This is a genomic window from Nocardia sputi, from assembly GCF_023501985.1.
Genome location: NZ_JAMFLC010000031.1, coordinates 1 through 57,671, shown reverse-complemented (window position 1 = coordinate 57,671; position 57,671 = coordinate 1). Strand labels below are relative to the sequence as shown.

General features: G+C 69.3%; 51 protein-coding genes and 1 pseudogene (1 of these 52 running past the window's edge). 33 read left to right on the top strand and 19 right to left on the bottom strand.

Going from position 1 to position 57,671, the window contains the following annotated elements:
- From M8859_RS32305 to M8859_RS32290, 4 genes are all read right to left on the bottom strand, one after another.
- Positions 1 to 475, bottom strand: the beginning of a protein-coding gene (locus M8859_RS32305; protein WP_195071720.1) for a 2-oxoacid:ferredoxin oxidoreductase subunit beta. It extends 605 nt beyond the left edge of the window; 475 of the gene's 1,080 nt are visible here — the first part of the coding sequence; it begins with the start codon at positions 473 to 475; its stop codon lies beyond the left edge, outside the window.
- On the bottom strand, positions 472 to 2,403 hold the full coding sequence (locus tag M8859_RS32300; RefSeq protein WP_159919332.1) for a 2-oxoacid:acceptor oxidoreductase subunit alpha: 1,932 nt from the start codon (positions 2,401 to 2,403) through the stop codon (positions 472 to 474). The genes M8859_RS32305 and M8859_RS32300 overlap by 4 nt, the downstream gene beginning before the upstream one ends.
- Before the next feature lie 109 nt (positions 2,404 to 2,512).
- Positions 2,513 to 3,529, bottom strand: a complete 1,017-nt coding sequence (locus tag M8859_RS32295) for an Rv2578c family radical SAM protein (protein ID WP_159919330.1) — start codon at positions 3,527 to 3,529, stop codon at positions 2,513 to 2,515.
- Positions 3,530 to 3,560: 31 nt separating this feature from the next.
- Positions 3,561 to 4,565 carry an NAD-dependent epimerase/dehydratase family protein gene (locus tag M8859_RS32290; protein ID WP_159919328.1) on the bottom strand — a complete coding sequence of 335 codons (1,005 nt, stop codon included), beginning with the start codon at positions 4,563 to 4,565 and terminating at the stop codon, positions 3,561 to 3,563.
- Positions 4,566 to 4,776: 211 nt separating this feature from the next.
- Here M8859_RS32290 and M8859_RS32285 point away from each other — a divergent pair, with 211 nt between their 5' ends.
- On the top strand, positions 4,777 to 5,106 hold the full coding sequence (locus M8859_RS32285; RefSeq protein WP_195071721.1) for a type VII secretion target: 330 nt from the start codon (positions 4,777 to 4,779) through the stop codon (positions 5,104 to 5,106).
- Positions 5,103 to 6,728: a hypothetical protein gene (locus M8859_RS32280; RefSeq protein ID WP_195071722.1), complete on the top strand. Its 1,626-nt coding sequence runs from the start codon at positions 5,103 to 5,105 to the stop codon at positions 6,726 to 6,728. Before M8859_RS32285 ends, M8859_RS32280 begins: the two co-directional genes overlap by 4 nt.
- A 66-nt stretch (positions 6,729 to 6,794) precedes the next feature.
- On the opposite strand, the gene M8859_RS32275 is transcribed toward M8859_RS32280, so the two are convergent.
- Both M8859_RS32275 and ypfJ read right to left on the bottom strand, forming a co-directional pair.
- On the bottom strand, positions 6,795 to 7,331 hold the full coding sequence (locus M8859_RS32275) for a hypothetical protein (protein ID WP_159919324.1): 537 nt from the start codon (positions 7,329 to 7,331) through the stop codon (positions 6,795 to 6,797).
- Between the two features lie 117 nt (positions 7,332 to 7,448).
- Entirely contained in the window at positions 7,449 to 8,372 is a 924-nt protein-coding gene (ypfJ, locus tag M8859_RS32270; RefSeq protein WP_159919322.1) for a KPN_02809 family neutral zinc metallopeptidase, read from the bottom strand.
- Between the two features lie 192 nt (positions 8,373 to 8,564).
- On the opposite strand from ypfJ, the gene aspS reads away from it, so the two are divergent.
- Together aspS and M8859_RS32260 are read left to right on the top strand one after the other, a co-directional pair.
- A complete protein-coding gene (gene aspS, locus M8859_RS32265; protein ID WP_159919320.1) occupies positions 8,565 to 10,358 on the top strand; it encodes an aspartate--tRNA ligase in 1,794 nt (597 codons plus the stop codon).
- Between the two features lie 74 nt (positions 10,359 to 10,432).
- A complete protein-coding gene (locus M8859_RS32260; protein ID WP_195071723.1) occupies positions 10,433 to 11,401 on the top strand; it encodes a DUF389 domain-containing protein in 969 nt (322 codons plus the stop codon).
- An 8-nt stretch (positions 11,402 to 11,409) separates the two neighbouring features.
- Here the strand turns inward: M8859_RS32260 and M8859_RS32255 are convergent, their stop codons facing one another.
- Complete coding sequence (locus M8859_RS32255) at positions 11,410 to 12,375, bottom strand: hypothetical protein (protein WP_195071724.1); 966 nt, start codon at positions 12,373 to 12,375, stop codon at positions 11,410 to 11,412.
- A gap of 190 nt (positions 12,376 to 12,565) precedes the next feature.
- On the opposite strand from M8859_RS32255, the gene M8859_RS32250 reads away from it, so the two are divergent.
- Positions 12,566 to 13,735, top strand: a complete 1,170-nt coding sequence (locus M8859_RS32250) for a phosphotransferase family protein (RefSeq protein ID WP_159919318.1) — start codon at positions 12,566 to 12,568, stop codon at positions 13,733 to 13,735.
- 678 nt (positions 13,736 to 14,413) lie between these two features.
- Here the strand turns inward: M8859_RS32250 and M8859_RS32245 are convergent.
- A complete protein-coding gene (locus tag M8859_RS32245) occupies positions 14,414 to 16,084 on the bottom strand; it encodes an alkaline phosphatase D family protein (RefSeq protein ID WP_195071725.1) in 1,671 nt (556 codons plus the stop codon).
- Positions 16,085 to 16,158: 74 nt separating this feature from the next.
- Between M8859_RS32245 and M8859_RS32240 the strand changes: the two genes are divergently transcribed.
- The 6 genes from M8859_RS32240 to M8859_RS32215 all read left to right on the top strand — a co-directional run bounded on the left by M8859_RS32240 (position 16,159) and on the right by M8859_RS32215 (position 24,290).
- A complete protein-coding gene (locus M8859_RS32240) occupies positions 16,159 to 17,541 on the top strand; it encodes a replication-associated recombination protein A (protein ID WP_283780274.1) in 1,383 nt (460 codons plus the stop codon).
- 95 nt (positions 17,542 to 17,636) lie between these two features.
- Positions 17,637 to 20,306 (top strand): alanine--tRNA ligase, encoded by a 2,670-nt coding sequence (gene alaS / locus M8859_RS32235; RefSeq protein WP_249645397.1) that lies wholly within the window; start codon positions 17,637 to 17,639, stop codon positions 20,304 to 20,306.
- The gene (gene ruvX / locus M8859_RS32230) at positions 20,306 to 20,869 is read left to right on the top strand and encodes a Holliday junction resolvase RuvX (protein WP_159919310.1); all 564 of its coding nucleotides are present in this window, start codon (positions 20,306 to 20,308) and stop codon (positions 20,867 to 20,869) included. Before alaS ends, ruvX begins: the two co-directional genes overlap by 1 nt.
- Complete coding sequence (locus M8859_RS32225; protein WP_159919308.1) at positions 20,866 to 22,368, top strand: endolytic transglycosylase MltG; 1,503 nt, start codon at positions 20,866 to 20,868, stop codon at positions 22,366 to 22,368. The genes ruvX and M8859_RS32225 overlap by 4 nt, the downstream gene beginning before the upstream one ends.
- Positions 22,358 to 23,185 carry a shikimate dehydrogenase gene (locus tag M8859_RS32220; RefSeq protein WP_195071728.1) on the top strand — a complete coding sequence of 276 codons (828 nt, stop codon included), beginning with the start codon at positions 22,358 to 22,360 and terminating at the stop codon, positions 23,183 to 23,185. The genes M8859_RS32225 and M8859_RS32220 overlap by 11 nt, the downstream gene beginning before the upstream one ends.
- 625 nt (positions 23,186 to 23,810) lie before the next feature.
- A complete protein-coding gene (locus M8859_RS32215; protein ID WP_249645396.1) occupies positions 23,811 to 24,290 on the top strand; it encodes a B-4DMT family transporter in 480 nt (159 codons plus the stop codon).
- Between the two features lie 67 nt (positions 24,291 to 24,357).
- Here the strand turns inward: M8859_RS32215 and aroB are convergent, their stop codons facing one another.
- The 5 genes and pseudogenes from aroB to M8859_RS32190 form a co-directional block, all read right to left on the bottom strand.
- Positions 24,358 to 25,479: a 3-dehydroquinate synthase gene (gene aroB / locus M8859_RS32210; RefSeq protein ID WP_159919302.1), complete on the bottom strand. Its 1,122-nt coding sequence runs from the start codon at positions 25,477 to 25,479 to the stop codon at positions 24,358 to 24,360.
- 362 nt (positions 25,480 to 25,841) lie between these two features.
- A pseudogene (locus M8859_RS32205) lies at positions 25,842 to 26,360 on the bottom strand (shikimate kinase); the annotation flags it as partial.
- Positions 26,357 to 27,565, bottom strand: coding sequence for a chorismate synthase (gene aroC / locus M8859_RS32200; RefSeq protein WP_308221249.1), 1,209 nt, complete (start codon positions 27,563 to 27,565; stop codon positions 26,357 to 26,359). The gene aroC and the pseudogene M8859_RS32205, both read right to left, overlap by 4 nt.
- Positions 27,566 to 27,663: 98 nt before the next feature.
- Entirely contained in the window at positions 27,664 to 28,545 is an 882-nt protein-coding gene (locus tag M8859_RS32195; RefSeq protein WP_249645395.1) for a universal stress protein, read from the bottom strand.
- A gap of 203 nt (positions 28,546 to 28,748) precedes the next feature.
- Entirely contained in the window at positions 28,749 to 29,216 is a 468-nt protein-coding gene (locus M8859_RS32190; RefSeq protein ID WP_249645394.1) for a prepilin peptidase, read from the bottom strand.
- A 225-nt stretch (positions 29,217 to 29,441) separates the two neighbouring features.
- Between M8859_RS32190 and M8859_RS32185 the strand changes: the two genes are divergently transcribed.
- Genes M8859_RS32185 through M8859_RS32170 form a run of 4 tightly spaced genes read left to right on the top strand, consistent with a single transcriptional unit; the run spans position 29,442 to position 31,985 of the window.
- A complete protein-coding gene (locus M8859_RS32185) occupies positions 29,442 to 30,569 on the top strand; it encodes a M24 family metallopeptidase (protein WP_159919294.1) in 1,128 nt (375 codons plus the stop codon).
- Between the two features lie 48 nt (positions 30,570 to 30,617).
- A complete protein-coding gene (gene efp / locus M8859_RS32180; RefSeq protein WP_039798939.1) occupies positions 30,618 to 31,181 on the top strand; it encodes an elongation factor P in 564 nt (187 codons plus the stop codon).
- Between the two features lie 34 nt (positions 31,182 to 31,215).
- Positions 31,216 to 31,725 (top strand): transcription antitermination factor NusB, encoded by a 510-nt coding sequence (gene nusB, locus M8859_RS32175; protein ID WP_159919292.1) that lies wholly within the window; start codon positions 31,216 to 31,218, stop codon positions 31,723 to 31,725.
- Positions 31,722 to 31,985 carry a YciI family protein gene (locus M8859_RS32170; protein WP_249645393.1) on the top strand — a complete coding sequence of 88 codons (264 nt, stop codon included), beginning with the start codon at positions 31,722 to 31,724 and terminating at the stop codon, positions 31,983 to 31,985. The genes nusB and M8859_RS32170 overlap by 4 nt, the downstream gene beginning before the upstream one ends.
- Positions 31,986 to 32,251: 266 nt before the next feature.
- Here M8859_RS32170 and M8859_RS32165 read toward each other — a convergent pair whose 3' ends face one another.
- The gene (locus M8859_RS32165; protein ID WP_236565229.1) at positions 32,252 to 33,526 is read right to left on the bottom strand and encodes an ArsB/NhaD family transporter; all 1,275 of its coding nucleotides are present in this window, start codon (positions 33,524 to 33,526) and stop codon (positions 32,252 to 32,254) included.
- Between the two features lie 225 nt (positions 33,527 to 33,751).
- Between M8859_RS32165 and M8859_RS32160 the strand changes: the two genes are divergently transcribed.
- The 4 genes from M8859_RS32160 to M8859_RS32145 all read left to right on the top strand — a co-directional run bounded on the left by M8859_RS32160 (position 33,752) and on the right by M8859_RS32145 (position 36,788).
- On the top strand, positions 33,752 to 34,240 hold the full coding sequence (locus M8859_RS32160) for a DMT family transporter (RefSeq protein WP_159919290.1): 489 nt from the start codon (positions 33,752 to 33,754) through the stop codon (positions 34,238 to 34,240).
- 64 nt (positions 34,241 to 34,304) lie between these two features.
- The gene (locus M8859_RS32155) at positions 34,305 to 34,808 is read left to right on the top strand and encodes a DMT family transporter (RefSeq protein WP_159919289.1); all 504 of its coding nucleotides are present in this window, start codon (positions 34,305 to 34,307) and stop codon (positions 34,806 to 34,808) included.
- Between the two features lie 99 nt (positions 34,809 to 34,907).
- Positions 34,908 to 35,441 (top strand): DUF4334 domain-containing protein, encoded by a 534-nt coding sequence (locus tag M8859_RS32150; RefSeq protein WP_159919287.1) that lies wholly within the window; start codon positions 34,908 to 34,910, stop codon positions 35,439 to 35,441.
- A gap of 120 nt (positions 35,442 to 35,561) precedes the next feature.
- On the top strand, positions 35,562 to 36,788 hold the full coding sequence (locus tag M8859_RS32145; protein WP_249645392.1) for an FAD-dependent oxidoreductase: 1,227 nt from the start codon (positions 35,562 to 35,564) through the stop codon (positions 36,786 to 36,788).
- Between the two features lie 38 nt (positions 36,789 to 36,826).
- On the opposite strand, the gene M8859_RS37395 is transcribed toward M8859_RS32145, so the two are convergent.
- Both M8859_RS37395 and M8859_RS32135 read right to left on the bottom strand, forming a co-directional pair.
- Positions 36,827 to 37,993, bottom strand: coding sequence for a serpin family protein (locus M8859_RS37395; protein ID WP_249645391.1), 1,167 nt, complete (start codon positions 37,991 to 37,993; stop codon positions 36,827 to 36,829).
- 40 nt (positions 37,994 to 38,033) lie between these two features.
- A complete protein-coding gene (locus tag M8859_RS32135; protein ID WP_249645390.1) occupies positions 38,034 to 39,017 on the bottom strand; it encodes a quinone oxidoreductase family protein in 984 nt (327 codons plus the stop codon).
- A gap of 84 nt (positions 39,018 to 39,101) precedes the next feature.
- Between M8859_RS32135 and M8859_RS32130 the strand changes: the two genes are divergently transcribed.
- Positions 39,102 to 39,677 (top strand): TetR/AcrR family transcriptional regulator, encoded by a 576-nt coding sequence (locus M8859_RS32130; RefSeq protein WP_159919279.1) that lies wholly within the window; start codon positions 39,102 to 39,104, stop codon positions 39,675 to 39,677.
- Between the two features lie 85 nt (positions 39,678 to 39,762).
- Here the strand turns inward: M8859_RS32130 and M8859_RS32125 are convergent, their stop codons facing one another.
- The 3 genes from M8859_RS32125 to M8859_RS32115 form a co-directional block, all read right to left on the bottom strand.
- Positions 39,763 to 40,476: an HD domain-containing protein gene (locus M8859_RS32125; RefSeq protein WP_159919277.1), complete on the bottom strand. Its 714-nt coding sequence runs from the start codon at positions 40,474 to 40,476 to the stop codon at positions 39,763 to 39,765.
- Between the two features lie 44 nt (positions 40,477 to 40,520).
- The gene (locus tag M8859_RS32120) at positions 40,521 to 40,970 is read right to left on the bottom strand and encodes an SgcJ/EcaC family oxidoreductase (RefSeq protein WP_159919275.1); all 450 of its coding nucleotides are present in this window, start codon (positions 40,968 to 40,970) and stop codon (positions 40,521 to 40,523) included.
- Between the two features lie 78 nt (positions 40,971 to 41,048).
- Complete coding sequence (locus M8859_RS32115) at positions 41,049 to 41,675, bottom strand: alpha-ketoglutarate-dependent dioxygenase AlkB (RefSeq protein ID WP_159919273.1); 627 nt, start codon at positions 41,673 to 41,675, stop codon at positions 41,049 to 41,051.
- A 259-nt stretch (positions 41,676 to 41,934) separates the two neighbouring features.
- Between M8859_RS32115 and pyrR the strand changes: the two genes are divergently transcribed.
- The 13 genes from pyrR to M8859_RS32050 all read left to right on the top strand — a co-directional run.
- Positions 41,935 to 42,570, top strand: coding sequence for a bifunctional pyr operon transcriptional regulator/uracil phosphoribosyltransferase PyrR (gene pyrR / locus M8859_RS32110; RefSeq protein WP_159919271.1), 636 nt, complete (start codon positions 41,935 to 41,937; stop codon positions 42,568 to 42,570).
- A 40-nt stretch (positions 42,571 to 42,610) separates the two neighbouring features.
- A complete protein-coding gene (locus M8859_RS32105) occupies positions 42,611 to 43,570 on the top strand; it encodes an aspartate carbamoyltransferase catalytic subunit (protein WP_159919269.1) in 960 nt (319 codons plus the stop codon).
- Between the two features lie 145 nt (positions 43,571 to 43,715).
- Positions 43,716 to 45,032: a dihydroorotase gene (locus tag M8859_RS32100; RefSeq protein WP_159919267.1), complete on the top strand. Its 1,317-nt coding sequence runs from the start codon at positions 43,716 to 43,718 to the stop codon at positions 45,030 to 45,032.
- A 33-nt stretch (positions 45,033 to 45,065) separates the two neighbouring features.
- Positions 45,066 to 45,587, top strand: a complete 522-nt coding sequence (locus tag M8859_RS32095; protein ID WP_159919265.1) for a PH-like domain-containing protein — start codon at positions 45,066 to 45,068, stop codon at positions 45,585 to 45,587.
- Positions 45,588 to 45,793: 206 nt separating this feature from the next.
- Entirely contained in the window at positions 45,794 to 46,885 is a 1,092-nt protein-coding gene (gene carA, locus M8859_RS32090) for a glutamine-hydrolyzing carbamoyl-phosphate synthase small subunit (protein WP_236565227.1), read from the top strand.
- Entirely contained in the window at positions 46,885 to 50,193 is a 3,309-nt protein-coding gene (gene carB, locus M8859_RS32085; protein ID WP_195071736.1) for a carbamoyl-phosphate synthase large subunit, read from the top strand. The genes carA and carB overlap by 1 nt, the downstream gene beginning before the upstream one ends.
- A 25-nt stretch (positions 50,194 to 50,218) precedes the next feature.
- Complete coding sequence (gene pyrF, locus M8859_RS32080; RefSeq protein ID WP_195071757.1) at positions 50,219 to 51,043, top strand: orotidine-5'-phosphate decarboxylase; 825 nt, start codon at positions 50,219 to 50,221, stop codon at positions 51,041 to 51,043.
- A 570-nt stretch (positions 51,044 to 51,613) separates the two neighbouring features.
- Positions 51,614 to 51,934, top strand: a complete 321-nt coding sequence (mihF, locus tag M8859_RS32075) for an integration host factor, actinobacterial type (RefSeq protein ID WP_028476708.1) — start codon at positions 51,614 to 51,616, stop codon at positions 51,932 to 51,934.
- 8 nt (positions 51,935 to 51,942) lie between these two features.
- A complete protein-coding gene (gene gmk / locus M8859_RS32070) occupies positions 51,943 to 52,527 on the top strand; it encodes a guanylate kinase (RefSeq protein ID WP_159919250.1) in 585 nt (194 codons plus the stop codon).
- Between the two features lie 170 nt (positions 52,528 to 52,697).
- Positions 52,698 to 52,979 carry a DNA-directed RNA polymerase subunit omega gene (rpoZ, locus tag M8859_RS32065; protein WP_236565226.1) on the top strand — a complete coding sequence of 94 codons (282 nt, stop codon included), beginning with the start codon at positions 52,698 to 52,700 and terminating at the stop codon, positions 52,977 to 52,979.
- Between the two features lie 42 nt (positions 52,980 to 53,021).
- A complete protein-coding gene (gene coaBC, locus M8859_RS32060) occupies positions 53,022 to 54,245 on the top strand; it encodes a bifunctional phosphopantothenoylcysteine decarboxylase/phosphopantothenate--cysteine ligase CoaBC (protein ID WP_159919248.1) in 1,224 nt (407 codons plus the stop codon).
- A 231-nt stretch (positions 54,246 to 54,476) separates the two neighbouring features.
- Positions 54,477 to 55,688: a methionine adenosyltransferase gene (gene metK / locus M8859_RS32055; protein ID WP_249645389.1), complete on the top strand. Its 1,212-nt coding sequence runs from the start codon at positions 54,477 to 54,479 to the stop codon at positions 55,686 to 55,688.
- Positions 55,689 to 55,776: 88 nt separating this feature from the next.
- Positions 55,777 to 57,671 (top strand): primosomal protein N' family DNA-binding protein (locus tag M8859_RS32050; RefSeq protein WP_283780275.1); only part of this gene is annotated, 1,895 nt, incomplete at its 3' end.

Sequence of the window (57,671 nt, the reverse complement as noted above, 5' to 3'; positions counted from 1 at the left end):
TCGGTGAGTACTGCCCCTTGGTCAAGCCGTAGATCCGGTTGTTGAACAGCAGGATCGTCATGTTCACGTTACGGCGCAACGCGTGGATCAGGTGGTTGCCGCCGATGGACAACGCGTCGCCGTCACCGGTCACCACCCAGACCGACAGGTCGGGCCTGCTGACCGCCAAACCGGTCGCGATGGCGGGCGCACGACCGTGGATGGAGTGGATGCCGTAGGCCTCCAAGTAGTACGGGAAGCGGCTCGAGCAGCCGATCCCGGACACGAACATCAGATTCTCCCTGCGCAATCCGAGTTCGGCGAGGAAGCCGCGCACCGTCGCCAGGATCACGTAGTCGCCGCAGCCCGGGCACCAGCGCACCTCCTGATCGGAGGTGTAGTCCTTCACCTTCTGCGGTCGGTCCGCGGACGGCACCCCGGACACTCCGGTCAGTCCCAGATCGGTGCCGACCAGCGAGGTCTCCACGATGGTCATGCGTTACCCCCAGCCGTGTGGTACGTGGCCCGCGCCCGTGCGGCGAAGACCTTGTTCTGTTCCATCTCCGTGATCGACCCGTCCAGTGCCGCGTCGATGACCCCGACCAGTTCCTGGGCGGAGAACGCGGTGCCCGCGATCTTCGTCCACGGCCGCACGTCGACCAGGTACCTGGCGCGCAACAGTGTGGCCAGCTGCCCGCCGTTCATCTCCGGCGCGACCACGACGCGGTAGCGGCGCAGCACGTCACCGAGGTTGGCGGGCAACGGATTCAGGTGACGCAGATGTGCCTGGGCCACCGGAACCCCGCGACGCCGCGCGCGCCTGCACGCCTCACCGATCGGACCGTAGGAGCTGCCCCAGCCGATCAACAGCAGCTCGGCGCCGCCGTCCGGATCGTCGACCACGAGGTCGGGCACATCGATGCCGTCGATCTTGGCCTGCCGCAGGCGGACCATGAGTTCGTGGTTGGCCGGGTCGTAGGAGATGTTGCCGCTGCCGTCCGCCTTCTCCAGACCGCCGATGCGGTGGGCGCGCCCCTTCGTGCCCGGGACGGCGAGCGGGCGCGCGAGTGTGTCGGGATCGCGCGCGTACGGCTGGAAGGGGTCGGCGTCCTCGCCTTCCGGTTCGAACGCGGGGTCGATCGGTTCCAGATCCGTGACCTGGGGAATGGACCAGGGCTCGGAGCCGTTGGCGATCGCGCCGTCGGACAGCAGCAGCACCGGCGTGCGGTAGGTGAGTGCGATCCGCGCGGCTTCCACCGCGGTGGCGAAGCAGTCGGCGGGGGAGCGCGGCGCGAGCACCGCCACGGGCGATTCGCCGTTGCGGCCGTAGAGCGCCTGCAACAGGTCCGCCTGCTCGGTCTTGGTCGGCAGGCCGGTGGACGGTCCGCCGCGTTGGACATCGATCACGACCAGCGGCAGCTCCGTCATCACGGCCAGGCCGATGGTCTCGCTCTTGAGCGCGAGTCCGGGACCGGAGGTACTGGTGACGCCGAGCGCGCCGCCGAGCGAAGCGCCCAGCGCCGCGCCGATTCCGGCGATCTCGTCCTCGGCTTGGAAAGTGGTGACGTCGAAGTTCTTGTGCTTGCTCAGTTCGTGCAGGATGTCCGAGGCCGGCGTGATGGGGTAGGTGCCGAGGAAGACCGGCAGCCCCGCGAGCTGACCGGCGGTGATCAGGCCGTAGGCGAGCGCGGTGTTGCCGGTGATCTGGCGGTAGGTGCCCGGCGGCAGCTTCGCGGGCGCGATCTCGTAGGTCGTGGCGAAGCTCTCGGTGGTCTCGCCGTAGTTCCAACCCGCACGGAACGCCAGGATGTTGGCCTCGGCGATGTCCGGTTTGGTCGCGAACTTCTCCCGCATGAACTGCTCGGTGCCGCCGATCGGTCGCCCGTACATCCAGGACAGCAGGCCTAGGGCGAACATGTTCTTCGCGCGCTGGGCGTCCTTCTTGCCGACTCCGGTCGATTCGGTGGCGCCGAGGGTGAGCGAGGTCATCGGGACGCGGTGGACCACGAAATCCGACAGCGTGTCGTCGGCCAGTGGATCGGCGGGGTAGCCGACCTTGGCGAGGGCCCGCTTGGTGAACTCGTCGGTATTGACGATGACGGTGGCGCCGCGCGGGAGATCCTCCAGGTTCGCCTTCAGCGCGGCGGGGTTCATCGCGACCAGCACGTCGGGCTGGTCGCCCGCGGTGAGGATGTCGTAGTCGGCGATCTGGATCTGGAAGGACGAGACGCCCGGCAGGGTGCCCTGTGGCGCTCTGATCTCGGCCGGGAAGTTGGGCTGGGTGGCCAGGTCGTTACCGAAGGCGGCGGCCTCGTGGGTGAAGCGATCGCCCGTCAGCTGCATTCCGTCGCCGGAATCCCCGGCGAACCGAATGACGACCTTTTCCAATTTCGCTGTGCCGACATCTTTTTGGTGTGAAACCATATGCCTGCTTCACTTCCTCGTCGCTGAGAGGTGCCATCGCCAAACTACTCCGTCGAATGCGGTGCGCGCCCCGAAGTGCGAGGACCGGCGAGATTCGGCGAGGATGGCGTCAGGCGAACAATGCCAGCTGCGCGTCGGTCGTGTGCGCGGTTTCGGGTCGTGTCTCCGGTTCGGGTTGCCTGCGCGCCGTCAAACCGTGCTCCGCCAGCAGCGGAGCGACTCGCGCGCGCAGCCAGGCGGAGTACTCCGGCGTGACGTAGGCGCCGCCGCGGTAGAGCCGGCGGTACCGGCGCAGCAACGCCGGATGGTGCTCGGCCAGCCAGGACAGGAACCAGCCCCTGGTGCTGCCGCGCAGATGCATGGGGAACGCGACGGCGGATTCGGCTCCCGCCTCGGCGATCGCGCCGAAGATCGCGTCCAGATGTGCCCGGCCGTCGGTGAGGCAGGGAATGACCGGCGCGACCAAGACGTTCACGGCGAACCCCGCGTCGGTGAGGGCCCGCACCAGCTCCAGGCGAGCACGCGGGGACGGCGTGCCGGGTTCCAGGCTCTGGTGCAGATCCTGATCGAGGATCGCGATGGACACCGCGAGGCTCACCCGCACCTCGCGCGCGGCCGACGCGAGCAACGGCAGGTCCCGGCGCAACAGCGTGCCCTTGGTGAGGATGGAGAAAGGGGTGCCGGACTCGGCCAGCGCGACGATGATGCCCGGCATCAGTCGATACCGGCCCTCGGCGCGCTGATAGGGATCGGTGTTGGTGCCGAGCGCGACCGGTTCGCGGCGCCAGGACCGCCTGCCGAGTTCCTTGCGCAGCACCGCGGCGACGTTCGTCTTCACCACGATCTGCGAGTCGAAATCCCGGCCCGCGTCCAGATCCAGGTACTCGTGCGTGCCGCGTGCGAAACAGTAGCGGCACGCGTGGGAGCAACCGCGCATCGGATTGACGGTCCACTGGAAGGGCACGTTCGCGCCCTCGGGCACCCGGTTCAGCGCGCTCTTGCACAGCACTTCATGGAAAGTGATGCCCTCGAACTCGGGCGTCCGCACGGTGCGCACCAGACCCGCCCGGGACAACCCGGGCAGCGCGCCGTCCTCGGCGTCCAGGGTCTGGTTCTGCCACCGCACCCCTTCAGTCGAACATGTGTTCTATCAGCTGTCAAGCGATCCGGCGGGTGTCGGATGGGGTGATCCGGATGGGCTCGCCGAAGAAGGCGACCAGGTCGCGGACGGTCTCGTCGAGCGGGCGCGGCCGGTAGCCCAGTTCGCGTTCGGCCTTGGCGTGGTCGACGACGGGTGCGGAGATCAGGGCGCCGAGCGCGGCCTTGGAGACGATGTCGGAGTTGAACAGCTTGCCGATCGGCGCCAGCACGGGGATGACGCCGGACACGAGCTTGGGGGAGATGGCGAACTTCGGCCCGCGCTTGCCGCCGTGGGTCGCCGCGATACGGCACAGTTCGAGCATCGAGATCATCGATCCGCCGAGCAGGTAGTTCTCCCCGGTGCGGCCGCGTTCCCCGGCCAGGATCAGGCCCTCGGCCACGTCGCGGACATCCACCAGGTCGAATCCGCCGCCGATCATGGCGGGTATGCGCCCGAGCGCCGCGTCCTTGAGCGTCCGGTTGATGCGCGACAGCGGCTTGCCGTGGTCGAGCGGGCCGAAGACGCCGGTGGGGTTGCACAGCACGGCGTCCAGGCCTCGGTCGATCACCTTGCGCAATTCCACCTCGCCCGCCCACTTCGACCGGTCGTAGACCGGCAGCGTGGGGTCGGTCGATCGCGGAGCGCTCTCGTCGATCCGCCCGCCGCAGCTGTACTGGTTGAACGCGTGGATCGAGCTGGCGTGCACCATCCGGCGCGCGCCGACCGCCAGCGCCGCCTCGGCGACCACGCGCACGCCCTCGGTGTTCACCCGCCAGGCGAGATCGTTCTTCTCGGCCAGGGTGATCACCGCGACCAGGTGGTAGACCAGCTCGGCGCCCTCCAGCGCGGCGCGCATGGATGCCGGGTCGAGCACGTCGCCCCGCACCCAGGTGACGCCGGGCGTCGCCGTCTCGGCGGGGATCGCCCGATCGATGGCGGTGACCTGGTGGCCGCGCTCGATGAGGAGGCGGAGCAGATTCGTGCCAAGGTATCCGGCTGCGCCGGTCACTGCGACCTTCATGGGACAGAGAATATAGAACTTGTTCTAATTTGCAACACGTTCCAGTTTCGTTCCGATTGCCCTGCCGTGCGGCGCGTTCGGGCTCGAAACATGCCGGTACGGTCCGCTATATTGAGCGCAACCGTAGCGGCTCTAGCCGATTCGGCAGGAGCCCGGCGGATCACGACAAGTTCAAGACGCAGCTCTGTACGACGATTTGGGGGGCAACTCGATGAGTGATCTCTCGGTAGAGACCGAGGCGGTCCGGGCGTTCGCCGCGACGAACGCGGGCATCGCCGGTGATCTCGCGGGGGCGGGCAATTTCGACGCGGTGAAGAACGTTTCCGCGCTCGTCCCGGTATTCGGCTTGATCGGGGCGGACTACCTGGCGATGTTCGCCGCGGCACAAGTGTTGCAGGCCAAGGACATCAACGATCTGTCGGCCAAGTACGCCAAGCTCTCGGACTCGGCCTTCAGCGCCGCGGCGGCCTACGACGCCGCCGACTGGTCCAACGCCGGCGCGCTCGGCTCGATCACGGGCCAGATCGGGGGCGCGGTATGAGACCGCTGGACAGTGGCGTCATCGCGCCGGAGGACGACGCTGTCGCGCACGCGGCCGAGCAGAACGTCGCCATCGGCCAGCAGACGGTCTTGGACGCGCTGCAGCAGTCGCCGGCCCAGGCGGTGCTCGACCTGCCGCTGCCCCAATTGCCCGAAGACCTGCCGCCCATCGAGCCGCCCGCCTTCGTGCTGTCGCGCAAGATTTCCGAGGAGCAGCATTCGGCGGGCGCCGTGCCTGCCGGTCTGCCCGGACTGAACGGCGCACCGGGCGCACAGGACGTGCCCGGCGTGCCGCACGAGGCGTCGGCGCTGCTCGGCGACATGAACACAGCGGTCGGCCACGTAGCGACGCCGGTGGTGGAGGCGGCGCTCGATCAGGCGCACGGCGTGCTGAACGGCTCGCTCGCCGACGCGCCGAGCGCCGTCGCGAGCACGGTGAATCAGGCGGCGACCGCGACCGCGGCCGGGGCGCTGCCCCCCTTGCCCGCCGACCCGGTCGCCGCGCTGATGCAGGGCGTCGCGCTGCCCGCGCTGCCCGGCGTGGACGTGCTGATGAAGCCGATCCTGGACCTGCTCGGCAGCTTCGGCACCGGTGTCATCGGCGCGCTCGATCCGACCGCGATCCTCAGCCAGTCCTCCAAGATCATCGAGATGGCCATGCAGGTGGGCAAGGGAAGCATGGGCACCGTCGAGCAGTTGTGGCAGAGCCAGGCCGCCCGCAATGCCCAGGCCGCGAGCCAGCAGGCGAACGTGGAGGGGCAGGAGACCAGCCAGCGGGGCCTCGACATCTCCGAGATCACCCAGCGTGCGGCCGCGGTGGTCCAGCAGGGCAACGCCCAGCTGCTCGGCATCGCGTCCTCATTCGCCACCCAGGCGACCGCGCTCGCGCCGGTGATCCTGACCCCGCCCGCGCAGGCGACGCTGATCGCCTCGGCCACCGAACACCTCGGCCATGCCGTCGGGGTGGTCAACGCCACCCGTGGGGACCTGGCGGGCAAGACCGCCGAACTCAGTGGCATGGTGCAGCAGTTGGTCGCGCCGGGCGGCGGGCCAGCCCCGCAGGAGGTCGCGCAGGCGTTGGCGCAGAACGTCGGCCAGCCCATCCTGGAGCAGGCGCAGTCGACCGCGTCGGACACCGCGACCAAGGCGGCGGGCCTGGACTCCTACACGCCAGGGACGTCGAATCCCACGACCACGCCGTCGTCGGTGCTCAATTCGCACAGCCCCGGTACCAGCCATGGCACGCCGAGCGCGCTTCTCGGCAGCAGCCCAGGTCGGCCCGGAAGTCCGAGCACACCCTCGGTGCCCAAGCCCGGCGGCCTGCCCGGCGCCACGGCTGCTCCGATTCGCCCGGTCGGCGGTGTGCCCGGCACTACTGCATTCGGTACCGGCACACCCGGCAGCACCACCCCGGCGGGATCGAACAGCTTCATGGGCGGTCCGGCCGCCGCGGCGGGGCAGCGCAGCAACGACGAGGAACATTCGCGCAACGTGCAGCCGTACCTGAGCCCGACCGGCAACGACGATCTCACCGGCCCCCTGGGCGAGTCCACCCCCGACGTCATCGGCGCGACGCACTCCGACGAGATCATCAGTTCGGACTACGAGCAGGACCAGTTCTGACGGATGTTTCGCGCCGCACCCGGCCCGAACGGTTCACCGTCGTTCGGGCCGAGTGCAAAGCGAATGTCAGTTGTCCGGGACGAACGAGTCGAGCAGTCTCTTGTAGAGATCGGCGAAGCGTTTGCGCGCGGCCTGCTGTTCGGCGCCGAGTCCTTCGGTGGTTTCCGGCGAGTACACCACCAAATGCACGTCCTCCGAGGGCGACTGCGGCATGTAGTCGATGATCCGGCTGCTCTGATCGGTGGCCTTGGGCACCCCGAGGTCCGTCGTGGCCAGCGCCTTGGTCTCGGCCAGCGCCGCGCTCAGCACGTCGGGCGGGATGTGGCCGTCGATCCGCTTCGGCGGAGTCTCGGGACGACGCTCGGCCGCCACGGCATCGGGACTGCTGGCCGCCCGGCCGTCGGCGAAGATCTCCAACTGCGGGCGTAGATCCGTCCGGGCCTGCCATCCGTCCGGAATGGTGGTCAGCGTGAACAGCGCCAATGGTGCGCTGATCGGCGGTAGCGCACTCGGGCGGTCCAGGGCCGGGTCGCCGGTGGCGGTCCCCGAGCCCACCGCGACGATCAGCATCACAACCAGCAGAACAGCTTTCGTTACTCGCATCGATCCCATCTTCCCGGTGCTGTCCGTGTTCGCCTGCGGCGCAGACGAACTGCCGTAGATCATGACAGCGCGCCGACCCCTGCGGGAATCGGCGCGCTGAGGCGATTCGATCCGGTTCTATCGCAAGGCGGACGGATTGTTCAGATCCTGCGCCGAATAGGTGTCACAAGCACGGACCTGACCGGTCCGGTATCCGGCGAGAAACCACTTCTGCCGCTGGTCGGACGAACCGTGTGTCCACGCTTCGGGATTCACCCGCCCCTGCGCGGCGCGTTGGATGCGGTCGTCGCCGACCGCGGCCGCCGCCGACAGCGCGTCGGCGACGTCCTTGTCCGACAGCGGCTTCAGGAACGGCTGATCGCTGCCGGGCGCAGGCTGCTTGTCCGCGAAGTGTGCCCAGATGCCCGCGTAGCAGTCGGCCTGCAATTCGGTGCGCACCGCCCCGGACTCCGGCCCGCGCGGGTCGCGTTGCGCGCGGCCGAGGTCACCCAGCAGATTCTGGATGTGATGGCCGATCTCGTGGGCTACCACGTATTCCTGTGCGAGCGGACCGCCGCTGGAACCGAAGCGGTCCACCAGATCTTGGAAGAAACTGGTGTCGAAGTAGGCGGTCCGGTCGGCTGGGCAGTAGAACGGCCCCACATCGCTGGTGGCATTGCCGCAGCCGGTCGCGGTCGCGCCGGAGAACAGTACGACCTGCGGCTGGACATAGCGCTTGCCTGCCTGCTTGGGCAGTTCGGCCGACCACACGGCGTCCAGGCTCTGTGCGGTGAGCGCCACCCGGCAGTCGACGTACTTGTTGGCGTCCGCGCCGGTCTTGCAGTGGCTCGGTGTGCCCGCCGTGCCGGGTTGGGTCTGGCTCTGCTCCGGCGCGCCGGTGAAATTGCCGAGGATGGAGCCGGGGTCGCCGCCCAGCAGCAGGGCCAGCACCAGCACGATGAGTCCGCCCGCGCCACCACCCAGCGCGAGCTTGCCGCCCATGCCGGGACCGCCGGAGGAAACCCGGTCGGGATCGATTTGCATGCCCTCGTTGAAGGTCATCGTCGTCGCTTTCTCGCTCGACCGTCGGGGCCGCGCAGCCCCCGCTCGTACGGTTCCCCGATTCTCACTGCCTCGGATACAGCTTGGCATGGGCGCGGCGATATCGGTTTCCACTCGGGGAATGTGTCTCACTACGATGGACTCGCACCTGGTCACCCCGCGCCCGGTGCCAGAGTCGTCGAAAGGAACCCCGTGCTGCGCACCCACTTGGCTGGTTCGCTGCGAAGCGAGCATGCCGGTCAGACCGTCACTCTCACCGGCTGGGTGGCCCGGCGGCGTGACCACGGTGGGGTCATCTTCATCGATCTGCGTGACGCGTCCGGCGTGGCGCAGGCGGTGTTCCGCGAGGGCGCGCCCGCCGAACAGGCGCACCGGCTGCGCGCGGAGTACTGCGTGCGCGTCACCGGCACCGTGGAGCCGCGACCGAGCGGCAACGAGAACCCGGAGCTGCCGACCGGCGCCATCGAGGTGAACGTCACCGAGCTCGAGGTGCTGAACGAGAGCGCTCCGCTGCCGTTCCAGCTGGACGAGCAGCCCGGTGAGGAAGCGCGTCTGAAGCACCGCTACCTGGATCTGCGCCGCGAAGGGCCCGCGCACGCCATCCGGCTGCGGTCCAAGGTCAACGCCGCCGCACGCGAGGTGCTTGCCCGCCACGAATTCGTCGAGGTCGAGACCCCCACGCTGACCCGGTCCACGCCGGAGGGCGCCCGCGACTTCCTGGTGCCCGCCCGCCTGCAGCCTGGCAGCTTCTACGCCTTGCCGCAGAGCCCGCAGCTGTTCAAGCAGCTGCTCATGGTCGGTGGCATCGAACGCTACTACCAGATCGCGCGGTGCTACCGGGACGAGGACTTCCGAGCCGACCGCCAGCCGGAATTCACCCAGCTCGACATCGAGATGAGCTTCGTGCGCCAGGAGGACGTGATCCTGCTGGCCGAGGAGATCCTGGTCGCGCTGTGGAAGCTGGTCGGCTACGAGATCCAGACCCCGATCCCGCACATGACCTACGCCGAGGCCATGCGCCGTTTCGGCACCGACAAGCCCGACCTGCGTTTCGGTGTGGAGATCACCGAGTGCACCGACTACTTCAAGGACACCCCGTTCCGGGTGTTCCAGGCGCCTTATGTCGGCGCGGTGGTCATGCCCGGCGGCGCGAGCCAGCCGCGGCGCCAGCTCGACGCCTGGCAGGACTGGGCCAAGCAGCGCGGCGCCAAGGGGCTGGCGTACGTGCTGGTGAACGAGGACGGCACGCTGGGCGGTCCGGTCGCCAAGAACCTCAGCGAGGCCGAGCGGGAGGGCCTGGCCAAGCACGTCGGCGCGGTTCCGGGTGACTGTGTGTTCTTCGCGGCAGGCGCGGCCAAGGCGCAGCGCGGTCTGCTCGGCGCGGCGCGGGTCGAGATCGCCCGCAAGGTCGGGCTCATCGATGAGGACGCCTGGTCGTTCGTGTGGGTCGTGGATGCCCCGCTGTTCGAGCCCACCGTCGAGGCGACCGCGAGCGGCGACGTAGCGGTGGGCCACTCCGCTTGGACCGCGGTGCACCACGCGTTCACCTCGCCGAAGCCGGAGTCGCTGGACACCTTCGACACCGATCCGGGCTCGGCGCTGGCCTACGCCTACGACATCGTCTGCAACGGCAACGAGATCGGCGGCGGATCGATCCGTATCCACCGCCGCGACGTGCAGGAACGCGTCTTCGAGGTCATGGGCATCAGCCATGAGGAGGCGCAGGAGAAGTTCGGCTTCCTGCTGGACGCCTTCGCCTTCGGCGCCCCGCCGCACGGCGGCATCGCCTTCGGCTGGGACCGGGTCACCGCGCTGCTGGCAGGCGAGGACTCGATCCGCGAGGTCATCGCGTTCCCGAAGACCGGCGGCGGCGTCGACCCGCTGACCGACGCGCCCGCGCCGATCACCGAGCAGCAACGCAAGGAAGCGGGACTGGACGTCAAGCCGGAGCAGAAGAAGGGCGCGGACAGCAAGACCGCGCCGTAGCGAGGCGCCCGCCCGAACGGTACCTTCTGGTCAGCCACGTCTCTGCTCGAGGACGCCGACCGCGAGGAAATCCGTTGCTGCACTTGCGCATGATCAGCCCGCCGGAGATCACCGACGAGGTGCTCGCGGTGCTCGCCGCCGACCCGGGGGTCACGCACGTGACCCTGGCACGCGGCGCCGCTCTGGAGCCGAAGGGTGACCTCGTGCAGGCGGACGTGGCTCGCGAGGCCGCCAACGACGTGCTCGACGATCTGGCCGCGCTGGGCGTGTCCCGCTCCGGCGGCCTGACGCTCACGCCGGTGGAGACGATGCTGTCGGAGGCGGGCGAACGTGCGGTTCACGAGGCGCCGGGCGATCCGAGTGACGCGGTGGTGTGGGAGGAACTGCTCGCGCAGACACACGAGGAGTCGAGTCTCAACGCGACGTTTCTCGCCTTTCTCACCATCGCCTGCCTGCTCGCCGCGGTCGGCGTCGCGACCGATTCGTCGGTGACCGTCGTCGGCGCGATGGTCGTCGGTCCGGAGTTCGGGCCGCTGGCGGCCTTCGCGGTGGCTCTGGTGCGCAGGGAATTCCGGCTCGCCCGCCGGTCGGCCATCGCGCTCGCGGTCGGTTTTCCGGTGGCGATGGTGGTCACGCTGCTGGCGACGCTGGTGTGGCAGCAGGCTGGCTGGATCGCCATCGACGGGGTCTCCGGTATCGATGAAGTCGACTTCATCTACCAGGTGGGACCATTCTCCTTGGTCGTCGCGCTGCTGGCGGGCGCGGCTGGCATGCTGTCGCTGGTGACCGCGAAATCGGCCGCGCTGGTCGGCGTGTTCATCTCGGTGACCACCGTGCCCGCGGCCGGCTTCGCCGTCGTGGCGGCGACCCTGGGGGAATGGCGGGTGGCGTTCATGTCCGCGGGTCAGCTCGCGGTGAACATGGTGGGTGTCATCGTGGCCGGGGTCATCGTGCTCGCGCTGCGGCCTCGCACGGGTAAGGAGGCCGGACCGCTCGAACGATTCACACAGTGGATCGGGAGGCGCTCACCGATCGGCAGGTGAGGCGGGCTTTACCGCGCGGCGACCGTGCCGCCGGTGAGCGTGCGGTAGGCGTAGGTCACCGCGATGGTGGCGACCGGGCCCGCCACGAGCAGGCCGAAACCGCACAGGAGTAGCCCCAGGAAGGTCACCACCAGCACTGCCAGCGCGAGCAGCAGCACCTGCCAGGCGTTGGACACCACCAGCGTGAAGCTGGACTTCAGCGCCTCGAACGGACCCTGGTCCTGATCGACGACGAAATGCAGCGAGAACATGCACAGCCACCCGGCGATCAACCCGGGAAGCAAGCAGATCGCCGAGCCGAGGAAGGTCAGCAGGAACGCCAGCAGCGCGGTGAGCAGCACATTACCCGCGTTCACGAACCGGAAATAGGCGCCGAACGGTGGCGGAGTGCCGTCGGTCTCGTACAGTGCGCCGCGCACCATCGCCGCCTGCAACAGCCATATCCCGGCCATGACCGCCAAGAAGATGAACAGCAGCGGCAGCATGGTCGTCGGATCGGTGAGTTGGACGACGAGCAGGAACCCCAGATAGATGACCAGGCCCACCGCGGTCACCCCGACCCACGGCCCTGGATTGGCCCGGAACGCCGCCAACCCGTAGCTGAGCGCCTGGCCCACGTCCAGTGTGCTCGGACCGGTGGGGACCTGCTGGTAGCCGTAGACCGGCTCCTGGACCGGCGCGGGGCCTGCCGGGTTCCAGCCCGGCCCGGTGCCCGGCGGGCCGTAGCTGGGGTGCGGGGCGCCCCCGGGCGGGGGCGGTGGTTCACTGCCGTAGTGCGCCGCGCCGGGGCCCTCTGCCTGCGGATATCCGGAAGAACCCGCCATTTCCTGGCGGGCGTGGCCGGTCCCGGGGCCGGGAGCCTCTGGATGCGGGCTCCCGTGTTGGCCCTGCCGGGCCGCGAAGTGTTCGTCGTCGTTGGGGGAGGAAGCGCCGCCAGCTGATTGTTTGGGTGCGGGGGGCGGGGTTTCGGTCACGCGGAGACCTTTCCACTCAACTGGTTTGCGGTGTGGCGCACGGCAGTTGACGATGAGAAAACCCCACGGGTGCAAAGGTGTCAAGCGACCGGCGGCGGCTGTCCAGCCTCGCCGCGGACACGCCGGGCGACGCGGAAAGGTTGTGTAACCGCTCGCTAGAAGTGACCCGATGCGAGTAACTTGAGAGGCGATGACCGCACTATTGGCCGAACGCGCCGCCGAAGTCGTGTCCGCAGCGCAACAGTTGCTCACAAAGCGAATGGGTGCTCCGGTAAAGCTGAGCGATCCGATCGAACTCAGCGGTAGTGGTAGGACGACGGTCCTACGTGTGCGTGTAGCGGAGAACGCGTTCTCGTTGCCGCGAACCCTGATTGTCAAGCAGGTCCGCGGGGCCGCCCAGGATCGCCGGACCGGCGGCTTGGCCCCCGGGGTGGCCAGCATCGATTCCGCCTTCCTACGCGAGGCGGTGTCCTACCAGTTCACCACCGCGCTGAGCCGGGAGCACCGCCCGGGCGCGTACCTGATCGCCCACAGCCTCCCCGACCGACTGCTGATCCTCAGCGATCTCGGTGAGAACTCGCTGCTGACCGCCGTCCTGCACTCGGGCGCCGAGCCGGCCACCCGCAACGCCCTGATGGCGTTCGCCCAGGCGCTGGGCCGCATGCACGCCGCCACCGTCGGGCGCGAGGCGGACTTCGTCGCGTTGCTGCGCCGGGTCGACGTGGTGCACCGGGTGGACGGCATCGCGCAGCAGGCCGAGACGGCGATCGCCGAGGTGCCTGGCATGCTGCAGCGCGAACTGGGCATCGAGGTGCCCGGCGAGATCGCCGAGCGGATCGTGCGCGGCAATCGGCTCTTCTCGGCGGGTCGTTTCCGGGCGTTCAGCCCTTCGGACCTCTGCCCGGACAATGTGATCTTGAACGAGGAGGGCGCTCGCTTCCTCGATTACGAGTGGGGCGGCTTCCGCGACGCCACCCTCGACATCGCCTACGCGCTGGTGTCCTTCCCCGGCTGCCTGTGCGACGTCGAACTCTCCCGGGAACGAGCCCAGCAGATGGTGGAGGCCTGGCGTGCGGAGGTCGTGGGCGTGTGGCCCGCCCTGGCCGACGACGAACAGCTCGCCGAACGCATCCTGGAAGCCCGGCTGATCTGGGTATGGCTGTCCACCTACTGGTTCCTGCCCGCCGATCACACGCGTATCGCGGCCGCCAGGGAGCACGGGTTGTCGGTGCCGCGGTCGGCGGCGCTGATCAACCGCTGGGCAGCGCTCGCCGAAGACGCGCGCTGCACGGGTGACGACATCGTCGGTGACTTCGCCGAGGACGTTTCGGCGATGCTGGAAGAGCGTTGGTCGGAATAGGACTTGCGCCGGTGTCCGCCAAGCTCGGCGCGGCCGTGCGATCGGCCGCGACGAAGCCGGATATGGATGCCGCGCCGCTGCACGATGCGGGCGCTCGAAGCCCGGCGGCGGTGGTCCGCCGTTTTCCGCGGACCTCCGTCCGCTGGACCGCTGGGTGACCTGTGGTCCGGAGTGTCCCGTCAGCCCCGGTTACGGGCAAACCCCGGAAGGGCATGTCGCCGAATGCTTGCGCGTCGTAGCCGGTCGGAACCACCGGAGTGATCGACGTCCGGGAGATATCGTGCGCTGCCGGCTCTCAGCAACCTCCGGCCTGCGCAACCGGATATGAATTGCCCTCTCGCCCAGGCACAATGAGAGGTTCGGAGCGCTCGGTCATCAGAGGTGCGAGCGCTGGGAAGAGGGAGTGCCGGGTGGGTCGGCTAGTGCTCGTTTTGCTTGTGATCGTTGTCGTCGCCGCGGTGATCGGCGTCGTGATCTCCCGACGGAACAAGGCACGTCGCCGGGTCGGCGATGACCCGGCGACACGTGCCCGCGCGGCCGGAGCCCAGCTCAGCAGGGAGACGCGCGCCCGTCAGTGGCGGAACAAGCCGCAAGGTAAGAGCGATTACAGCGGCGGTGGACGAGGATGCGGTGGCGGTGGCGGCGGATGCGCAGGCGGCGAGTGATCCGCCGCGAAGGTCAGCCGATCGGGTTCTGCCGCGCCTGGATCCGGTCCCCGGAGCGGACGGCGAACGAAGCGCCATGGCGCACACCCGAATTCGGGTCGGCCACGTTCAGCAGGTAGTACCAGTCCATCTGCGCATGGTCCGCCGTGATCTCCAGGACGCCGTAGCCGTGCGAATCCAGTTCGACGTAGCGCAGATGACGGTTGACCGTCTTGATCGATTCGGCGATCGGAGCGGAGTTCGCCCGGAGCATGTCGCCGATGCTTGTCGAGGTCACCGACGGCACGACGAACTCCGCGCCCGCCGTCGCGCCGCCCGGATAGTTCGCCGCGTCCACGGGTAGGTCGGCGGCCCACGAGGAGTGAATGTCTCCGGTGAGGAACAGCACGTCCGAGATCTGCTGGTCGATGATGGCGCGGAACAGGCGGGCGCGGTCGGCGGTGTACCCGTCCCACTGGTCGCCGTTCAGCGGCAGGCCGGACTGCGGGACGCCGATGGTGCTGGTGAAAGCCGCCGTGGTGGCCGGCTCCAGCGGCGGGAAGACCAGCGGCGCGACCATGACCGAGTTGCCGACCAGCTTCCACCGCACCGGCGCGGACGCCAAGCCCGCCGTCAGCCATTCCATCTGCGCCTTTCCGGTGATGGTGCGCGCCGGATCGTCGGCCGCGCGCCAGTGCGCTCCCGGCTTCGCTTCCTGGTCCCGGTAGCTGCGCAGGTCCAGCATGGTGAGTTCGGCCAGGGTGCCGAAGCGCAGTCTGCGGTATATCCGCACGTCGGCGCCCGATCCCGACGCTCGGACCGGCATCCACTCCAGGTATGCCTGCACCGAAGCCGCGCGCCGGTCCGGCCAGCCGCCCTCGGTCACGGGATCGTGGTTGCCCGCGCCGCCGGACCAGGAGTTGTTCGCGGATTCGTGGTCGTCCCAGGTGCAGATGAACGGCAGCGTGGCGTGCAGGGCGAGCAGGTCCGGGTCGGTTTTGTACTGGGCGTGGCGAATGCGGTAGTCGGCCAGGCCGACGATCTCGTCGGCGGGTTCGTGCGACCGTACGGCGCCGTCGCGCCCGCCGTAATTGCCGCGGCCGTACTCGTAGAGGTAGTCGCCGAGGTGCACGATCGCGTCCAGGTCGGTGCGGGCGGCCAGGTGGCGGTATGCGCCGAAATAGCCCGCTTCCCAGTTCGAGCACGAGACCACGCCGAATCGGAGGCGGTCCGGCGCGTCCGCCGTGGCGGGCGCGGTCTTGGTGCGGCCCACCGGTGAGGTCGAGCCGAGGGCGGTGAATCGGTAGTAGTACTCGACCCCCGGCGCAAGGCCGGAGACGTCGACCTTCACGGTGTGGTCGGACTCCGCCGCGGTCGTTACGGACCCCGATGCGGCGATCGAGAGGAAGCGCTCGTCCGCGGCCATCTCCCAGCGCACGGTCGCCGGGTCGCCCAAGCCCGAGCCGGGCGTCGCGTCGTCGGAGACGGTCACGCGGGTCCAGATGACGACGCCGTCGGGGAGCGGGTCGCCCGAGGCGACGCCGTGCCGGAATATCGGTATCGCGGCTCGCGCGCGTGCGGCGCCGAGCACCGCCGTGGTGGTGGCGGCGGCCGCGCTGCCTTTCAAGAGGGTGCGCCGAGCGAAGCGCCCGGAGTCCGAGGAATCTGAAACGATCGCGTTTTCAGTCACGGGTACCGATCCCATCCGAAGTACCGGCGACTCGCAACTCGGCCGGTCGCTCCGCCGATCGGGGCGTGCCGTCGCGGCGCGGGAACGGTATGCCGGCGCTGTCGGTGCGGCTCGGTAACGTTCTTTCCGTGAGCGATGGTTTGTTCGACGTGCCCGGTGCCGCCGTGCCTCCGGAGCATTCGATCGACACCGTGGTGCGCAGGGACTCGGGTGCGCCGCTGGCCGTGCGCATGCGTCCGGCCGCGCTGGAGGAGGTGGTCGGCCAGCAGCATCTGCTCGGTCCCGGCTCCCCGCTGCGCAGGCTGATCGAGGGTTCGGGCGCCGCCTCGGTACTGCTGTACGGTCCGCCCGGCACGGGCAAGACGACCCTCGCCGCGCTCATCTCGCAGGCCACCGGCCGCCGGTTCGAGGCGCTGTCGGCGCTCTCGGCCGGGGTGAAGGAGGTGCGCGCGGTCATCGACATGGCACGGCGCAGGCTGTCGGCGGGTGAGCAGACCGTGCTGTTCATCGATGAGGTGCACCGCTTCTCCAAGACCCAGCAGGACGCCCTGCTCGCCGCCGTGGAGAACCGGATCGTCCTGCTGGTCGGCGCGACCACCGAGAACCCGTCGTTCTCGGTGGTGTCGCCGCTGCTGTCGCGCTCGCTGGTGCTGCAACTGCGCTCGCTCACCGAAGCCGACATCCGCCAGGTGCTCGGCCGCGCTGTCACCGACCCGCGTGGTCTCGCGGGCGAGTACGCCGTCACCGACGCCGCGCTCGATCACCTCGTCCGTATCGCGGGCGGCGATGCCCGCCGCGCGCTGACCGCCCTGGAAGCCTCGGCCGAGTCCTCCCTCGACGGCACCGTCGACGTGGACCTGGTCGAGGCCAGCGTGGACAAGGCGGCGGTCCGCTACGACCGTGCCGGCGACCAGCACTACGACGTGATCAGCGCGTTCATCAAATCCATCCGCGGCTCGGACGTCGACGCCGCGCTGCACTACCTGGCGCGCATGCTGAGCGCGGGGGAGGACCCGCGCTTCATCGCCCGTAGGCTGATGATCCACGCCAGCGAGGACATCGGCATGGCCGACCCGACGGCGTTGCAGACGGCGACCGCCGCCGCGCAGGTGGTGCAGCTGGTCGGCCTGCCGGAAGGGCGCCTGGCCCTCGCGCAGGCCACGATCCACCTGGCGACCGCCCCGAAGTCCGGCGCCGTCGTGGCCGCGATCGGCGCGGCCATGGCCGACGTCGCGGCGGGCAGAGCGGGCGCGGTCCCGCCGCACCTGCGCGACGGTCATTACGCGGGCGCGGCGGCCCTCGGCAACGCCCAGGGCTACAAGTACCCGCACGACGACCCCGGTGGCGTGCTGCCCCAGCAGTACCCGCCGGACGAGCTCGTCGGCGTCGACTACTACCACCCCACCGACCACGGCCACGAACGGGAGATCGGGCCCCGGGTCGACAAGCTGCGCCGCATCGTCCGGGGTTGACCTCGGCCGGGCCGGTTCGCCGGCCGTTCACCGGGGCGCGCGGGGACCCCGGTCGATGGAAATTCGGGTGCGCGGCACCGGTAGGCTGGGTATTCGTGCAGACCCATGAAATCAGACGGCGTTTCCTGGACCATTTCCTCCGTGCCGGCCATACCGAGGTGCCGAGTGCCTCGCTGATCCTGGCCGACCCGAACCTCCTGTTCGTCAACGCAGGCATGGTCCAGTTCAAGCCGTATTTCCTGGGTCAGGAGGCGCCGCCCTACCCGCGCGCGACCAGCGTGCAGAAATGCGTGCGGACCGGCGACATCGAAGAGGTCGGCATCACCACGCGGCACAACACGTTCTTCCAGATGGCGGGGAACTTCTCCTTCGGCGACTACTTCAAGGAGGGGGCGATCACCCTCGCCTGGGAGCTGATCGCCAAACCGCAGGACGAAGGCGGTTACGGGTTCGACCCGGAGCGGATCTGGGTCACCGTGTACGAGGACGACCCGGAGACCGCGGAGATCTGGAAGTGGGTGGCGGGCATCCCCGAACAACGCATCCAGTTCCGCGACGGCAAGGACAACTACTGGGACATGGGCGTGCCCGGCCCGGGTGGTCCGTGCTCGGAGATCTACTACGACCGCGGACCCGAGCACGGCCGCGACGGCGGCCCGGTCGCCGACGAGGACCGCTACCTCGAGATCTGGAATCTCGTGTTCATGCAGGACGTCCGTGGTGAGCTGAGCCCCAAGCTCGGGCATCCTCCGGTCGGGTCGCTGCCGAAGCGGAACATCGACACCGGAATGGGCGTCGAGCGGATCGCGCTGCTGCTGCAGGGTGTGGACAATGTCTACGAGACCGACCTGCTCCGTCCGATCATCGACAAGGCCGAGGAGCTGACCGGGCGCTCCTACGGCGTCCAGCACGAGGACGATGTCCGCTTCCGCGTGATCGCCGATCACGCCCGCACCGCCGCGATGCTGATCGCCGACGGCGTGAATCCGGGCAACGATGGCCGCGGCTACGTGCTGCGCCGCCTGTTGCGCCGCATCGTGCGCTCGGCCCGCCTGCTGGGCGCGGAGAAGCCGGTGATGAGCGAGTTCATGAGAGTCGTCAGCGACCTGATGGCCCCGTCCTACCCGGAGCTGGCCACCGATTTCCGACGCATCGAGACCGTCGCGGTCGGCGAGGAGACGGCGTTCCTGAAGACGCTGAACACCGGCTCCACGCTGTTCGACAACACCGCCGCAGCGGTCAAGGCCGCCGGCGGCGCCACGATCGCCGGATCGGACGCGTTCACCCTGCACGACACCTACGGCTTCCCGATCGACCTGACGCTGGAGATGGCCGCCGAGGCCGGGCTGTCGGTCGACGAAGAGGGCTTCCGCTCGCTCATGGCCGAGCAGCGCAAGCGTGCCAAGGAGGACGCGCAGGCCCGCAAGCACGCCCACGCGGACCTCACCGTCTACAAGGAACTGGTCGACCGCGGCGCCACCGAGTTCACCGGCTTCGACGAGCTCACCTCCGAGGCCACCGTGCTCGCCCTGATCGCCGACGGCGTGCGGGTGCCGACCGCGACCGCGGGGCACGACGTCGAGGTCATCCTGGACCGCAGCCCGCTCTACGCCGAGTCCGGGGGCCAGATCGCCGACCGTGGCTCCATCACCGCCTCATCGGGCCTGAAGCTGCGCGTGAACGACGTGCAGAAGATCGCCAAGAAGGTCTGGGTGCACAAGACCACGGTGGAGCACGGCCAGATCACCGAGGGCGACGTCGTGCTCGCGCAGGCCGACCCGGCGTGGCGGCGCGGCGCCACACAGGGCCATTCCGGCACGCACATGGTGCACGCCGCCCTCCGGCAGGTGCTCGGCCCGAACGCCGTGCAGGCCGGTTCGCTGAACAAGCCGGGCTACCTGCGCTTCGACTTCAACTGGCAGGGCCAGCTGTCCGAGCAGCAGAAGGCCGACATCGAAGCCGTCTCCAACGACGCGGTCGGCGCCGACTTCCCGGTGAACACCTTCGTCACCGATCTGCCGAAGGCCAAGCAGATGGGCGCGCTGGCCCTGTTCGGCGAGAACTACGGCAACGAGGTCCGCGTCGTGGAGATCGGCGGCCCGTTCTCGATGGAGCTGTGCGGTGGCACGCACGTGCAGCATTCCTCGCAGATCGGCCCGATCACGGTGCTCGGTGAGGCGTCGGTCGGCTCCGGGGTACGCCGGGTCGAGGCGTTCGTCGGTTTGGACTCCTACAAGTACCTGGCCAAGGAGCGGGCGCTGCTGGCCGGTGTCGCCTCCGCGCTGAAGGTGCCCTCCGAAGAGGTGCCCGGCCGTGTCGAGCAGCTGGTGGAGCGGCTCAAGGTGGCCGAGAAGGAACTCGAGCGCACCAAGATGGCCGCCGTGCTGTCCTCGGCGGGCAGATTCGTCGAGGAGGCCGAGCGGATCGGCCGCCTGCTGCTGGTCGCCGTGGCCGCGCCCGAGGGCGTGCCCGCCGGCGATCTGCGCACGCTGGCCACCGACATCCGCGGCCGGTTCGGCAGCGAGCCCGCCGTGGTGGTGCTGCTGGGCAACGCCGACGGCAAGGTGCCGTTCGTGGTCGCCGTGAACAAGCCCGCCCAGGAGCTCGGCGTCAAGGCGGGCGATCTGGTCGGCAGCTTCGGTCCCAGCATCGCGGGACGGGGCGGCGGCAAGCCGGAGATGGCCCAGGGCGCGGGTTCGGATCCGTCCGGCATCCCGGCGGGCCTGGCCGCGGTCCGCGCGCGGGTGGCCGAACTCGCCGGGTGATGGGCGAGGCCGCGGAACCGGAGAGGTCGGCGCAGCGCGGCGCCGACCGGCCGCATCCCGCCACCGATCCCGGTCGGGGCAGGCGGATCGGCGTCGACGTCGGCAGTGTCCGGATCGGGGTCGCCGCGTGTGATCCCGACGGGATTCTCGCCACCCCGGTGGAGACCGTGCCGCGCGCGAAACAGTCCAGAGGGACGGCTTCCGCACCCGATATCGAAAGAATTGCCGAAATTGTGCGGGAGTACGAGGCAGTCGAGGTAATTGTGGGATTCCCGCGAACATTACGCGGGGAGAAGGGGACTGCCGCTACGCTGGCCAGCGCATTCGCTGAGCGATTGCGGGCCGCCGTCGGGCCGGTGCCGGTCCGGCTTTCCGACGAACGTTTGACTACGGTGTCAGCTGCACGTGCATTGCGGGACAGCGGAGTTCGCGCGCGTGGCCAGCGGCAGGTGATCGATCAGGCGGCGGCCGTGTCGATCCTGCAAGGATGGTTGGACGAACGGAGTGCGGTGTTGAGGTCGGTGGAAGCGGGACGTCCCGCGTCGCCCGGGGACGATGCATGACGGATCGGTGGGCGCGGGCCGAGGAACTGTTCCGACAGCGCGAAGCTGATCGGCGTTACCGGAGAGACGACCGGGCCTGGGACGAACACGAGGGCGACGAGTACGACTACTACGACGACGATACGACCGTCATCCCCCGTTACGTCGACGACGACGAGGAGGAGGAGCCACCCGCGCCGCCACCTCCACCGCGGCGTGGCGGGCAACGCCCGAGGGCCACGAACGCGGAGTCGCCGCGCCGCTCGAAGCGCGGCGAGTCGAAACGCGCCGAGCCCGGGCGTTCCGGCCGCTTGCAGCGCGGGAAGCGATCCCGGGTCGCTTCCCGTAAAGCGGCCGAGCGCAAGAAGCGCCGCCGGAACCTATGGTTCGTCGCGGGCACCTTCATCCTGCTGTTCGCCGGCGCCGTGATCTTCGCCGGGATGAAGCTGATCGGCGGTATGGCTCCGCCGAAGGACTTCGCGGGGCCAGGGGGACCGCTGGTGGTGGTGCAGGTGCATCCGGGCGACACCTCGCAGCAGATCGCCTCGACGATGATGGAGCGCGGCGTCGTCGCGAGCACGGGCGCGTTCTTCCAAGCGGCTGTGCGCAACGCGAACATGAGCACGGTGCAGCCCGGCTTCTACGCGATCCCCAGCCAGAGCCCCGCCGTGGAGGCGGTGGCCGCGCTGGTCGGCAAGGATTCCAGGGTCGGCAACCTGGTCGTCTCCGAGGGACGGCTGCTGCACGACCAGCACGACATGAGCACCGGCGGGCGGTATGACGGCATCTACCGCAAGATCGCCGAGGCCAGCTGCATCGGCACCGGCCCCAACCAGAAGTGCGTGACCTACGAACAGCTCGACGCCGCGGGCGCGGGCTTGGACCTGGCCGCGCTGGGGGTGCCCGCCTGGGCGATGCAGGGTGTCAAGGACTGCCCGGACCGCACGCGGCAGCTGGAAGGCTTGATCGCCGCGGGCACCTGGGATTTCGATCCCAGCGGCACACCGGAGCAGATCCTGCGGCAACTGGTGAGCGCGAGCGCGAAGAGCTACGAGTCCACCGGCCTGCTGCAGTCCGGCGCCGACACGAAACTGACGCCGTACGAGACGCTGGTGGCCGCCTCGCTGGTGGAACGTGAGGCGAAACCCGAGGACATGGGCAAGGTCGCGCGGGTGATCGTCAACCGGTTGCGGGTCGATCAGATGCTGCAGTTCGACTCGACGGTCAACTACACCCTCGATCGCACCGAAGTGGCGACCACCGACGCCGACCGCGCCCAGGAAACCTCCTGGAACACCTACGCGATGCGTGGCCTGCCCAAGACTCCGATCGCGGCCCCGTCGTTGAACGCGCTGCGGGCCATGGAGAATCCGGAGCCGGGGCCGTGGCTGTACTTCGTCACCGTCGACAAGCAGGGCACCACCCTGTTCACCGACGACTATCAGGAGCATCTGCGCCTGATCGCACGGGCGCAGCGCAGCGGCATTCTGGACAGTTCCAAGGACAGTGGTGGCCGCTAGTCGCAAGGCGGCGGTGCTCGGCAAGCCGATCGCGCACTCGCGATCGCCACAGCTGCACCTGGCCGCGTATCGCGCGCTCGGGCTGAACTGGACCTACGAGCGCATCGAGTGCTCGGCCGAGCAGCTGCCCGGGCTGGTCGACGGGCTCGGCCCGGAATGGGTCGGGCTCTCGGTGACCATGCCCGGCAAGGAAGCGGCACTGGCCTACGCGAACGAGCGCACCGAACGCGCCGTGCTCGTCGGGTCGGCCAATACGCTGGTCCGCACCGAAGGCGGCTGGCGCGCCGACTGCACCGACGTGGACGGCGTGCTCGGCGCGCTGCGCGGCGCCGGGGTCGAGGAGCTGACCGAGGGCGTGGTTCTGGGGGCGGGCGGCACCGCGCGGCCCGCGCTGCTCGCGTTGTCGGAACTGGGGGCCAAGACGGTCACCGTGGTCGCGCGGGATCCGGGCCGGGCGCGCGGCGCGCTGGAACTGGCCGAGCGGCTCGGAATGATCGCCGCACTGGCCGCCTTCGAGGCCGGACCTCTCCAGGGGATCTGCGCGGCGGCAGGCGCCGTGGTCAGCACCGTTCCCACCACCGCGGCCGCGGTGGTCGCCCCCGCGGTGGCCGAGGCTCCGGTGGTGCTCGACGCGATCTACAACCCGTGGCCCACTCCGTTGGCGGAGGCCGTCGAACGCGCGGGCCACACCGTCGTCAGCGGATTGCAGATGCTGTTGAACCAGGCGTACGGGCAGGTCGAGCTGTTCACCGGGCAACCTGCGCCGCGCGCGGAGATGGCGGCGGCGATGGGCGAGGGGCATCAACCCGGGAATTGAAACCAGTTCTGTTCGTGGTGGCGGTCCGTGTCGGCGTTGGGCGCTCGCAGGACAGGATGGCCCAGCTTCCGAGTACGGTGCCGGGGTGACACTGCTGCGTGGGTGCAGGCCGGGGTCGACATCAGCTCGGTGCGGGGCTGCCCGCGTTCGACTTTCGGGACGACTTGGAGGCGGCGACTCTGCCAACTTGCAGTACCAGTGCGTCCACGCTCATTCCACTGCGGTGGTCGCCGTATTATGCTGTTGTTCAATGCGTTCCCACGGATTCCAAGGGTAGGGAACGCATTTCAAGGGGACATTTCAAGGGGAGGGGTAGCGTTATGTTCACTCGAATCGGTATCGCCGCCGCGATGGCGATCGCCGCGTCCGCGTTCGTGTTCGGCGGACAGTCGGCGGCCGCAGCCTCTGGCTGCGCATCGGCGCAGCCCAGCTGGGGGTTCCACTGTGTGGCGTCGGCGTCGAACGTCTCGCTGGCAAGCTGCCGAAAAGACGCGCCGCTCTGGAATGATCGGGCGCGGTGCGTTCGGCGCGATGACGGCAGTGGTAGATACGACCTCTGGGTTCCGTCCAACTGAGCCACGCAGCGCCATAGGCGATGCCGAAAAACACGGCTATGGTGTTTCGCATGAATGCTTGGTGGTTGCGGGCCGTGGTGCTCGGCGCGCTGGTGGTGGCGTTGCGTGCCGTACTCGGGTTCGCGATGGTGTACTGGCCGACGCACGGGGCGCTGATGCGCATTTCGTGCCTGATCGTGCTGGTCGCGGCCATCGTGTCCTGGGGTGTGCTCGACGGTCGCAACGACCGCGCGGCCAGCGGGGACGCGGAACGAGGCGCCGATCTCACCATGATGTGGCTGAAGGCCGCGGTCGCGGCCGGTATCGGCAGCGGCCTCGTCGCCTGGATCCTGGACTTCGTTCCCCGGTTCGATCTCGGTGACAACGGCCTGCTGTTCGAAGTGACGGCGGGCGCCTCGTTCATCATCCTGCTGATCTTCGTGCCCGCGCTGATCGGCGTCGGTATCGGCCGGATGCTGGTCGAGCGGCGCAACGGCAAGAAACGCTCCACCCCGCCGTCGATGTACTCCGCCGCGGGTATCGCGATCTGATTCGACGAACGAACGGCGCGCCCGGCCACCCGGGCGCGCCGTTTTCGTGTCTCGAAGTGCTGCGGGTCTACAGGAGGACCGCACCACCGCTCGGGCTGTCCTCCCGAGCGATCGCCGAGTAGGCGGCGGCCAGCAGGGTGGGATCGGGTCCTTCCAGGCGACCGGGCTTGGCCAGGCCGTCGAGCACGACGAAGCGCAGCACGCCGGAGCGGGTCTTCTTGTCGGTCTGCATGGCGTCCAGCAACTGGGGCAGCGCGTCGGCATCGTAGCTGGTCGGCAAGCCGACCGCGGACAGGATCGCGCGGTGACGGTCGGCGGTGGCGTCGTCGAGACGGCCCGCGAGACGCCCGAGCTCGGCGGCGAAGACCAGTCCCACGGAGACCGCCGCGCCGTGCCGCCAGCGGTAGCGTTCCCTGCGCTCGATGGCGTGGCCGAGCGTGTGGCCGTAGTTGAGGATCTCGCGGAGGCTGGACTCCTTCAGATCGGCGGCCACAACGTCGGCTTTCACCTGGATCGCGCGGCGGATCAGCTCCGGCAGCACCTCGCCGGTCGGGTCGAGCGCGGCCTCCGGGTCACGCTCCACCAGGTCGAGGATCACGGGGTCGGCGATGAATCCGGCTTTGATGATCTCGGCCATGCCCGCGACGATCTCGTTGCGCGGCACCGTTTCCAGCGTGGCCAGGTCAACCAGCACGGCGGCGGGCTCGTGGAAGCAGCCGACGAGGTTCTTGCCCGCCTCGGTGTTGATTCCGGTCTTGCCGCCGACCGCGGCGTCGACCATCGCCAGCAGCGTGGTCGGCACGTGCACGATGCGCACACCGCGCATCCAGGTGGCGGCGACGAAACCGGCCAGATCGGTCGCAGCGCCGCCGCCGAGGCTGACCACGACGTCGTTGCGGGTCAGGCCGATGCGACCGAGCACCTCCCAGCAGAACCCGGCGACCGCGAGATCCTTGCCCGCCTCGGCGTCCGGGATCTCGATGCGGTGTGCGTCGATACCGGTGTCGGCCAGCGCCTTTCGCACTGCCTCCGCGGTCTCGGTGAGCGGCGGCTGGTGGAAGACGGCCACGGTGCGCACGCCTTTGGTCGCGCCGCTGACCGACTCGACGAGTTCGCCGAGCAACCCGCGGCCGATGATCACCGGGTACGGGTCGGCGGTCCGGACTTCGAGACGACTCGGCTCTGTCACGTGGCTTGCTCCGATTCTGTTGGTGCTGTTGTCGACTGCTGACGTGCCCGGGAGCGGGCACGACGTGCGCGGGCGCGCCGGGATCGGCTGCCTGCCGTCTCAGCGCTGCCCGCCCCGTTCGCGGCGTCGGGTTCGCCCGCGCCGCCCCTGCGGGCGCGGCGGGATCGAACGGTGGCGGTCACGGCGGATTCCGGTGCGGGGCCTGCCGCGGTGTCGGCGGTCTCGTCCTGATCGGTGGCCTTGCGCCGGGCCGCGGTTCTGGCCCGGGCGCGCCGGCGGGCGCGAGAGCGGCTGCTGCCCTGCGGGATCCCGCTCGGTGGCGGCCGCAGATCCGCTTCGGCGGGCTCCACCGGCTCCATGCCCAGTTTGGTCATGATCATGCGCACCACCCGGCCGGGGCTGCGGCCGTCGGTGCGGACCCGCACGGTGGCCACCTCCCGGTAGAGCGGACGGCGGGTGCGCATCAGCTCCCGGTACTTCGCGCTGGGGTCGGCGCCGTTGAGCAAGGGGCGCTGAGTGCTCGCCCCCGTGCGCCGAAGGCCTTCGGCCACACTGATCTCCAGATAGACCACGGTGCGGTTGCGCAGCAAGGCTCTGGTATTCGCCGACAGCACGGCGCCGCCACCGAGCGAGACCACACCGCGCTCGGCGAGGACGGCGCGACGCACCACCCGCTCCTCGATCCTGCGGAATTCGGGCTCGCCGTCTTCGGCGAAGATCTCCGGGATCGTGCGACCGGTCTCCCGCTCGATGCCGGCATCGGTGTCGTACAGCTCGACACCGAGTTCCCTGGCGAGTTTGCGGCCGATCGTGGACTTCCCCGCCCCCGGCGGTCCGACCAGCACCACGCGCGGGGCGCGCGGATCGGTCTGCACGATCATTGCGACCGACTGTCCGCGGGCACGTGGGGGCGGGTGCTGATCCGCTTGATGTAGCTGGTGATGTTCTCGGCCGTCTCGGTGAGCGAGTCGCCGCCGAACTTCTCCAGCGCGGCCTGCGCCACGACCAGCGCCACCATGGATTCGGCGACCACGCCCGCCGCGGGCACGGCGCACACGTCCGAACGCTGATGGATGGCGACGGCTTCGTCGCCGGTGGTCATGTCGACCGTGGACAGCGCGCGCGGCACCGTGGAGATCGGCTTCATGGCCGCGCGCACGCGCAACGCCTCGCCATTGGTCATGCCGCCCTCGAGGCCGCCCGCGCGGTTGGTGGAGCGCAGCACGCCGTCGGGGCCGGGGCGCATCTCGTCGTGTGCCTGGCTGCCGCGGCGGCGCGCGGTCTCGAAGCCGTCGCCGACCTCGACGCCCTTGATGGCCTGGATGCCCATGAGCGCGGCCGCGAGGCGGGAGTCGAGCCGGTTCTCGCCGCTGGTGAAGGAGCCCAGGCCGACCGGAAGTCCCTCCACGACCACCTCGACCACCCCGCCGAGGGTGTCGCCGTCCTTCTTGGCCGCCTCGATCTCCGCGATCATCGCGGCTTCGGCGTCCTTGTCGAACGCCCGCACCGGGCTCTCGTCCACCGCGGCGAGGTCGGCGGCGGTCGGCACGATCCCCGAGGTGTTCTGGGCCGTTCCGATCGACACGACGTGCGAGACGACCTCCGCGCCGAATGCCTGGCGCAGGAAATTGCGCGCGACGGTGCCGGCCGCGACGCGCGCGGCGGTCTCCCTGGCGCTGGCGCGCTCGAGCACGTTGCGGGCGTCGTCGAAGTTGTACTTGAGCATGCCGGAGTAGTCCGCGTGTCCGGGCCGGGGCCGCGTCAGCGGGGCATTGCGGGCCAAGTCGGCGAGTTCGGCGGGATCGACCGGGTCGGCGGACATGACCGTGGTCCACTTCGGCCACTCGGAATTGGCCACCTCGATGGCTACCGGGCCGCCCATCGTGCGCCCGTGCCGCACGCCGCCGACGATGGTGACCTTGTCGGCCTCGAACTTCATCCGGGCGCCGCGACCGTATCCCAGCCTGCGGCGGGCCAGCTGCGTGGCGATCTCGTCCGACGTCACCTCGACGCCTGCCACCATTCCCTCGAGGAGGGCGACGAGAGCGGGACCATGGGATTCTCCGGCAGTTATCCAACGCAGCACGTCGTTCATCTTCCCATGTCGACGCCGGTGCCCGGGAACGTGGCCCGCCGTGACGACGCGAACGCCAGGGCAGGGCCGGATACCGCGACCCGGCGCGCTCAGCGAGCTATGACGATGGTGCGATCCACCGACCGCAGCAACGCGTCACCGACGGAGCCGAACAGCAGCCGTCCCAAAGTCCCTCGGCCACGACTGCCCACCACCAGCAGCTGTCCGTCCCGCGAGCGCTCGAGCAGCCGCCGCTCCGGACGGTTGCGGACGACCTCACGCCGGATGGTCACCTCCGGGTACTGTTCCTGCCAACCCGCCAGGCTCGCGGCCAGCGCCGCTTCCTCGGTCCGGCGCAGCGCGGCCCAGTCGGTGCCGATGGCGGCGAGCGGCTCGACTTCGCCCCAGGTGTGCACGGCCACCAATTCGACCCCGCGCAGCGACGCCTCGGTCACCGCCACCTCGATCGCCGCCTGCTCGTCGGTGGAGGCGTCCACCCCGACGATCACCGGGCTGGTGCCGGCCCGGTCCCACAGTGGCGCTTCGGCGGGTACCACCGCCACCGGGCAGCCCGCATCCCGGGCGACGGTGGCGCTGACCGATCCGAGAAGGACACGCTGGACTCGCCCGATGCCGCGGGTGCCGACCACGAGCATCGCCGCGCTCCGGGAGCGCTCGATCAGGGCGGTGGCCACGTGCGCGGTGCGGATGTCGGTGCCGATGGCGATGTCGCGCACCACATGTGCGGCCGTTACGGCGGCGTCCGCGGCGCGCTCGATCGCCTCGTCCGCTTCGCGCACCCGCAGCAACGCCGCGGGCCGCGGCGGATCGTCGTTGTCTGAGCCGAGCGACGACTCGACGACCAACGAGATGTGCAGGGGCGCGTCGTGCAGCGCGGCGGTCTGCGCGGCCCAGCGCACCGCGACCATCGACTCGGCGGAACCGTCGGTTCCCACCACGATCGGCTTCCGCGACGGATGCCTCGGATTCACTCGGCGGCTCCTTCTCGCTGCATCGCTGGTCTGGCGCACTCGCGGTGGCGATCGCCGAGGTGCCGCACGCGAGCGCGGTTCCGGCGGCTGCTCGGGAAAGTCGTGGCTCGCCATTGATGCTACCGATGAATTGCGGCATATTTGCTGGGTTCGCCGTCCGGTCGATGGCGCGCGGCGGGTTCGCTGTGCGGCAACTGCCCGCCTCAGGTCGAATCCAAGGTCGACGACAGCAAGGCGAGCAATGTCGCCAGGCACATCGCGGGACCGTGCGGCACGGTGACCGCATGGTTGCCGGGCTCGTCGCGGAGGAAAAGCATCCGGCACGTCAGCACGCCGACGGCCCCGCATGCCGTGAGCGCCGGTGCTCCGATCGCCGCCGACACCCACGTCTGCGCGCCGCCGAGCGCGGCCGCCCCGCCCAGCGTCACCGCGAGCTTGACGTCCCCCGCGCCCAGCGCGGGGGGCGCGACGAGGTGCACCAGCAGGTACGGCGCCGACAGCAGCAGTGCGCCCAGCAGCGCGTCGGCGAATTGCCCTGTGATCTGCGCATATCCGAGGATCGCCACCATCCCCGAACCGGTCAGTCCGTTCGGTAGCCGCCGTTCACGTAGGTCGAACACTGTCAGGGCCGCGCACCACACGGTGAGCACGCCGCCCGCGAGAGGAGTCATGGCTCCACTCTCGCCCGTCCGCGGCGCGGGAAAGCTGTCGCTGCCCGGAATGTGTACAACGCGATCGAATGTGAACAGGTGACTGTTCAGCAGTCGTCCGGAAGACGAAACATCCTGAGCGCCAGAGTATTAGCGCGTTTCCATGCGCTTCGACGACGACGACGCGCGGCGCGCTGGGTATGTGTTGCCTGTCGGCCGGAGGTGTGTCGGCGGTAGTTTTGACACATGTGTGCTGATCACCAGGGTCATGTGCCGGACTACGCGGCGCGGCGGGCTGCGCTACGCAGCCTGCTGGTGGAGAACAGGGTGGACGCCCTGCTGGTCACCGATCTGGTGAACATCAGATATCTGACCGGGTTCACCGGCTCGAACGCGGCGCTGCTGGTGCACTCCTGGGACACGCGCACCGCCGAGGAGCGCAGCGTGATCGGCACCGACGGCCGGTATCGAACCCAGGTCGCCGAGCAGGTCCCCGACCTGCGCGCGGAGATCGCGCGGGCTACCGCGCGGCGGATCGTGCAGTTGGCAGGGGAGTGGCAGGTCGGCCGGGTGGGTTTCGAAAGTCACGTCGTCACCGTCGACCAGCACCGCGGCTTCCTCGAACAGCGCACCGGCCTGGAGTTCGTCGCTTCTCCCGGCCTGGTCGAGCAGTTGCGCATGGTCAAGGACGCCTACGAAGTGGAACAGTTGCGCGCGGCCTGCGCGGCGGGTGATGCCGGTCTGGCCGCGCTGCTCGAGCGTGGCGGACTGCGTCCCGGCCGCACCGAGCGCCAGGTGGCCAGGGATCTGGAGTGGGCCATGTTCGAGCACGGCGCGGAAGCGGTGTCGTTCGAGACCATCGTGGCGACCGGAGCGAATTCGGCTGTCCCGCACCATCGTCCGACCGAAGCCGTGTTGGCCGCCGGTGATTTCGTCAAGCTGGACTTCGGCGCGGTGGTCGGCGGCTACCACTCCGACATGACCCGCACCTTCGTGCTGGGCACGCCGACCGACTGGCAGCGCGAGGTGTACGCCCTGGTCGCCGAGGCCCAGCGCGCCGGGCGCGAGGCGCTGCGGCCAGGGGTTCCGGTGGCGGACGTGGACGCCGCGTCGCGGGCGGTGATCGAGGCCGCCGGGCACGGCAAGTTGTTCGTGCACGGTCTCGGCCACGGGGTCGGTCTGCAGATCCACGAAGCACCCGGAATCGCGAAAACCGGAACCGGTACACTTCTGACTGGCGTGGCGGTGACCGTCGAACCAGGTGTGTACTTTCCCGGCCGCGGCGGGGTCCGGATCGAGGACACGCTCGTGGTGCGCGAAGGGGGCCCGGAGTTGCTCACCCACACCAGCAAAGACCTGACCGTCGTCGACTGACGCCGGTCTGCCCGAGACCAAGCGGTAGAACGAGGAGATCCGAAGACAGTGGCGGACACCAGCGACTTCAAGAACGGCCTTGTGCTGAAGATCGACGGTCAGCTCCAGCAGATCATCGAATTCCAGCACGTCAAGCCGGGCAAGGGCCCCGCGTTCGTGCGGACCAAGCTGAAGAACGTCGTGTCCGGCAAGGTGGTCGACAAGACCTTCAACGCCGGTGTGAAGGTGGAGACCGCGACCGTCGACCGCCGCGACATGACCTACCTCTACCACGACGGCTCCGACTACGTCTTCATGGACGGCGAGACCTTCGACCAGATCTCCATCTCCGAGGCCACCATCGGTGACGGCGCCCGCTTCCTGCTGGAGAACATGACCGTGCAGGTCTCGATGCACGAGGGCGCGCCGCTGTACGTCGAGCTCCCGGTCTCGATCGAGCTCGTGGTCCAGCACACCGACATCGGGCTGCAGGGTGACCGCTCCACCGGCGGCACCAAGCCCGCCACCTTGGAGACGGGCGCCGAGGTGCAGGTCCCCCTGTTCATCAACACCGGCGACAAGCTGCGTATCGACTCGCGCGACGGCAGCTACCTCGGCCGGGTCAACGCCTGATACCGCGGCCGGCCGATTCCGGGATGATGTGACCGTGGCTGAACAGCCCGTGGACAAGAAGTCCACGTACAAGAAGCTCGGCGCGCGGCACAAGGCCCGCCGCCGGGCGGTCGACCTGCTGTTCGAGGCGGAGGCCAGGGACGTCGACGCAGCCGACCTGGTCGACGAGCGCGCCGAGCTGGCCGCCCGCGACCAGTCGGTCGCGCCGGTGCACGCCTACACCCGCACCTTGGTCGAGGGCGTCGCCGACGACCTCGACCGGGTCGACGGCACCATCGAGTCGTATCTGCAGGATTGGACACTCTCGCGCCTCCCGGCCGTGGATCGCGCGATTCTGCGCATCGCGGTCTGGGAGCTGTTCCACGCGAGCGACGTCCCTCCGGTCGTCGCCGTGGACGAGGCGGTCGAGCTGGCCAAGGAGCTGTCCACCGACGACTCCCCGTCCTTCCTCAACGGCGTGCTGGGCCAGGTCGTCCTGGTGGCGCCGCAGGTGCGCGCCGCCGCGGCGGCGACGAGGGCGCCCCGTCCGGAGCCCGAACCGTGAACAGGTATCTCGTGATGGCGATGCGTACTCCGCGTTTCGACGCCGCCGTGATCGAGCCGCACCGGCAGTTCCTGAAGACACTGCACGACTGGGGACAATTGCAGGAGAGCGGCCGTTTCACCGACGGCACCGGCGGCGCGTACGTGATCTACGCCGAAAACCTCGACGCCGCCCGGGAAATCGTTTTCACCGATCCCGTGCACACCACCGGGGCCTCCGAACTCAGCGTCTACGAGTGGGAAATCACCGCAGTGGACTGAGTTCGTCTCTGTGCCTCGAATTCTCGGACTCTCCCCCGATTCCGGCAGAAGGCTCGAAACTCCCGCTGGTGGGTGTACGGATGACCAGCGGGAGCCCAACAGAGCCGGAGTGACTCCGCGTTCTGAGATCGGATCGAGACGAGCTTTTCGATCCTGCCTCGTTCGGATCCTCTGACCTCGACCGCACTCGAGGTCAAGCGGGAGTCGGTCCCAGAGATTCGGAAGTGGCCCTGTTCACAGACGCGCCTCGTCGGCGGTCTCGACGGCTAACCCCAGATCAACAGCGCCGCCACCGCCCCTGCGGTGGCGACCACCGCGAGGACGAGGCCGGTCAGGACAAAACGCCGCATGGGTACCCGCACGTCGTGCGTGCGGCAGAACTCCAAGCACAGCAACGTGGCAAGCGAAGCCCAGGGCGTGACGATCGAGCCCACATCGGTGCCGATCAACAACGCGAGAAGCTGATCGCCGTTCTGCGCGGGAATCACCGCCTCGCCCGCGGTGTAGGCCGGCAAGTTGTTGGCGATATTGGACAGGGTCGCGCCCGCGGCGGCGGCCCGGAACGCGCCGGAGGCACCCGGGTCGGTGCCGATCACAGCGTGCATCGCATCGGCCAAGCCGAATCGGCTCAGCGTGGGCACCACCAGGAACAAGCCGACCACGAACACGAGCAGCCGCCAGGGGATGAGCGACAGCCGCAAGGCGCTGCGGTCGAAGACGGCGAACGCCGCCACCGCGATGAGCGCCGCGAGTGTCGCCGCGATACCGATCCGGTCGCCGACCATGGGGATGGCGACGATGAACAGCAGACAGGCCCCCGCGGTGACGAACAATAGCGAGCGCTCTCGGAAGTTCGCGGGGCGGATCGGCTCGGGGGGCACATAGCGCTCGGTTTCCCGCTGTCCGCGCCGCCAGTACCACACCCACAGGCACACCATGGTCGCGACGATCGAAACCAGTTGGGGCGCCCACATCTTCGCTGCGAACTCGGTCGAGGTCAGCGCCACCCGATCGGCGGCGAGCAGGTTGGTGAGATTGGAGACCGGCAGCAGCAGGCTCGCGGTGTTGGCCAGCCAGAGGGTGGTCATGGCCAGAGGGAGCGGCGGAATCCGGGCAGGCGCCGCGAGTGCCAGCATGACCGGGGCGATCAGTACCGCGGTGGTGTCGAGGTTCAACAGAATCGTCGTGGCGGAGGCGAACAGTACGCAGAGGCCGAACAGTGCCGGGTAGTGGCCTCGACCGAGGATCGCGAGGCGATGGGCGATGACGTCGAAAACCCTGGCTCGTCTGGTGAGTTCGGCCAGCACGATCACGCTGGCGAGAAACAGCAGCAACGGGGCGACGCGTCGCATATTCGCCTCGGCTTCGTCGCGGGGGAGCAGGCCGGTGAGTACACACAGCAGACCGGCCGCCAGTAAGGAGAGACGAACCCGGTCCAGGACGCTCAGCCGCACTCTCCGCCCGGACGTCGGTGTGGCCGCGGCGGCCGTGGACGGGTTCCGAGGGGAAGAATCGACCAGATCGGGCACGAGTGCCATCATGGCAGCCTTTCCTCCATATCCCTTCCCTGTCGGTGCGGGCCTTACTGTGCGATGGAAGGGCGGCGACAACCCGTTGAACGTGCCGTTAGACGATGGTACGTTATCCGGGTCACAGCGGTCGGACGTCGGCTCGGACACCGTACCGGCCCTATCGCCGGAGCGAAACCATTGTGTCCGAGGCGATCTCGGTGTTCGTCCGCCGCCAAGCCAAGGATGTGTTTGCTCATGACCATCGTCGTCGGACTGGTATTCCTGTTCATACTGGTCGGAGGCGCCTTACGGTCGGCAGAAGCCGGCTGTCAGAACACGCTGATGAACCACATGCGGAATATGTGGCTGTGCGCGGTGATCTCGTATGCCGTTGCGCTGACCGGATTTTTGATCTTCCTCGCCGTATCGTCGAAGACGCCGTGGCCGAGCCTCGATGACGTGCGGAACATGCCGTGGTGGGCGCCGTTCGGCGGCCTGCTGGGCGGCGCGGCGGTGATGGGCATGATCGCCGTAGCCCGGTACGTCGGCGTGGCGACGTTCAGCGCGCTCGTGATCATCGGCGAAATGGTGGTCGCCGTGATCATGGATCACTTCGGACTCATGGGATTCGAGGAGCGATCCGCCAGCCTTCCCCGTTTGCTGGCCTGCGGGTTGATCACACTCGCGATCTACCTGATGACCGACGAACCCGCAGAAGGCGAGCGCACGGCCAGCGTGACCTGACGACGAGATCTACCTCAGCTGCCGGTCAGCCATCCACTTCTCGCACCCCTCCGGAGGGTTCCCGATGACGGTTCGCACCGCCGAAACCCGTACCACCCTGCCGCGTGTCACGACGGCACTCATCTTCGTGTTCATCCTGGTCGGCGGCGCACTGCGCTCCGTGGAAGCGGGCTGTCAGAACTCCTTGAAGCTGGCGTTGAAGAACGTCTGGCTGTGTGGCGTGATCTCCTACGCCGTGGCGTTCACCGGCTTCGCGATCTTCCTCGCGGTGGCGCTGGCCGTCTCCTCCAACCGGCCTTGGCCGACGCGGGCCGACATCCGGACTATGCCCCGGTGGGCGCCGTTCGGCGGTCTGCTGGGCGGTGCGGCGATCCTGGCGATGATCTCCGTGGCGTCCGATGTCGGAGCGGGCACCTTCAATGCGCTGATCATCGCCGGACAGATGTTCGGCGCCCTTGCCATCGACCACTTCGGGCTGATGGGATTCCCGCGGCGCGCGGTGAACCCCAAGCGCGTCGCCGCCTGCGTGATGATCATCGTCGGCATCTATCTCATGGCGACCTACTGAACACCGGGACGAAGCCCCGCAGGCCGCCGCTGGACGCGTTCCTCTGAGAGACAGATAGGGTGTCTATCGCAACGTTGCCTCGGTGAGGAAGTAGGAGAGATGGCCGCGAACGAGCTGACCATGACGGATGTCCACACCGCGCAGGAGGCGTGGGCTCTGTTCGACCGCCTCCCCGCAGCGCGGGTCGAGGAGATCACGACGGGCCGCTGGCGGGGCGAGGAACTGCCCACCGGGCACCCGATGGATGGCGTCCTGGTGGCTTCGGGCTGGTACGGCAAGCAGTTCGACGGCTCGGACAGTGTGCATCCGCTGCTGTTCACCTCGGGCGGCACGGTATTTCCGATCGACCCGCGCCGGGTCCCTCTTTCGCTGGCGGGGAAGGTGCCGCTGCCCGGAGTGCGTGCCGTGCGCAAGATGCTGCCGGTCGTGCGCCCCGCGCTGCGCACGAACAAGCCCACGGCGCGTCTGCGCGAGATCGAATACCGCGGCGTGACCAGTGCCGCGATGGTCTACGACCACCTGCCGATCATCGATCACTTCCGGCGCGCCGACGAGCACACCTTGCTCGGCGTGATGGACCTGCGCGGCATGACCGAACCGTACTTCTTCGTGCTGCACAGGGATATCGGCTGAGGTCCGCCGTGGAATCGGTCGGCCATCGCCGATCCGGTCCGGTGCTTCGCCCGCCACACTAGGATTCGCGCAAACAGGCGACACCTTGCGGCGATGCGGCGACCGAGGGAGACACAGTCGATGGAACGCACGACATGCCTGGTGGTTGGTGGCGGGCCGGCCGGAATGGTGCTCGGGCTGCTGCTCGCGCGAGCCGGTGTCGAGGTCACGGTGCTGGAGAAGCACAAGGACTTCCTACGCGACTTCCGCGGCGACACCGTGCATCCCACCACCCTCGACCTGCTCGACGAACTGGGCCTCGGCGCGGAATTCGCGAAACTGAACGCGCGCAAGGTGGATCAGGTACAACTGCCGATAGCGGGGGGCTTGCAGACCCTCGCGACGCTGAAGAACCTGCCCGGCAAGCACAAGTACGTCGCCATGGTCCCGCAGTGGGACCTGCTGGACCTGCTAGCGCGTGCCGCGCAAGCCGAGTCGACCTTCCGGCTGCGGATGAACACCGAAGCCACCGACCTGATCTGGGTCGACGGCAGGGTCGGCGGCGTGGTCTACCGCAGCGCCGACGGCACGACCGGTTCGATGGAAGCCGACCTCACCGTCGCCTGCGACGGACGCGGCTCGCTGCTGCGCCGCGCCGCGGGACTGCCGACCCGCGAATGGCCCACGCCGATGGACGTCTGGTGGTTCCGCCTGCCACGCACCGGGATCGACCCGGCGGGCGCGCTGCCCATCGTCACCGCCCGGCGGGTCGCGGTCCTGCTCGACCGCGGCGACTACTGGCAGTGCGCGACCCTGATCGCCAAGGGCGCCGACGAATCCGCCCGCCGCAGGCCGGTCGAGGACATCATGCGCGGCCTGGCCGAGGCCGCGCCCTGGCTGCACGACCGGGTCGACGCCCTGACCAGCTGGGACGAGGTCAAGCTGCTCGAGGTCGAACTCGACCGGCTGACCAAGTGGTACACCAACGGTCTGCTCTGTCTCGGCGACGCCGCCCACGCCATGTCCCCGGCCGGTGGCGTCGGCATCAACCTGGCCGTCCAGGACGCCGTCGCCGCGGCCCGAATTCTGGCCCCGCGGCTGCTTTCGGGCACGCTCGGTACCAGGGACCTGGCGAAGGTCCAGCGGCGGCGCAGATTTCCGACCGTCGTGACGCAGGGCATACAGCGGCTGCTGCACGCCAGGGCCATAGCTCCCGCTCTCGACGGACGAATCGACATCGCACGTGCTCCCCGAGCACCGCTGCCGATCCGCGCCCTGCGCCGGATCCCCGTCCTGCGCAGCGTCCCGCCGTTCTTGCTCGCCCGCGGCGTCTTGCCGGAGCACGCTCCATACTTCGCCCGGCGGTAGGTGACGCCGTCGGCTTTCTCGGGTTCCGCTCGGAGCGGTCAGGCTGGGGCGAATGGTGTGGAGGTGGGAGGAGTGGCGATCCATCCTGCGACGATCGCGAGACCTGTCGGGCGGTGTACGGCGATGAATCCGAAGGGGCGGTCGAAGCTCACCGAGACGACGGGCGCGTGGTTGCGCCGCAGTGCCGCTGCCGCCGCACGCAACGCGAAGGCCGTGACGGCGGCGGCCTCGAAACCTTCGTGGCTGAACCGGGCGAGCACCTCTTGTGCTCCTTGGCCGACGCAGAGGGGGAAAGGCGAGATCGCCGGAAAATGGCCGCGGCCGCAGTCGGTCGCGGCGGCCAAGCCGAACAAGTCGGATCCGCCGAGCAGGTCGTGGGTGGATCGGATCTCGAAGGGAGGAAGCCGGACCCGTAGCTGACCGCTGCCGGACAGCACCGGCTCGGTGCGTACGGTCAGTCCCGGCCCCACGGTCCCGACCGGCAGGCCGGTGCGGATCGGCGCGTTGCCGGACAACGCCGCAAGTCCCGTGCCGAGCACGGCGCCGGGTGTTCCGGTGCCGAGCAGAAGGTGGACGTCGAGGTCGGCGACGCCCTCGACGACGACGCGCGTGATCGGTTCCGGTGCGTCCAGAATCGCGGCCTTCGTCAGGTCGGTGCTCGTGCGAGTCAACCCGGGCCCGCGATGTCCCTGCCACGGACCTTCGTTCGGTGCCAGCGTCCCGACCTCGAAAGGCACGTGCCATTTGGTCTTCGCGACCAGCGCGGTGGCGAGCACCAGCAACGTGTCGGGATCGACAGTGAGCGGGAACCGCTCGATGAGGCCGGCGGTGTGCCGGGCCGCCCAGCTGTCGAGCTCGGCCTGCCCTGCCAACCGTGCGAGAACGCCGTCGGGGAGCGCCCGCGACCACGCCTCGCGCAGCGGAAGATCGCGACGCACCCACACGCCGAGCGCCGCCGACGTCGCTTCCGCGTGCTCGAGATCGCGCAGCAACCGGAGCGCTCCGTCTAGCCCCTCCGCCGCGGGCACTCCGATCGCTGACGCCAATTCATCCCGCGCCGGACCGTCCGCCGCGGAGGCGAGCAAGGCCAGCAGTGGCCAGACGCCGGCCCCCGACACCACGAAGTCTCGCTCGCCCACCGCCGCGCACCACCGTCCGGTGAGCGCGTTCGCGGAGCCGACATGGGTTTCCGGGGAAGTCCGCACGCCACCCACCCTAGCCACGGTCCCGTCGGCCTCGTGCTGCTCACGACATGATCGGACATGGGCTCAGCACTATTTTGCCCAGCGGCGCCCGATCCTCCAGCAGCCGGTGCGCGTGGCTCGCCTGGTCCAGCGGCAGCACCGCCTCGACCAGCGCGTCGAGCCCACCCGCCGCTGCTCGGGCCAGAACGGTGCTACCCGCCTGGGCGACTCGGTTCGACCAGGCCGGTCCCGCGCAGCCGGTGAAGGTGAGTCCACGCATGATCAGGTCGGTCGCCGTTATCCGCGCGGGTTCTCCGGACAACCACCCGTAACCGAGCAGCCGACCGCGCAACGGCGTCATGAGATCGAGCAGGCCCGACGAGCTGTCACCACCTATCGAGTCGAACACCACGTCCACCGTTGCGCCGCCGAGTGCCTCGCGCAACCGCGTGGTCCACGCCGGGTCGTTGTGGTCGATCACCTCGTCGGCTCCCAGCTCGCGGGCATGGGCGGCCTTGTCGGGACCACCGGCCGTGCCGATGACGCGACCCGCCCCGAATTCTTTGGCGAGCTGGGTCAGGGCGCTGCCGACGCCGGTGGCGGCCGCCTCGATCAGGACGGTCTCGGCCCCGGTCAGCGCGGCGGTCTCCAGCAATGGGATCGCCACCGAACCGTTCATCAGTACCGCCGCCGCGTCCACCGAGGACAGGCCGTCCGGGATGAGCGTCACGGAATCAGCCGCAGCGGCGACGAATTCGGCGTAGGCGCCGGAACCATTGGTGGACACGACGACACGTCGCCCGGTCAGCGCCGGATCGACATGCGTGCCGACCTCGGTGACGACTCCCGCGGCCTGGAAACCGAAGACCAGCGGCAGCGGCGCACCGATCGGGAACTCGCCGGAACGCAGTTTGGTCTCCGGGAACAGCACCGGAATCGCCTCGGCGCGGATCACCACCTCGTCCGCCGCCGCCCGCGGCGTCGGGACCTCCTGGGCCACCAGCACGTCCGGGCTGCCCTGTGCCGTCATTACGATTGCCCGCATCACTAACTCCATAAGTTGACTGTCGGTCCAATTAGCCCCTCGATGATATGGACCGTCGGTCAACTTGTCTAGAAAGCGGGTGCGATGGGCGAGGAACGGCCCAGGGAACGGGCGGACGCGGCACGTAACCGGCAGGCGATCCTGGATGCCACCTTCGCGCTGCTCGCCGAGCACGGCGCCGAGGCGATCACGATGGATCGCGTCGCGGCCGCCGCCGGAGTGGGTAAGGGCACGATCTTCCATCGCTTCGGCAGCCGCGCCGGGCTCTTGCACGAGATGGTGGCGCAGAGCGCGCTGACGCTCATGGACGCGATCAGCAGCGGCCCGCCGCCGCTCGGCCCCGGCGCGCCCGCCGATGCGCGCCTGATCGCCTACTTCGACGCGATGGCCCGGCTGGTGATCGACAACTCCGAGCTGATGGCCGTTTATCGCACCGAGCCGCCGCATCCGCGGACCGCCGAGTTCCACGCGTTCTGGGACAACCACATCACCACGTTGCTGCGCGAAGCCCGCCCTGACCTGGATGCCGAAGTGGTCGGGCGGCTGCTGCTGGGGGCGCTGAGCGCCGAGTTGGTGTCGAGCATGGTGCGGGCGGGTCGGACCGACCGGTTGCTGGCGGCGGTGCGCGAGCTGGTCGAGTCGGTGCTGCGCGCGCCGTGACCACTCACCGCTTCCTGGAAGGGTGCGGGTTGGCGCCGATACTTCTGTGCCGCAGGCACAGTCGCGTCGCCGACCCGCCCGGCGATCAGTCGCGCGACAGGATCGCCTCGAACCGCTCGTCCGCGCGGTCGAGCTGATCTAGAATGTGCTGCCGGACGTGGTCGGCCAGCGGCGTGTCCGGCCGGGTGACCAGGTCGCGGTACACGGCGGTGAGCGGACGGTATTTGGCGGCGAGTTTGCCCATTGCGGGACCGGTGGCGTAAAGGATGCCTACGCCGTTGTCGGTGAAGTCGGAGAGCTTGATCACCCGGGCCCATGGGTCGCGGTCCAGGTTGGTCGCGACGTGCTCGCGGTACTGTGCCTGCCGGTCGCGCGCCGGATCCGGTTCGGGATTGGTCACCGCTGCGACGAGATCGGCCACTCGTTCACCGAACCGGTCGGTGAGCGCGCCGAGAGCGGCGTCGACGGTCGGGCCGGGGCGGTCGGCGGCCAGCTCGGCGGCGTGGTCCTCGACCGAGTCGTGCAGCAGGCCCGCCGCGACCACGTCCGGGTCCTTGACCTCGTAGTGGCTGATGATCCGAATCGTCACGCGCAGTAGATGACTGAGGTACGGCTCGCGGCCGTAACGATCGTCACGATGCAGGTCGGCCGCGAGATCCAGCGCCGCGGTCAAGCGCGGCGTGTCGGGCAGCTCGGCGATTTCCAGCAGTAATCGTTCCTGCAGCCCGGCCACGCCGTAGACTTCGCTGATCGTGTGCAGCGGCATCACGGCCAAGACCCCCGCCCCTGGATTGCTCATGATGCCAGGCTAACCGGCCCGGGTGACACGCGCCGGTCGGCGGATCATTCGGCTGCGGGCACCAAAGTGTTCTGCCGGGCGGCGGTGTACCAGCGATCGCCCTGCTTGACGAGCACGTAGAGCGCGATCATGGCATGGTCGTTGTCGAGCAGTTCTCCGTCGGCCGTCGTCGCCCATGCCCGCTTGTGCGCGATCGCGACGTCCGGTCGTAGAAACGTGATGTCGGCGATCTCGTAGCGCGCGTACTGGTCTTTCAGGAATCCCGCCAGACCTCGGCGGTTCGCGTCGAGCAGCGCCTCGAATCCGGTGATCAGCGTGCCCATCGCGTTGACGACGGCGGCGTTGGCGGTGAAATCGGCGGACAGCAGCGCGGCGTCGTTGGCGTTGAAACCCGCCTCCGCGTTGGCCACGATCTGCCGGATCGCGGCGATGTCGTCGGTGTGGTCGACCGTTGTGTCCTCGACCAGGGGCGGTGTGGAAGCTGTCGTACTCATGCCGACGAGCTTCCGACCTCAACGGCGGTTCAGGTCAAGCCGGCGCGCTGTCGGGTGGAGCACAGTGCGGGCACGGCGTCAGCGGACGCCGCGCGGGCGGTACTGGATGCTGATCCGTGGGCCGGTGGGTTTGCGTGTCTTCGGTATCGCGTGCTCCCATGTGCGCTGGCAGGAGCCGCCCATGACCAGCAGATCGCCATGGCCCACAACGTATTTGATGCTCGCCCCACCACCACGGGGGCGTAGCAGCAGCGCCCTCGGCGCCCCGACCGACACGATCGCGACCATCGTGTCGTGGGTGGCGCCGCGGCCGATGTTGTCGCCGTGCCAGGCGACGCTGTCGCGCCCGTCCCGGTAATAGCACAGGCCTGCGGTGCGGAACGGTTCGCCGAGCTCGTGACGATAGTGGTCGCTCAGCGCCGCGCGGGCGTCGGCCAGGGCCGGATCCGGCAGTGGTTCGTGCTCCGCGTAGAACCGCAGTAGCCGGGGCACGTCGACCACGCGGTCGTACATCGGCCTGCGCTCCGCTTTCCAAGGCACGCAGGTGACCAGTCGGTCGAACAGCGCGTCCGCGCCCGAAAGCCAACCAGGCAGCAGATCCACCCAGGCTCCGTGGTCGAGCACCGTCCGGCGCGCATCGCGAAGCGGCGCGAATTCGGTATCACCGAATCCGTCGAGCAGCGATCCCTGGAGCGGTGTGGACATGAGGGGAGCGTACCGCTGATCGAACATACGTGCTAGCGGATTTCGGTCAGGATTGTCGGGAGCTTCGTCCGGCTGTCGGCGTGGCCGACCGGACGGGTCCGCGCGGTGCGCTTGGAGCGGCGTCCGCGTCCGCTGGGCTGCAGTGGCCCCGCTCACAGCGGGATATGCCTGGTGAAACCGGGGGTTGCGGCGCTGCTACGCTGCTTGCCGTAAGACATCCTTTAACGGACCGTCCGGTGAGGCGGGGAAGGAGGTCGGCATGGCCGTGCCCGAAGAACGGGCCGCCAAGTCCGGCGGCGCTGCCGAGACATCGCAGCGACACACCCCGGAATGGGTGGCGGTGGGGCGGGAGCTGTTGTCGGCTTCGGATGTCGGGCGGACCATCGCGCGCATCGCGCACCAGATCATCGAGAAGACCGCGTTGGACGCGGGAGAGCCGGACGCGCCGCGCGTAGTACTGATCGGCATTCCCACCCGTGGCACCACCTTGGCCGCGCGGCTCACCGAGAAGATCGAGGAATTCTCCGGCGTCCGCCCGGCTCTGGGCTCGCTCGACATCACCCTCTACCGCGACGATCTGCGTAGCCGGCCGCACCGGCCGCTGGAACGCACCTCCGTCCCGGACGGCGGCATCGATGACGCGCTGGTGGTTCTCGTCGACGACGTCCTGTTCTCCGGTCGTACCGTCCGCTCCGCGCTCGACGGCCTGCGTGATCTGGGCCGCCCCCGCGCGGTGCAGCTGGCGGTGCTCATCGACCGCGGCCATCGCGAACTGCCGATCCGCGCCGACTATGTGGGCAAGAACGTGCCGACCAGCCGATCCGAGGACATCTCGGTGCTGCTGACCGAACACGACGGCCGCGACGGCGTCTACCTGCACCAGGAGGAGGCGTGATGAATCCGACGCACGCCGCCTCGCGACGGGAGGTACGCCGGTGAGGCATCTGCTGTCGGTCGCCGCGCTCGATCGCGCCGCCGCGACCGAACTGCTCGACGAGGCCGAACGGTTCGAACAGGCCCTGCTCGGCCGTGAGGTGCACAAGCTGCCCACGCTGCGCGGGCGCACCGTGATGACGGTCTTCTACGAGAACTCCACCCGGACCAGAGTGTCGTTCGAAGTCGCGGGCAAATGGATGAGCGCGGACGTGATCAACGTGAGCGCGAGCAGCTCGTCGGTCGCCAAGGGGGAGTCGCTGCGCGACACCGCGCTGACCTTGCACGCTGCCGGAGCCGACGCGCTGATCGTGCGGCACCCGGCCTCCGGCGCCGCACACCAGATCGCACGCTGGATGGACGAGTGGGCGGTCGCGGCAGGGCACAACTCCGGCCCGGCGGTCGTCAACGCGGGCGACGGGACGCACGAGCACCCGACTCAGGCCCTGTTGGACGCGCTGACCCTCCGGCAGCGGCTCGGCGACATCGAGGGCAAGCGCGTCGTGATCGTCGGCGACATCCTGCACAGCCGGGTAGCGCGGTCCAATGTCTTCCTGCTGGCCACCCTCGGCGCGGAAGTCGTGCTGGTCGCGCCCCGCACGCTCATGCCGGTCGGCGTCGAGACCTGGCCGGCCCGCGTGTCACATCATCTGGACGCCGAACTGATCGGCGCCGACGCGGTGCTGATGCTGCGTGTGCAAGCCGAGCGGATGAACGGCGGGTTCTTCCCGTCGGCCCGCGAGTACGCGATCACCTATGGACTGTCCGAGCGTAGGTTGGCCCTGCTGGAGGACCACGCCGTCGTGCTGCACCCCGGCCCGATGCTGCGCGGCATGGAGATCGCGTCCTCGGTCGCGGACTCCCCGAAAGCCGCGGTGCTGCAACAGGTCACCAACGGTGTGCACATGCGCATGGCGGTCCTGTTCCGCCTGCTCGTCGGCACACAGGAGGCAGTGGCATGAGCGGTCGGGGCCGGAGGAGGCAGCGGAGCGTGACCACGCAGGTCCCCGCTCGTGCCGGAGAGGGACCCGGCATGAGCGGTCAGGGCCGGAGGAGGCAGCGGAGCGTGACCACGCAGGTCCCCGCTCGTGCCGGAAAGGACACAGCATGAGTGCGAACACGCCCGTTCTGATCAAGGGCGCGCTGCTGTACGGCGAAGGCGAGCCGGTCGACGTGCTCGTCGCCGACGGCGAGATCCGCCGGATCGGCGCCGATCTCGACGTGGTCGACGCCGAGATCATCGACGCGCAGGGGCAGATTCTGCTGCCCGGCTTCGTCGACCTGCACACCCATCTGCGTGAGCCGGGCCGGGAGGACACCGAGACCATCGAGTCCGGATCCGCCGCGGCCGCGCTCGGCGGCTACACCGCGGTGTTCGCGATGGCCAACACCAGCCCGGTCGCCGACTCGGTGGTCGTCACCGACCACGTATGGCGCCGCGGCCGGGAGGTCGGCCTGGTCGATGTGTACCCGGTCGGCGCGGTCACCGTCGGTCTGGAAGGCAAGCAACTCGCCGAGATGGGGACGATGGCGGCGGGCGTCGGCGCGGTGCGCATGTTCTCCGACGACGGTCACTGCGTCTACGACCCGCTGATCATGCGCCGCGCCCTGGAGTACGCCAACTCGCTCGGCGTCCTGATCGCCCAGCATGCCGAGGAGCCGCGACTGACCAAGGGCGCGATCGCGCACGAGGGGCCGACCGCTGCCCGGCTGGGCTTGGCCGGCTGGCCGCGCGCGGCGGAGGAGTCCATCGTGGCGCGTGACGCTCTGCTGGCGCGCGACGCGGGCGCCCGGGTGCACATCTGCCACGCTTCCACCGCGGGCACCGTGGAGCTGGTGAAATGGGCGAAGTCGCAGGGCATCGCCATCACCGCCGAGGTCACCCCGCACCACCTGCTGCTGGACGACTCCCGGCTGGAGACCTACGACGCGGTCAACAAGGTCAACCCGCCGCTGCGCGAGGCGTCCGATGCCGCGGCGCTGCGGCAAGCGCTGGCGGAGGGGATCATCGACTGCGTCGCCACCGACCACGCTCCGCACGCGGAGCAGGACAAGTGCTGCGAGTTCGCCGCGGCCCGGCCCGGCATGCTCGGCCTGGAGACAGCGCTGTCGATCATCGTGCGGACCATGGTCGAGCCCGGGCTGCTGGACTGGCGCGGCGTCGCCCGCGTCATGAGTGAGCGTCCGGCGGCGATCGTCGGCTTGGACGAGCACGGCAGGCCGCTCGAGGTCGGCGAGCCGGCGAATTTGACGCTGGTCGACCCGAAGGCGAGCTGGACGGTGCGCGGAACGGAACTGGCCAGCATCGCGAACAACACCCCGTTCGAGGCGATGACCTTCCCGGCGCGGGTGACGGCGACGTTGCTGCGCGGCCGGGTCACCGCCCGCGACGGCAAGGCGCTGGGCAACCGGGCGGAGGCGTAGATGAACGAGCGCGGTGTTCGAGGAGGTTCTTGAGTGGAGAGAACGCTGTGGGTCGTCGGGCTGCTGGTCCTGTTCGTGGCCTGCCTCTGGCTGATGTACCGGGGCTGGCGCAACCGCGCCGCGCGTCAGGCTGAGCGCATCGGCACGTTGCCTGCCGTGCCTGCCGAACTCGGCGCGCAGGTGCTGGAGCCGACCACCGGCCTCTACCTGGGCAGCACGATCGCGCCCAGCTGGCAGGACCGGATCACGGTCGGTGACCTGGGTTTCCGGGCCACCGCGGAACTCACGCGGTTCGAACGGGGGATTCTGCTCGAACGCGACGGCGCGACCGTGATCTGGATTCCACAGGAATCCATCACCGCGGTGCGCACCGAACGCGGACACGCGGGCAAAGTGATGACGGAAGATGGTGTGCTGGTCATTCGCTGGAAGCTGCCGACCGGAACCGAGATCGATACGGGTTTCCGCGGCGACGACAAGTCGGTCTACCCGGCTTGGCGCGGGCTTACCGCGGCGGATCAGAGCGGGACGATGACGGGAGATGACGAGGGATGACAGTCGACACGGGCGGGAGCAGGGCGGGGACGGACACGGGCGGGAGCAGGGCGGGGACGGACACGGGCGGGAGCAGGGCGGGGACGGACACGGGCGGGAGCAGGGCGGGGACGGACACGGGCGGGAGCAGGGCGGGGACGGACACGGGCGGGAGCAGGGCGGGGACGGACACGGGCGGGAGCAGGGCGGGGACGGACGCGGCACTCGTGCTGGAGGACGGCCGGGTTTTCCGCGGCCGCGCCTACGGCGCCGTGGGCCAGACGCTCGGTGAGGCGGTTTTCTGCACCGCGATGACCGGGTATCAGGAGACCCTCACCGACCCGTCCTACCACCGCCAGATCGTGGTCGCGGCCGCGCCGCAGATCGGCAACACCGGCTGGAACGACGAGGACGACGAGTCCGCGAAGATCTGGGTGGCCGGGTACGTGGTGCGCGATCCGGCGCGGCGCGCGTCGAACTGGCGCGCCACCACCACGCTGCCGGAGGAACTGGAGCGTCAGCGGGTCGTCGGCATCGCGGGCATCGACACCCGCGCGCTGGTGCGCCACCTGCGCTCCCGCGGTTCGATGAAGGCGGGCATCTTCTCCGGCGACGCCCTCGCGGCCACCGACGAGCTGGTGGCCAGGGTGAACGGCCAGCCGTCGATGCTGGGCGCCGACCTGGCGGGCGAGGTGAGCACCGACGCGCTGTACACGATCGAGCCGGACGGTGAGCACCGGTGCACCGTCGTCGCGGTCGACCTCGGGATCAAGACCAACACCCCGCGTATGTTCGCGCAGCGCGGCATGCGGGTGCACGTGGTGTCGTCCTCGACGACGCTGGATCGGATCCTCGAACTGAAACCCGACGGCGTCTTCCTGTCCAACGGCCCCGGTGACCCCGCCACCGCGACCGACGCGATCGAGCTGACCCGCGGCGTGCTGGGCGAAGGCCTGCCGCTGTTCGGTATCTGCTTCGGCAACCAGATCCTCGGCCGCGCGCTCGGCCGGGACACCTACAAGATGAAGTTCGGCCACCGCGGCATCAACATCCCGGTGGTGGAGCACGAGACCGGCCGGATCTCGATCACCGCGCAGAACCACGGGTTCGCGCTGGAAGGTGAGCGGGGCGAGCGGTTCGACACACCCTTCGGCACGGCCGAGGTGAGCCACGTCTGCGCCAACGACGGCACGGTGGAAGGCGTCCGGCTGGTCGACGGCCGCGCCTTCTCGGTGCAGTACCACCCGGAGGCCGCCGCAGGCCCCCACGACGCCGCATATCTGTTCGACCGTTTCGCCGGTCTCATGGAAGGAGCCTGATGCCTCGCCGCGAGGATCTCGAGCACATCCTGGTGATCGGTTCTGGCCCGATCGTCATCGGCCAGGCGTGCGAATTCGACTACTCCGGCACGCAGGCGTGCCGGGTGCTGCGGGCCGAGGGCCTGCGGGTGTCGCTGGTCAACTCGAACCCGGCGACGATCATGACCGACCCGGAGTTCGCCGACGCCACCTACGTCGAGCCGATCACGCCGGAGTTCGTGGAGAAGGTCATCGACAAGGAGCGCCCCGACGCGATCCTGGCCACTCTCGGTGGCCAGACCGCGCTGAACACCGCGGTCGCGCTGCACGAGCGCGGAGTGCTGGACAAGTACGGCGTGGAGCTGATCGGCGCCGACTTCGACGCCATCCAGCGCGGTGAGGACCGGCAGAAGTTCAAGGACATCGTGGCCAAGGTGGGCGGGGAGAGCGCCCGCTCGCGGGTCTGTTTCACCATGGACGAGGTCCGCGAGACGGTCGGCGAGCTCGGCTTCCCCGTGGTGGTGCGCCCGTCGTTCACCATGGGCGGCCTCGGTTCCGGCATGGCGTACAACGACGAGGACCTCGATCGCATCGCCGGCGGTGGTCTGGCCGCCTCGCCCACCGCGAACGTCCTCATCGAGGAGTCCATCCTCGGCTGGAAGGAATACGAGCTCGAGTTGATGCGCGACGGCCGGGACAACGTCGTGGTGGTCTGTTCGATCGAGAACGTCGACCCGATGGGCGTGCACACCGGCGACTCGATGACCGTCGCGCCTGCGATGACGCTCACCGACCGCGAGTACCAGAAGCTGCGCGATCTGGGCATCGCCATCCTGCGCGAGGTCGGCGTCGACACCGGCGGCTGCAACATCCAGTTCGCGGTGAACCCGCTCGACGGGCGCCTGATCGTCATCGAGATGAACCCGCGCGTCTCGCGCTCGTCCGCGCTGGCCTCCAAGGCGACCGGCTTCCCGATCGCGAAGATCGCCGCCAAGCTGGCCATCGGCTACACGCTCGACGAGATCGTCAACGACATCACCAAGGAAACCCCGGCCTGCTTCGAGCCGACCCTGGACTACGTGGTGGTCAAGGCGCCGCGGTTCGCGTTCGAGAAGTTCCCCGGCGCCGACGGCACGCTGACCACCACCATGAAGTCGGTGGGCGAGGCGATGTCGCTGGGCCGCAACTTCGCCGAGGCGCTGGGCAAGGTGCTGCGTTCGCTGGAGACCAAGGCCGCGGGTTTCTGGACCCAGGAAGACGGCGCGTGGACCGACGCCGAAGCGATCCTGGAGGACCTGCGCACTCCCACCGAAGGGCGCATCTACCAGGTCGAGCGGGCGCTGCGGCTGGGCGCGAGCATCGAGGACGTCGCCGCCGCCTCCGGCATCGACCCGTGGTTCGTCGCGGAGGTGGCCGGACTGGTCGAGCTGCGTCAGGAGATCCTCGACGCGCCCGTGCTGGACGAGCCGTTGCTGCGCCGGGCCAAGCACTACGGCCTGTCCGACCGTCAGCTGGCCGCGCTGCGGCCCGAGCTGGCGGGGGAGACCGGAGTGCGCGCACTGCGGCACCGGCTCGGTATCCGCCCGGTCTTCAAGACCGTCGACACCTGCGCCGCCGAGTTCGAGGCCAAGACCCCGTACCACTACTCGGCCTACGAACTCGATCCCGCCGCCGAGTCAGAGGTGGCGCCGCAGCGCGAGCGCGCGAAGGTGATCATCCTCGGCTCCGGGCCCAACCGGATCGGCCAGGGTATCGAGTTCGACTACTCGTGCGTGCACGCGGCGCAGACGCTGTCGCAGGCCGGGTTCGAGACGGTGATGGTCAACTGCAACCCCGAGACCGTCTCCACCGACTACGACACCGCTGACCGGCTCTACTTCGAGCCGCTGACCTTCGAGGACGTCCTCGAGGTCTACCACGCCGAATGCGAATCCGGCACCGTCGCGGGCGTCATCGTGCAGCTGGGCGGGCAGACCCCGCTCGGCCTCGCGCAGCGCCTCACCGAGGCGGGGGTGCCGGTGGTCGGTACCAGCGCGGCCGCCATCGACCTGGCCGAGGATCGCGGCGAGTTCGGCGACGTGCTGGTCGCGGCGGGGCTGCCCGCGCCGAAGTACGGCACCGCGACCACGTTCGCGCAGGCGCGCAAGATCGCCACCGAGATCGGCTACCCGGTGCTGGTGCGCCCGTCCTACGTGCTCGGCGGTCGCGGCATGGAGATCGTGTACGACGAGCAGTCCCTCGAGGGCTACATCTCCCGCGCGACCGAGCTCAGCCCGGAGCACCCGGTGCTGGTCGACCGGTTCCTGGAGGACGCGATCGAGATCGATGTCGACGCGCTGTGCGACGGCGAGGAGGTCTACCTCGGCGGCGTGATGGAGCACATCGAGGAAGCGGGCATCCACTCCGGCGACTCGGCCTGCGCGCTGCCTCCGATCACGCTGGGCCGCAGCGACATCGAGGCGGTGCGCCGCTCCACCGTCGCGCTGGCCAAGGGCATCGGCGTCCGTGGCCTGCTCAACGTGCAGTACGCGCTCAAGGACGACGTGCTCTACGTGCTGGAGGCCAATCCACGGGCGAGCCGGACGGTCCCGTTCGTGTCCAAGGCCACCGCGGTGCCGCTGGCGAAGGCCGCCGCGCGGATCATGCTCGGCGCCACCATCGCCGAACTCCGCAAGGAGGGGATGCTCCCGGGCGAGGGCGACGGCGGGCACGTCGCGCTGGACGCTCCGGTGGCGGTGAAGGAAGCCGTGCTGCCGTTCCACCGGTTCCGCCGCGCCGACGGCAGCGGCGTGGATTCGCTGCTGTCGCCGGAGATGAAGTCCACCGGCGAGGTGATGGGCATCGACGCCGATTTCGGCACCGCCTTCGCCAAGAGCCAGACCGCCGCCTACGGCTCGCTGCCCACCGAGGGCACCGTGTTCGTCTCGATCGCCAACCGGGACAAGCGCGCGATGGTCTTCCCGGTCAAGCGCCTGTACGACCTGGGCTTCCGCATCCTCGCCACCGAGGGCACGGCGGAGATGCTGCGCCGCAACGGGATTCCGTGCGAACAGGTGCGCAAGCACTCCGAGGTGCGCCCGGACGACGAGCCCACCATCGTGGAGCAGATCCGCGACGGCGAGGTGGACATGGTGTTCAACACGCCCTACGGCAACTCCGGTCCCCGCGTGGACGGCTACGAGATCCGCAGCGCGGCGGTCGGGGTGAACATCCCGTGCATCACCACCGTGCAGGGCGCCGCTGCGGCGGTGCAGGGCATCGAGGCCAGCATCAACGGCGGAATCGGTGTGCGGTCCCTGCAGGAACTGCACTCGGTGCTGCGTGGGTGAGCCGCGGCAGGACGGAACGGGCGAGATGAAGACCTTCGGCCGACGGTTGCGGCACGCGATGGGGCAGTTCGGGCCCGTGTGCGTCGGCATCGACCCCCATCCGGAACTGCTGCGGTCCTGGGACCTCACCGAGGATGCCGAGGGGCTCGAGCGGTTCGCCGAGATCTGCGTGGAGGCTTTCGACGGCCTGGTCGCGCTGGTCAAACCGCAGGTCGCGTTCTTCGAGGCCTACGGCTCCGGCGGTATCGCGGTCCTGGAGCGGACCATCGATGTGCTGCGCGCTTCGGGAACTCTGGTGCTCGCCGACGCCAAGCGCGGCGACGTCGGGTCCACCATGGACGCCTACGCCCGGACGTGGCTGGCCGACGGTCCACTCGGGTCGGACGCGGTGACGGTCTCGCCGTACCTCGGATTCGGTTCGCTGGCTCCGGCGCTGACGTTGGCCGAGGCCAACCACCGCGGCGTCTTCGTGCTCGCCGCGACGTCGAATCCGGAAGGGGCGCAGGTACAGCGGGCGGTCGGCACGGACGGCCGCGCGATCGCGCAGACGATGGTGGACGAGGCCGCGGCCCGCAATCCGGGCGGTGAGTTCGGTTCGGTGGGCGTGGTGGTGGGCGCCACGCTGAGCGAGGCGCCGGACCTCTCCGCGCTCAACGGGCCGATTCTCATGCCCGGGGTGGGCGCCCAGGGCGGTGGCCCGGAAACCATCCGCGACCTGGTACCCGAGGCGGTGCTCGGGGCCGTCCTCCCGAACGTCTCGCGCGAGGTGCTGCGGGAGGGCCCCACCGTCCCGGCACTGCGTGCCAGAGTGCACGAACTTCAGGACGCGTTCGCGTTCCTGCAGAAATGACCCGGAAGGCCGGCGCACCCCGCGCCGGCCTTCCGTCATTTCGGCCATCTGCGCGTGCAAGTGCACGCACACAGGTGCCGTTTACCGGGGCCTGGGCGCGTCACTGGGTCGATTTCGGGTCCTGAGCGGTGCGCGGGGTGGCGCATCGCACCTGGACGCCGTACAGGGCTCACAAATCGACACCGAATGCCGCGCGGGAGTGCCCGGCATACCTCGCTGTGACGCCCGACACGCGGAAAGAACTCGCGACACGCGGGAAATTTCCAGAAAGTTCCTGGTAGGGCGGGTGAGGGGTTGCTGGAACGATGCGCTGCGGTCCAGCAACCCTTTCGCAAACCACTCGGTCTGTCGAAAAAGCCCTGCTGGCGGCGTATTTCGCGACGTCCGCCGGGTGATCGGAGCGGTGGCGCGGACCGGCCGCTCGACGCACCACCCCGGTGCCTGCGATATCCGGAATCATGCGCTGACCTGGGGGGTGGGTTCGCAATCGGCGGACGTCGTGGGTACGGTCGCTGAGACTGCCGGGTTACCGGCAGGAGTTGATGCAATGAACGATGAGACGGAGGAACCGTGGCCCTTCCCCAGCTGACTGACGAGCAGCGCGCCGCTGCTTTGGAGAAGGCGGCTGCCGCTCGCCGCGCTCGGGCGGAGCTCAAGGAGCGCTTGAAGCGTGGCGGCACCAACCTGAAGCAGGTCCTCACCGACGCCGAGACCGACGAGATCCTCGGCAAGATGAAGGTGTCGGCGCTGCTGGAGGCCCTGCCGAAGGTGGGCAAGGTCAAGGCGGCGGAAATCATGAGCGAGCTGGAGATCGCCCCCACCCGGCGGCTGCGCGGACTCGGCGACCGGCAGCGCAAGGCGCTGCTGGCCCGGTTCGACTTCGACGCCTGACGACGAGGGTGATCGAACACACGCGGAAGGGTCGACTGGTAGTACTGGTCGGCCCCTCGGCCGTGGGCAAGTCCACCGTGGTCCGCTGTGTCCGCGAACGACTGCCCGACCTGGTCTTCAGCGTGTCGGCAACGACCCGGGCCCCGCGGCCCGGGGAGGTCGACGGCCTCGACTACCGCTTCGTCTCCCGCGCGGAGTTCGACGCGATGATCGAGGCGGGTGAGCTGCTCGAGTGGGCGGACATCCACGGTGGATTGCAGCGTTCGGGCACCCCCGCCGGGCCGGTGCGCGCCGCCTTGGCGGAAGGCCTTCCGGTGTTGGTCGAAGTGGATCTCGAGGGCGCGCGATCGGTGCGCCGGGCGATCCCGGAGGCGATCCTGGTGTTCCTGGCCCCGCCGAGCTGGGAGGAATTGGTGGCGCGGCTGACCTCACGCGGCACCGAATCCCCCGAGGTGATCGAGCGCCGCTTGGAAACAGCCAGGACGGAACTGGCGGCATGTGACGAGTTCGACATCGTTATCGTGAACGACGAGGTGACCAGCGCCTGTGAGCAGTTGGTATCGTTGTTCGTTAGCACAAATTCGAGTTCGTGACCCCCACCTGCGCATGAGCGATCCGGCCCGAGGAGGAGCCTGCCTGACCTCGTAGGGCCCGTCGCGCATGCGCCATCCACTACGGCATGAGCGAGCAAGCCCGGAGGCGGCAGCGCGCCGCACCGCGACGGGCTTCGTTCATGCGACACCCGACACCAGGAGTTCCCCTAGTGAGCAGTACGGACATCAAGGCCGCGCCCGCCTACGACACCCCGGTCGGCCTCACCAACCCGCCGATCGATGAGCTGCTCGAGCGCACGTCGTCCAAGTACGCCCTGGTGATCTACGCGGCCAAGCGGGCCCGTCAGATCAACGACTACTACAACCAGCTCGGCGACGGCATCCTCGAGTACGTCGGCCCGCTGGTCGAGCCGGGCCTGCAGGAGAAGCCGCTGTCGGTCGCCCTGCGCGAGATCCACTCCGACCTGCTCGAACACTCCGAAGGCGAGTGAGGCGACCGAGTTCGCTGTGACCACGACTAGGCCGGAGGCGTAGTGACCACAAGGATCGTCGTCGGCGTAGCCGGAGGAATCGCCGCCTACAAGGCGTGCTCTCTGGTCCGGCGGTTCACCGAGACCGGACACGACGTCCGGGTGATCCCCACCACGTCGGCGCTGGAGTTCGTCGGCAAGGCGACCTTCGAAGCACTGTCCGGGAACCCGGTGCACACCGGCGTGTTCTCCGACGTGCCCGAGGTTCCGCACGTTCGACTGGGCCAGGAGGCGGACCTGGTGGTCATCGCCCCGGCGACTGCCGACCTCATGGCGCGCGCCGCGTCCGGCCGCGCCGACGACCTGCTCACCGCCACGTTGCTGACGGCCCGATGTCCGATCCTGTTCGCGCCCGCGATGCACACCGAGATGTGGGAGCATCCGGCGACCGTCGCCAACGTCGCGACGCTGCGCGCCCGCGGTGCGATCGTGATGGAGCCCGCGGCGGGCCGGCTCACCGGCGCCGACACCGGCCCGGGACGACTGCCCGAGCCCGAGGAGATCTTCGGCCTCGCGTCGCTGCTCATGGAGCGCGCCGACGCGATTCCGCGCGATCTGGAGGGCCGCCGGGTCGTCATCACGGCGGGCGGCACCAGGGAACCGCTGGATCCGGTGCGTTTCCTCGGTAACCGCAGCTCCGGCAAGCAGGGCTACGCGCTCGCGCGGGTCGCGGCCCAGCGCGGCGCCCACGTCACGCTGATCGCGGGCAACACGATCGAGATGGCGGCGCCCGCCGCCGTCGATCTGGTGCACATCACCACGGCCGAACAGCTGAAAACCGCCGTCGACAAGCATGCCGTCGGCGCCGACGCGGTGATCATGGCCGCGGCGGTCGCCGATTTCCGGCCGACCAACGTCGCCGCCGCCAAGATCAAGAAGGGCGCGGGCGAGCCCGACGTCATCGCGCTGACCAAGACCGACGACATCCTCGCCGGACTGGTGCAGGCGCGACGCGACGGGCAGTTGCCCGGCACCGCGATCGTCGGCTTCGCCGCCGAGACCGGTGACGAGCACGGCGACGTCCTCACCCATGCGCGGGCGAAGCTCGCACGCAAGGGCTGCGACCTGCTCGTGGTCAACGCGGTGGGAGAGGGCAAGGCGTTCGAGGTCGACACCAACGACGGCTGGCTGCTCGGCGCGGACGGCACCGAGCAGGCACTCGATCACGGCTCGAAGGCGCTGTTGGCCAGCCGCGTGCTCGACGCGCTGAGTGTGTTGCTGCGCTGAGCCGACGGGTGCCTGCCAGGATTGCTGTCTGATCGGTCGTTCGTTCGCGACGCCGTCATCATTTCGGCACCGACGAGACACCGTGCGTTCGGCTGTCTGGGATGGCTGGGTAGTTGGCGCCCGTTCTGTCGGTGATTTGGAATAGTCTGAGATCTAAGGGTTGCGCGGTCGCGACATCGCGTTACTGTCGCAAGCCGATACGAGTAACCCGTTGAGGGAGAGGGAAGAACTGTGCGCACGTCCGGGAGCCGGCTTTTCACCAGTGAGTCCGTGACCGAAGGTCATCCGGACAAAATCTGTGATGCCATCAGCGATTCCATTCTCGATGCGTTGCTCGCGGAAGATCCGCGCAGCCGGGTCGCGGTGGAAACCCTCGTGACGACCGGCCAGGTCCATGTCGCGGGTGAGGTCACCACGTCGGCGTACGCCGATATTCCGCGCATTGTCCGGGAAAAGGTCCTGGAAATCGGATATGACTCTTCGGCAAAGGGATTCGACGGGAATTCCTGCGGTGTGAATATCGCGATCGGCGCGCAATCGCCGGATATCGCGCAGGGTGTGGACACCTCGCACGAGGCGCGCGTCGGGGGCTCCGACGACGAGATCGAGCGGCAGGGCGCAGGCGACCAAGGCCTGATGTTCGGGTACGCCACCAAGGACACCCCGGAGCTGATGCCGCTGCCGATCGCGCTGGCGCACCGGCTGTCGCGCCGCTTGACCGAGGTGCGCAAGTCCGGCGTGCTGCCCTACCTGCGTCCGGACGGCAAGACCCAGGTCACCATCGGGTACGACGGCGACCGCCCGGTTCGCCTCGACACGGTGGTCATCTCCACCCAGCACGCCGCCGACATCGATCTGGACAACCTGCTCGCGCCCGACATCCGCGAGAAGGTTCTCGACGCGGTGCTCGCCGACCTCGACGTGCCGTCGCTGGACACCTCGAACATCCGTCTGCTGGTCAACCCCACCGGCAAGTTCGTGCTCGGTGGCCCGATGGGCGACGCGGGCCTGACCGGCCGCAAGATCATCGTCGACACCTACGGCGGCATGGCACGCCACGGCGGCGGCGCCTTCTCCGGCAAGGACCCGTCGAAGGTGGACCGTTCGGCCGCCTACGCCATGCGCTGGGTCGCGAAGAACGTGGTCGCGGCGGATCTGGCCGAGCGCGTCGAGGTCCAGGTGGCCTACGCGATCGGCAAGGCGGCCCCCGTCGGCTTGTTCGTCGAGACCTTCGGCACCGAGAAGGTCGACCCGGCCCGCATCGCCACCGCGATCACCGAGGTCTTCGATCTGCGCCCCGGCGCGATCATCCGCGACCTGGACCTGCTGCGCCCGATTTACGCGCCGACCGCCGCGTACGGCCACTTCGGCCGCACCGACGTCGATCTGCCGTGGGAGCACACCGACCGCGCGGACAAGCTGCGCGCGGCCATCGGACTCTGACCCCGATCGGGTCGGAGTGAACGAACCCGCGGCGGATACCTCCGCTACCGAAGCGGACCGTACAGCCGCGGGTCCCGCACCTGTCGCGCTGCCGATCGCCCGGGTCCTCCCGCTGCTGTCGCCCGCGCATCTCGACCGCGACTTCGACTACCTGGTGTTCCCCGAGCTGGACGAAATCGCCCAGCCCGGGGTCCGGGTGCGTGTCCGTTTCGCGGGCCGCCTCGTCGACGGTTACCTGCTCGCGCGACTGGCGCACAGTGACCACGGCGGCAAGCTGGTCAAGCTCGAACGCGTCGTCTCCGGCGAACGCGTGCTGACCCCGGAGATCCTCCAGTTGGCCGGTGCGGTGGCCGCCCGCTACGCGGGCACTCGCGCGGATGTCCTGCGCTTGGCCATCCCGCCGCGTCACGCGCGCACCGAAACCGGTGGCGGCAAGAAGTCCGCTGCGGCGCAACCTGTTTCCACCGAAGCCCCGGTTTCCGCTGCCGATCCTGCCCTGGTCCACGGCGTTGACGAGCATGCCGTTGAAACCGAAATCGACGGTGGCTCAACCTCTGCGCAGTCGCCTGCCGTGAATTCCAGCCCTGCCGAGCCGATTTCGCAGTCGATGTCCATGAGACCTTCTGTCGGGCAGTCCGACTCGGTAGTACACGGTGCGAAAGCGGTGCGCGCGGATATCGGACCGGCCAGGGCAGCCGGACCCGGTGGTTCGAGCCCGGCGAACGGGGAGAGCGCCGTGCGGTCGCCCGTTGAAGGGGCAGATGGTGGTGAGCCTGATGCGGACCCTCACTCCGCCGCCGCGACCACGCACCCGGCCGCCCCCGCCGACTCGCCCGTTCCACAGGACCTTCCGGCCGTAGCGGTAGATCTCGCTTCCTGGGAGCGTTACGTCCACGGCGCGGCGTTCGTCGGTGCGCTAGCGGAGGGAAAAGGCGCGCGGGCGGCTTGGCAGGCGCTGCCCGGGGAGGACTGGCCTCGCCGTCTGGCCGAGCTGGCCGCAGTGGTGGCCCGGCAAGGGCGCAGCGCGATCCTCATGGTGCCCGACCAGCGGGATCTCGACCGGGTGCTGGCGGAATGTGTTGCGCTGGTGGGAGACTCCGCGGTCGGTCTGGCGGCGGGCCTCGGTCCAGCGGCCCGGTATCGGCGTTGGCTCGCGGTGTTGCGAGGTTCGGCGCGGGTGGTGGTCGGCACGCGCAGCGCCGTGTTCGCACCGGCGGCGCGCCTCGGGCTGATCGCGCTGTGGGACGACGGCGACGACACCTACGCCGAACAGCGCGCACCGTATCCGCACGCGCGTGAGGTGGCGATGTTGCGGGCGCACGAGACCGGTGCGGCGTTCGTCGCGGCGGGTTTCGCGCGCACCGCGGAGATCCAAGCCGTGGTCGAATCCGGCTGGGCGCACGATCTGGTCGCCGACCGTGCCGTCCTGCGCAAGGTCACTCCCCGCATCAGCGCCCCCGGCGACAGCGACATCGCACTGGAGCGCGATCCGGTGGCGCGGGCCGTCCGGGTTCCCGGTGTCGCCTTCGCGGCCGCACGGGCGGCTCTGAAAGAGGGGGCGCCGGTACTGGTCCAGGTGCCGCGTCGCGGATACATTCCCGCGCTCGCCTGCGGGAAATGCCGCACGCCTGCCCGATGCAGGCACTGCAACGGACCGCTGGCGCTGCCGGAGGCCGGCGGACCGCGGGGATCGGCGGCCGAATCCGGCGCGGCAGCACACAGCCCCGCTTGCCGCTGGTGCGGGATCACCGAGGCCGCGTTCCGCTGCGGCACCTGCGGGTCGCGCGCGCTGCGCGCCGTGGTGATCGGCGCGACGCGTACGGCGGAGGAACTCGGCCGTGCTTTTCCCGGTGTGCCGATTCGTGGTTCCGGCGGCGGCGCGGTACTCGACACCGTGGAACCGGGCGCGCAGGTGGTCGTCGCGACGGTCGGCGCCGAACCCGTGGTCCACGGTGGATACGGTGTGGCCCTCTTGCTCGACGG

Bases quoted from the DNA above. Each gene is read 5' to 3' on its own strand.
- M8859_RS32300 (WP_159919332.1), bottom strand. From the start codon at position 2,403: ATGGTTTCACACCAAAAAGATGTCGGCACAGCGAAATTGGAAAAGGTC.
- M8859_RS32290 (WP_159919328.1), bottom strand. From the start codon at position 4,565: ATGAAGGTCGCAGTGACCGGCGCAGCCGGATACCTTGGCACGAATCTG.
- M8859_RS32285 (WP_195071721.1), top strand. From the start codon at position 4,777: ATGAGTGATCTCTCGGTAGAGACCGAGGCGGTCCGGGCGTTCGCCGCG.
- M8859_RS32280 (WP_195071722.1), top strand. From the start codon at position 5,103: ATGAGACCGCTGGACAGTGGCGTCATCGCGCCGGAGGACGACGCTGTC.
- M8859_RS32275 (WP_159919324.1), bottom strand. From the start codon at position 7,331: ATGCGAGTAACGAAAGCTGTTCTGCTGGTTGTGATGCTGATCGTCGCG.
- ypfJ (WP_159919322.1), bottom strand. From the start codon at position 8,372: ATGACCTTCAACGAGGGCATGCAAATCGATCCCGACCGGGTTTCCTCC.
- M8859_RS32250 (WP_159919318.1), top strand. From the start codon at position 12,566: ATGACCGCACTATTGGCCGAACGCGCCGCCGAAGTCGTGTCCGCAGCG.
- M8859_RS32245 (WP_195071725.1), bottom strand. From the start codon at position 16,084: ATGGGATCGGTACCCGTGACTGAAAACGCGATCGTTTCAGATTCCTCG.
- M8859_RS32240 (WP_283780274.1), top strand. From the start codon at position 16,159: ATGCCGGCGCTGTCGGTGCGGCTCGGTAACGTTCTTTCCGTGAGCGAT.
- ruvX (WP_159919310.1), top strand. From the start codon at position 20,306: ATGGGCGAGGCCGCGGAACCGGAGAGGTCGGCGCAGCGCGGCGCCGAC.
- M8859_RS32225 (WP_159919308.1), top strand. From the start codon at position 20,866: ATGACGGATCGGTGGGCGCGGGCCGAGGAACTGTTCCGACAGCGCGAA.
- M8859_RS32215 (WP_249645396.1), top strand. From the start codon at position 23,811: ATGAATGCTTGGTGGTTGCGGGCCGTGGTGCTCGGCGCGCTGGTGGTG.
- M8859_RS32190 (WP_249645394.1), bottom strand. From the start codon at position 29,216: ATGACTCCTCTCGCGGGCGGCGTGCTCACCGTGTGGTGCGCGGCCCTG.
- M8859_RS32185 (WP_159919294.1), top strand. From the start codon at position 29,442: ATGTGTGCTGATCACCAGGGTCATGTGCCGGACTACGCGGCGCGGCGG.
- M8859_RS32165 (WP_236565229.1), bottom strand. From the start codon at position 33,526: ATGATGGCACTCGTGCCCGATCTGGTCGATTCTTCCCCTCGGAACCCG.
- M8859_RS32160 (WP_159919290.1), top strand. From the start codon at position 33,752: ATGACCATCGTCGTCGGACTGGTATTCCTGTTCATACTGGTCGGAGGC.
- M8859_RS32155 (WP_159919289.1), top strand. From the start codon at position 34,305: ATGACGGTTCGCACCGCCGAAACCCGTACCACCCTGCCGCGTGTCACG.
- M8859_RS32150 (WP_159919287.1), top strand. From the start codon at position 34,908: ATGGCCGCGAACGAGCTGACCATGACGGATGTCCACACCGCGCAGGAG.
- M8859_RS32145 (WP_249645392.1), top strand. From the start codon at position 35,562: ATGGAACGCACGACATGCCTGGTGGTTGGTGGCGGGCCGGCCGGAATG.
- M8859_RS32135 (WP_249645390.1), bottom strand. From the start codon at position 39,017: ATGCGGGCAATCGTAATGACGGCACAGGGCAGCCCGGACGTGCTGGTG.
- M8859_RS32130 (WP_159919279.1), top strand. From the start codon at position 39,102: ATGGGCGAGGAACGGCCCAGGGAACGGGCGGACGCGGCACGTAACCGG.
- M8859_RS32125 (WP_159919277.1), bottom strand. From the start codon at position 40,476: ATGAGCAATCCAGGGGCGGGGGTCTTGGCCGTGATGCCGCTGCACACG.
- M8859_RS32120 (WP_159919275.1), bottom strand. From the start codon at position 40,970: ATGAGTACGACAGCTTCCACACCGCCCCTGGTCGAGGACACAACGGTC.
- M8859_RS32115 (WP_159919273.1), bottom strand. From the start codon at position 41,675: ATGTCCACACCGCTCCAGGGATCGCTGCTCGACGGATTCGGTGATACC.
- pyrR (WP_159919271.1), top strand. From the start codon at position 41,935: ATGGCCGTGCCCGAAGAACGGGCCGCCAAGTCCGGCGGCGCTGCCGAG.
- M8859_RS32100 (WP_159919267.1), top strand. From the start codon at position 43,716: ATGAGTGCGAACACGCCCGTTCTGATCAAGGGCGCGCTGCTGTACGGC.
- carB (WP_195071736.1), top strand. From the start codon at position 46,885: ATGCCTCGCCGCGAGGATCTCGAGCACATCCTGGTGATCGGTTCTGGC.
- pyrF (WP_195071757.1), top strand. From the start codon at position 50,219: ATGAAGACCTTCGGCCGACGGTTGCGGCACGCGATGGGGCAGTTCGGG.